53 protein-coding genes, 2 pseudogenes and 2 riboswitches (2 of these 57 running past the window's edge) are annotated in these 57,671 nt (G+C 43.6%); of the genes and pseudogenes, 9 read left to right on the forward strand and 46 right to left on the reverse strand.

Going from position 1 to position 57,671, the window contains the following annotated elements:
* Positions 1 to 804 carry the 3' portion of a Ger(x)C family spore germination protein gene (locus ACFP56_RS08735; protein ID WP_379233426.1) on the forward strand. 348 nt of this gene lie to the left of the window's left edge, so 804 of the gene's 1,152 nt are visible here — the last part of the coding sequence; its start codon lies beyond the left edge, outside the window; it ends in the stop codon at positions 802 to 804.
* A gap of 90 nt (positions 805 to 894) precedes the next feature.
* Here the strand turns inward: ACFP56_RS08735 and ACFP56_RS08740 are convergent, their stop codons facing one another.
* Positions 895 to 1,794 (reverse strand): sigma-70 family RNA polymerase sigma factor, encoded by a 900-nt coding sequence (locus ACFP56_RS08740; protein WP_379233428.1) that lies wholly within the window; start codon positions 1,792 to 1,794, stop codon positions 895 to 897.
* Between the two features lie 115 nt (positions 1,795 to 1,909).
* On the opposite strand from ACFP56_RS08740, the gene ACFP56_RS08745 reads away from it, so the two are divergent.
* On the forward strand, positions 1,910 to 2,356 hold the full coding sequence (locus ACFP56_RS08745; protein ID WP_379233430.1) for a carboxymuconolactone decarboxylase family protein: 447 nt from the start codon (positions 1,910 to 1,912) through the stop codon (positions 2,354 to 2,356).
* 132 nt (positions 2,357 to 2,488) lie between these two features.
* Here ACFP56_RS08745 and ACFP56_RS08750 read toward each other — a convergent pair whose 3' ends face one another.
* The 14 genes from ACFP56_RS08750 to purE form a co-directional block, all read right to left on the reverse strand.
* Entirely contained in the window at positions 2,489 to 3,313 is an 825-nt protein-coding gene (locus ACFP56_RS08750; RefSeq protein WP_379233432.1) for an alpha/beta hydrolase family protein, read from the reverse strand.
* 180 nt (positions 3,314 to 3,493) lie between these two features.
* The gene (locus tag ACFP56_RS08755; protein ID WP_379233434.1) at positions 3,494 to 4,363 is read right to left on the reverse strand and encodes a polysaccharide deacetylase family protein; all 870 of its coding nucleotides are present in this window, start codon (positions 4,361 to 4,363) and stop codon (positions 3,494 to 3,496) included.
* A gap of 711 nt (positions 4,364 to 5,074) precedes the next feature.
* Positions 5,075 to 6,340, reverse strand: a complete 1,266-nt coding sequence (gene purD, locus ACFP56_RS08760; RefSeq protein WP_379233436.1) for a phosphoribosylamine--glycine ligase — start codon at positions 6,338 to 6,340, stop codon at positions 5,075 to 5,077.
* 250 nt (positions 6,341 to 6,590) lie between these two features.
* Complete coding sequence (purH, locus tag ACFP56_RS08765; protein WP_379233438.1) at positions 6,591 to 8,138, reverse strand: bifunctional phosphoribosylaminoimidazolecarboxamide formyltransferase/IMP cyclohydrolase; 1,548 nt, start codon at positions 8,136 to 8,138, stop codon at positions 6,591 to 6,593.
* A 146-nt stretch (positions 8,139 to 8,284) separates the two neighbouring features.
* Positions 8,285 to 8,890 carry a phosphoribosylglycinamide formyltransferase gene (purN, locus tag ACFP56_RS08770; RefSeq protein ID WP_379233440.1) on the reverse strand — a complete coding sequence of 202 codons (606 nt, stop codon included), beginning with the start codon at positions 8,888 to 8,890 and terminating at the stop codon, positions 8,285 to 8,287.
* The gene (purM, locus tag ACFP56_RS08775) at positions 8,890 to 9,933 is read right to left on the reverse strand and encodes a phosphoribosylformylglycinamidine cyclo-ligase (RefSeq protein WP_379233442.1); all 1,044 of its coding nucleotides are present in this window, start codon (positions 9,931 to 9,933) and stop codon (positions 8,890 to 8,892) included. The genes purN and purM overlap by 1 nt, the downstream gene beginning before the upstream one ends.
* 484 nt (positions 9,934 to 10,417) lie before the next feature.
* Positions 10,418 to 11,899, reverse strand: a complete 1,482-nt coding sequence (gene purF, locus ACFP56_RS08780; protein WP_379233444.1) for an amidophosphoribosyltransferase — start codon at positions 11,897 to 11,899, stop codon at positions 10,418 to 10,420.
* Complete coding sequence (gene purL, locus ACFP56_RS08785; protein WP_379233446.1) at positions 11,884 to 14,130, reverse strand: phosphoribosylformylglycinamidine synthase subunit PurL; 2,247 nt, start codon at positions 14,128 to 14,130, stop codon at positions 11,884 to 11,886. The genes purF and purL overlap by 16 nt, the downstream gene beginning before the upstream one ends.
* Positions 14,108 to 14,803, reverse strand: coding sequence for a phosphoribosylformylglycinamidine synthase subunit PurQ (gene purQ / locus ACFP56_RS08790; RefSeq protein WP_379233448.1), 696 nt, complete (start codon positions 14,801 to 14,803; stop codon positions 14,108 to 14,110). Before purQ ends, purL begins: the two co-directional genes overlap by 23 nt.
* A gap of 4 nt (positions 14,804 to 14,807) precedes the next feature.
* The gene (gene purS / locus ACFP56_RS08795; protein WP_379234643.1) at positions 14,808 to 15,053 is read right to left on the reverse strand and encodes a phosphoribosylformylglycinamidine synthase subunit PurS; all 246 of its coding nucleotides are present in this window, start codon (positions 15,051 to 15,053) and stop codon (positions 14,808 to 14,810) included.
* Positions 15,054 to 15,283: 230 nt separating this feature from the next.
* Complete coding sequence (locus ACFP56_RS08800) at positions 15,284 to 16,180, reverse strand: phosphoribosylaminoimidazolesuccinocarboxamide synthase (protein WP_379233450.1); 897 nt, start codon at positions 16,178 to 16,180, stop codon at positions 15,284 to 15,286.
* Between the two features lie 843 nt (positions 16,181 to 17,023).
* Complete coding sequence (gene purB / locus ACFP56_RS08805) at positions 17,024 to 18,325, reverse strand: adenylosuccinate lyase (RefSeq protein WP_379233452.1); 1,302 nt, start codon at positions 18,323 to 18,325, stop codon at positions 17,024 to 17,026.
* Positions 18,326 to 18,349: 24 nt separating this feature from the next.
* Entirely contained in the window at positions 18,350 to 19,543 is a 1,194-nt protein-coding gene (gene purK, locus ACFP56_RS08810) for a 5-(carboxyamino)imidazole ribonucleotide synthase (protein WP_379233454.1), read from the reverse strand.
* A complete protein-coding gene (purE, locus tag ACFP56_RS08815) occupies positions 19,540 to 20,025 on the reverse strand; it encodes a 5-(carboxyamino)imidazole ribonucleotide mutase (protein WP_379233456.1) in 486 nt (161 codons plus the stop codon). The genes purK and purE overlap by 4 nt, the downstream gene beginning before the upstream one ends.
* A 269-nt stretch (positions 20,026 to 20,294) precedes the next feature.
* Positions 20,295 to 20,395, reverse strand: a riboswitch (purine riboswitch).
* Between the two features lie 275 nt (positions 20,396 to 20,670).
* On the opposite strand from purE, the gene ACFP56_RS08820 reads away from it, so the two are divergent.
* Positions 20,671 to 21,978: a LysM peptidoglycan-binding domain-containing protein gene (locus ACFP56_RS08820; protein WP_379233459.1), complete on the forward strand. Its 1,308-nt coding sequence runs from the start codon at positions 20,671 to 20,673 to the stop codon at positions 21,976 to 21,978.
* 241 nt (positions 21,979 to 22,219) lie between these two features.
* Here the strand turns inward: ACFP56_RS08820 and ACFP56_RS08825 are convergent, their stop codons facing one another.
* Positions 22,220 to 22,807 carry a nitroreductase family protein gene (locus ACFP56_RS08825; RefSeq protein ID WP_379233461.1) on the reverse strand — a complete coding sequence of 196 codons (588 nt, stop codon included), beginning with the start codon at positions 22,805 to 22,807 and terminating at the stop codon, positions 22,220 to 22,222.
* Positions 22,808 to 22,863: 56 nt separating this feature from the next.
* Positions 22,864 to 23,820 carry a peptide-methionine (S)-S-oxide reductase MsrA gene (gene msrA, locus ACFP56_RS08830; protein ID WP_379233463.1) on the reverse strand — a complete coding sequence of 319 codons (957 nt, stop codon included), beginning with the start codon at positions 23,818 to 23,820 and terminating at the stop codon, positions 22,864 to 22,866.
* Positions 23,821 to 23,959: 139 nt separating this feature from the next.
* On the opposite strand from msrA, the gene ACFP56_RS08835 reads away from it, so the two are divergent.
* Complete coding sequence (locus ACFP56_RS08835) at positions 23,960 to 24,409, forward strand: hypothetical protein (protein ID WP_379234645.1); 450 nt, start codon at positions 23,960 to 23,962, stop codon at positions 24,407 to 24,409.
* Positions 24,406 to 25,473, forward strand: a complete 1,068-nt coding sequence (locus ACFP56_RS08840; RefSeq protein WP_379233465.1) for a phosphodiester glycosidase family protein — start codon at positions 24,406 to 24,408, stop codon at positions 25,471 to 25,473. Before ACFP56_RS08835 ends, ACFP56_RS08840 begins: the two co-directional genes overlap by 4 nt.
* Before the next feature lie 3 nt (positions 25,474 to 25,476).
* Here the strand turns inward: ACFP56_RS08840 and ACFP56_RS08845 are convergent, their stop codons facing one another.
* From ACFP56_RS08845 to ACFP56_RS08855, 3 genes are read right to left on the reverse strand one after another with little or no spacing between them, the layout of a single operon-like run.
* Positions 25,477 to 26,469 carry a 5-oxoprolinase subunit C family protein gene (locus ACFP56_RS08845; protein WP_379233467.1) on the reverse strand — a complete coding sequence of 331 codons (993 nt, stop codon included), beginning with the start codon at positions 26,467 to 26,469 and terminating at the stop codon, positions 25,477 to 25,479.
* Between the two features lie 11 nt (positions 26,470 to 26,480).
* A complete protein-coding gene (gene pxpB / locus ACFP56_RS08850; RefSeq protein WP_379233469.1) occupies positions 26,481 to 27,221 on the reverse strand; it encodes a 5-oxoprolinase subunit PxpB in 741 nt (246 codons plus the stop codon).
* 33 nt (positions 27,222 to 27,254) lie between these two features.
* A complete protein-coding gene (locus ACFP56_RS08855) occupies positions 27,255 to 28,028 on the reverse strand; it encodes a LamB/YcsF family protein (RefSeq protein ID WP_379233471.1) in 774 nt (257 codons plus the stop codon).
* 180 nt (positions 28,029 to 28,208) lie between these two features.
* Here ACFP56_RS08855 and ACFP56_RS08860 point away from each other — a divergent pair, with 180 nt between their 5' ends.
* Positions 28,209 to 28,619, forward strand: coding sequence for a VOC family protein (locus ACFP56_RS08860; RefSeq protein ID WP_379233473.1), 411 nt, complete (start codon positions 28,209 to 28,211; stop codon positions 28,617 to 28,619).
* A gap of 55 nt (positions 28,620 to 28,674) precedes the next feature.
* Here ACFP56_RS08860 and ACFP56_RS08865 read toward each other — a convergent pair whose 3' ends face one another.
* The 3 genes from ACFP56_RS08865 to ACFP56_RS08875 form a co-directional block, all read right to left on the reverse strand.
* Complete coding sequence (locus ACFP56_RS08865) at positions 28,675 to 30,024, reverse strand: NCS2 family permease (RefSeq protein WP_379233475.1); 1,350 nt, start codon at positions 30,022 to 30,024, stop codon at positions 28,675 to 28,677.
* A gap of 115 nt (positions 30,025 to 30,139) precedes the next feature.
* Positions 30,140 to 30,240, reverse strand: a riboswitch (purine riboswitch).
* A 153-nt stretch (positions 30,241 to 30,393) separates the two neighbouring features.
* Positions 30,394 to 31,503: a DUF1648 domain-containing protein gene (locus tag ACFP56_RS08870; RefSeq protein WP_379233477.1), complete on the reverse strand. Its 1,110-nt coding sequence runs from the start codon at positions 31,501 to 31,503 to the stop codon at positions 30,394 to 30,396.
* Positions 31,504 to 31,547: 44 nt separating this feature from the next.
* Complete coding sequence (locus ACFP56_RS08875; protein WP_379233479.1) at positions 31,548 to 31,931, reverse strand: GntR family transcriptional regulator; 384 nt, start codon at positions 31,929 to 31,931, stop codon at positions 31,548 to 31,550.
* A gap of 217 nt (positions 31,932 to 32,148) precedes the next feature.
* Between ACFP56_RS08875 and ACFP56_RS08880 the strand changes: the two genes are divergently transcribed.
* Positions 32,149 to 34,257: a stalk domain-containing protein gene (locus tag ACFP56_RS08880; protein WP_379233481.1), complete on the forward strand. Its 2,109-nt coding sequence runs from the start codon at positions 32,149 to 32,151 to the stop codon at positions 34,255 to 34,257.
* 93 nt (positions 34,258 to 34,350) lie between these two features.
* On the opposite strand, the gene ACFP56_RS08885 is transcribed toward ACFP56_RS08880, so the two are convergent.
* Entirely contained in the window at positions 34,351 to 34,689 is a 339-nt protein-coding gene (locus tag ACFP56_RS08885) for a DUF4363 family protein (RefSeq protein WP_379233484.1), read from the reverse strand.
* A gap of 90 nt (positions 34,690 to 34,779) precedes the next feature.
* Here ACFP56_RS08885 and ACFP56_RS08890 point away from each other — a divergent pair, with 90 nt between their 5' ends.
* The gene (locus tag ACFP56_RS08890) at positions 34,780 to 35,478 is read left to right on the forward strand and encodes a DUF421 domain-containing protein (protein ID WP_379233486.1); all 699 of its coding nucleotides are present in this window, start codon (positions 34,780 to 34,782) and stop codon (positions 35,476 to 35,478) included.
* Positions 35,479 to 35,574: 96 nt separating this feature from the next.
* Here ACFP56_RS08890 and ACFP56_RS08895 read toward each other — a convergent pair whose 3' ends face one another.
* Complete coding sequence (locus ACFP56_RS08895; protein ID WP_379233488.1) at positions 35,575 to 35,760, reverse strand: aspartyl-phosphate phosphatase Spo0E family protein; 186 nt, start codon at positions 35,758 to 35,760, stop codon at positions 35,575 to 35,577.
* A gap of 281 nt (positions 35,761 to 36,041) precedes the next feature.
* Here ACFP56_RS08895 and ACFP56_RS08900 point away from each other — a divergent pair, with 281 nt between their 5' ends.
* Complete coding sequence (locus ACFP56_RS08900; RefSeq protein ID WP_379233490.1) at positions 36,042 to 36,266, forward strand: helix-turn-helix domain-containing protein; 225 nt, start codon at positions 36,042 to 36,044, stop codon at positions 36,264 to 36,266.
* 291 nt (positions 36,267 to 36,557) lie between these two features.
* On the opposite strand, the gene ACFP56_RS08905 is transcribed toward ACFP56_RS08900, so the two are convergent.
* From ACFP56_RS08905 to ACFP56_RS09005, 21 genes and pseudogenes are all read right to left on the reverse strand, one after another.
* Positions 36,558 to 37,874 carry an ABC transporter substrate-binding protein gene (locus ACFP56_RS08905; RefSeq protein WP_379233492.1) on the reverse strand — a complete coding sequence of 439 codons (1,317 nt, stop codon included), beginning with the start codon at positions 37,872 to 37,874 and terminating at the stop codon, positions 36,558 to 36,560.
* Between the two features lie 124 nt (positions 37,875 to 37,998).
* The gene (locus ACFP56_RS08910) at positions 37,999 to 39,579 is read right to left on the reverse strand and encodes a response regulator transcription factor (RefSeq protein ID WP_379233494.1); all 1,581 of its coding nucleotides are present in this window, start codon (positions 39,577 to 39,579) and stop codon (positions 37,999 to 38,001) included.
* Positions 39,576 to 41,309, reverse strand: coding sequence for a sensor histidine kinase (locus tag ACFP56_RS08915; RefSeq protein WP_379233496.1), 1,734 nt, complete (start codon positions 41,307 to 41,309; stop codon positions 39,576 to 39,578). Before ACFP56_RS08915 ends, ACFP56_RS08910 begins: the two co-directional genes overlap by 4 nt.
* Before the next feature lie 48 nt (positions 41,310 to 41,357).
* Entirely contained in the window at positions 41,358 to 42,203 is an 846-nt protein-coding gene (locus ACFP56_RS08920; RefSeq protein ID WP_379233498.1) for a carbohydrate ABC transporter permease, read from the reverse strand.
* 4 nt (positions 42,204 to 42,207) lie between these two features.
* Positions 42,208 to 43,119 carry a carbohydrate ABC transporter permease gene (locus ACFP56_RS08925; protein WP_379233501.1) on the reverse strand — a complete coding sequence of 304 codons (912 nt, stop codon included), beginning with the start codon at positions 43,117 to 43,119 and terminating at the stop codon, positions 42,208 to 42,210.
* A 15-nt stretch (positions 43,120 to 43,134) separates the two neighbouring features.
* Positions 43,135 to 45,069, reverse strand: coding sequence for a hypothetical protein (locus ACFP56_RS08930; protein ID WP_379233503.1), 1,935 nt, complete (start codon positions 45,067 to 45,069; stop codon positions 43,135 to 43,137).
* A gap of 13 nt (positions 45,070 to 45,082) precedes the next feature.
* A complete protein-coding gene (locus ACFP56_RS08935) occupies positions 45,083 to 46,102 on the reverse strand; it encodes a zinc-dependent alcohol dehydrogenase (protein WP_379233505.1) in 1,020 nt (339 codons plus the stop codon).
* 579 nt (positions 46,103 to 46,681) lie between these two features.
* Complete coding sequence (locus ACFP56_RS08940; RefSeq protein WP_379233507.1) at positions 46,682 to 46,939, reverse strand: hypothetical protein; 258 nt, start codon at positions 46,937 to 46,939, stop codon at positions 46,682 to 46,684.
* A gap of 369 nt (positions 46,940 to 47,308) precedes the next feature.
* Complete coding sequence (locus ACFP56_RS08945) at positions 47,309 to 47,653, reverse strand: DUF3969 family protein (RefSeq protein WP_379233509.1); 345 nt, start codon at positions 47,651 to 47,653, stop codon at positions 47,309 to 47,311.
* 12 nt (positions 47,654 to 47,665) lie between these two features.
* Positions 47,666 to 48,244, reverse strand: a complete 579-nt coding sequence (locus tag ACFP56_RS08950; RefSeq protein ID WP_379233511.1) for a polymorphic toxin-type HINT domain-containing protein — start codon at positions 48,242 to 48,244, stop codon at positions 47,666 to 47,668.
* A 250-nt stretch (positions 48,245 to 48,494) separates the two neighbouring features.
* Positions 48,495 to 48,881 carry a hypothetical protein gene (locus ACFP56_RS08955; RefSeq protein WP_379233513.1) on the reverse strand — a complete coding sequence of 129 codons (387 nt, stop codon included), beginning with the start codon at positions 48,879 to 48,881 and terminating at the stop codon, positions 48,495 to 48,497.
* A 9-nt stretch (positions 48,882 to 48,890) separates the two neighbouring features.
* Positions 48,891 to 50,258, reverse strand: a complete 1,368-nt coding sequence (locus ACFP56_RS08960; protein ID WP_379233515.1) for a polymorphic toxin-type HINT domain-containing protein — start codon at positions 50,256 to 50,258, stop codon at positions 48,891 to 48,893.
* A gap of 369 nt (positions 50,259 to 50,627) precedes the next feature.
* Complete coding sequence (locus tag ACFP56_RS08965; protein WP_379233517.1) at positions 50,628 to 50,984, reverse strand: hypothetical protein; 357 nt, start codon at positions 50,982 to 50,984, stop codon at positions 50,628 to 50,630.
* Between the two features lie 8 nt (positions 50,985 to 50,992).
* A pseudogene (locus ACFP56_RS08970) lies at positions 50,993 to 52,168 on the reverse strand (polymorphic toxin-type HINT domain-containing protein); the annotation flags it as partial.
* Between the two features lie 483 nt (positions 52,169 to 52,651).
* Complete coding sequence (locus tag ACFP56_RS08975; protein ID WP_379233519.1) at positions 52,652 to 53,038, reverse strand: WapI family immunity protein; 387 nt, start codon at positions 53,036 to 53,038, stop codon at positions 52,652 to 52,654.
* Between the two features lie 16 nt (positions 53,039 to 53,054).
* Positions 53,055 to 53,237 carry a hypothetical protein gene (locus ACFP56_RS08980; protein WP_379233521.1) on the reverse strand — a complete coding sequence of 61 codons (183 nt, stop codon included), beginning with the start codon at positions 53,235 to 53,237 and terminating at the stop codon, positions 53,055 to 53,057.
* A 99-nt stretch (positions 53,238 to 53,336) separates the two neighbouring features.
* Positions 53,337 to 53,633, reverse strand: a pseudogene (locus ACFP56_RS08985) (polymorphic toxin-type HINT domain-containing protein); the annotation flags it as partial.
* 154 nt (positions 53,634 to 53,787) lie between these two features.
* Entirely contained in the window at positions 53,788 to 54,333 is a 546-nt protein-coding gene (locus ACFP56_RS08990) for a hypothetical protein (protein ID WP_379233523.1), read from the reverse strand.
* 12 nt (positions 54,334 to 54,345) lie between these two features.
* Entirely contained in the window at positions 54,346 to 55,905 is a 1,560-nt protein-coding gene (locus ACFP56_RS08995) for a polymorphic toxin-type HINT domain-containing protein (RefSeq protein WP_379233525.1), read from the reverse strand.
* Positions 55,906 to 56,152: 247 nt separating this feature from the next.
* Complete coding sequence (locus tag ACFP56_RS09000) at positions 56,153 to 56,563, reverse strand: hypothetical protein (protein WP_379233527.1); 411 nt, start codon at positions 56,561 to 56,563, stop codon at positions 56,153 to 56,155.
* A gap of 8 nt (positions 56,564 to 56,571) precedes the next feature.
* Positions 56,572 to 57,671, reverse strand: the 3' end of a protein-coding gene (locus tag ACFP56_RS09005; protein ID WP_379233529.1) for an RHS repeat-associated core domain-containing protein. It continues 5,878 nt past the right edge of the window; the window shows 1,100 of its 6,978 coding nt (coding positions 5,879-6,978); its start codon lies off the right edge, out of view; the stop codon is at positions 56,572 to 56,574.

The raw sequence follows: 57,671 nt of genomic DNA on the forward strand, positions 1-57,671 counted from the left end.
TCTGAAATTGTTGAGCGTGTTTATCGCTTCCCTGAGAATCGCTATAATACATGGCTATATGTTACGGAGGATTCAATAGAGGAAATCATGCTAACGAACTCGTTTTATGAGCGTACCTCACTCTTTTCTATCCTGCATATGCCAGCCAATACATTTAGACAGTATTCAACCATACCACCTATCAGGATGTTCAAGTATTTATCATATCTCAATGAGCCTGATCGCATCATTCAAGTTCCGTGCATCGGTTTCAATGAAAAAAGCTGGAAAAGCAATGAAAAGCAATTAAAACTGCTAGAGGTAACTGGAGGATATTTTGAAACAACAGCCGGAGTGAAAAGAACGTTTACAAAAGAGCAATTAAAGGGAATGCGATGGATGGATCCACGAATGTCCCGAACGATGCTCCTGCTTAAGGAAGAGCAGAAAATCTACGGCGTGTTAACCATTGAGATTAATAAGATAAAGAGAAAAGTAAAGCTTGTAAATGGCGAACCCAAATTTGTAATAAAGGCTACCTATAAAGGCAGTTTGAATGAGTATATAGAAGAAATTGAATACGACAACATGATCGCGTTGGCAGAGGGGCTAATCAAAGAGGAAATTATGCAAATGTATAAAGTTGGGGTAGAGGAGGAAATTGACTTATTTAACCTCATGCATTATTTTCGACTCAGATACCCAACTGCTTGGAAGAACTTAACCAAGAATGGTGAACAATTCATCCTTACTGAGCAATCCATCGAGCGCTTGGACATCGAGGTTGTCGTCCCGTATAACGGTAAGTATAAGCGCCAGATTTAATGCAGCTAACCTCAAGAAGCGTCATGTAGCATTAGTAATAGTAAAAGCCCGTATATCCAGTCATTCGGGCTTTTTAACAATTTTTTTGAATTACTTAGATTCATTCCTTAACTTATCTGGATTCATAATCATGTATATGTACTTAATGCGATGTGTTGCATCGAACTGAAAACTAATCGCCATAATGGTTTGACCTTGACGTGTTAGCCTAATCCCCGTTTCACCATTGAAAGATACTGCAGTCATGTCACCTATAAAGGCTCCTTTAGCCGTAACACCATATAGAAAAGCCATAACACGATTCACACCATAAATAGGTTTGTAAGCTGCCTTCGTCTTACCACCGCCGTCCGTAATAAGAATAACTTCATCAAGCAATCGATGAACCAGGCTTGTAAAATTTCCTGTGCGGGTAGCATGAATAAATAAATGAACCAAGGCTTCGTATTCTTCTTTTGATCCATCAACCTCATCAAGTCGCGCTTGATCTAACTTCTGCTTAGCCCGACTTAAAATTTTTCTGCAGTTGCTCTCCGTGTAAGACATCATCGAAGCAATTTCACTGTAACGATAACCTAAACTCTCTTTGAGGATATAGATCGCTCGTTCTGGTGGAGACAGCTTCTGTAGCATTACAAGCAACGCATATTGGATCTGCTCCTTTTTCTCGGTTGACGATTCTGGTTGCTCCTCCATATTTTCTAAAATCGGTTCTGGCAGCCAAGGACCTAGATATTGTTCTCTTTTCCAAGAGCTTGACTGTAATAAATTGATCGATCGGTTTATCGTTGTTTTCACTAGATATGATTTCACATTAGCTACCTGGTCCCAGTCATGATTAGATAGCTTTAAGAATAAGTCTTGTACAATATCCTCAGCATCAACAACTGTTCCGAGTACACGATATGCTATTCCTACAAGATAATCCTTATATTCGGTATAGAGATCCTCTAATCGTATTTCTGCCCCCTCCTCTGTGATACTCTTCAACTAAATTTTCACATATTTGGCCGATACAATCTACCTCACTTTCGTTTTTGATTGTCACAAAACATAAAGCTTAATTGTCTTATTTATGAATCAACCATTATTGGAGGAGATTGTTATGAATTTAAGAGTCAATCATTATGATGCAAATCCATCTGTTTATGAGACAATGATGGTACTTGAAGCTCATATTAAGAAGAGTGGTTTAGATCCATCCTTGTACGAACTTATCAAGTTACGAGCTTCTCAAATCAACGGCTGTTCATTTTGTATCAACATGCATGGTGAACATCTGTTGAAAAAAGGAGAACATTTCGAGCGTATTCTGCTTCTTACCGTATGGCGTGAAGTCTCCGTATTTTCAGATAAGGAAAAAGCGGTATTGCAGTTAACGGAATGTGTGACGAATATCTCTGAATGTGGGGTTCCAGATCATGTTTATCAAAATGTTCGTGCTCATTTTGATGAAAAACAATATGTCGATCTGATTATGGCAATCAATACGATAAATTCATGGAATCGAATTGGTATTGCTACTGGAATGTCACCAGGTTGTTTGTTATAACTGGGCCTAATCTAGGCTATTAACTCACTACGAAAAGAAGCCTTCTATCGTTAGAGGGCTTCTTTTGCATACTCTTTCCGTTCGTTTAGTTCATGCTTCTTTGCCATGTAGCAGCATCCCTGCCATTTACACCTAAATCGACCAGTTGAACCAGTCTTGTCTTTGCTCCTCCAGCTTGCTTAGCCAGTCAATTGTGGCCTTAATGGCAGCCTGTTGATGTGCATGGGCCGAATACGTATGATTCGCTTGAAAAATAATCTCTTTCTCGCATGTACCTTCTCCTCTAGTCCAAAACACCTTCTGGTACAGGAAGCTGTAATCCACAGGAATCGTATCATCACTTGTGCCATGCACAAGAAAAACATTACCTGAAAAGCGAGTCGCTTCTTGAAAGGGCTGATGCTCCATCAAAGAATCGAAGAAAGCAGGCTTTAGCGTATAGCCTAAATGATCAGTCTGACCTGTTTCATGTGCTTCATCATAGCCTTTGCGGCCAACGATACGCACAATATCATTAAATGGATAGCCTACAGCTGACCATAGAATCAAGCGCTTCACACGGCGATCCTTAACTGCCGTCATGATAGCTACCGCCCCGCCAAGACTATGTCCGAGCAGTGTAATTCGTGCCGGGTCGATGCAATCGAGATCGCTGGCATAATCAAGAATAGTACGTGTTTGCTCCACCATCGAATCAAAACCAAGCTCTCCATAATTTCCATTGCTTTCTCCGCAGCCTCCGTAATCAAAGCGCAGCACAAAATTACCTTCTGCCGCTAGTGCACGAGCAGTTTTGACAAACAAACGATCTACCCCGATTCGACTGCCTACGAAACCATGGCAAATCACAATAACAGGATGCTTACCATCTCCTGTACGTCCTTCATTAAAGCTTGGATAATGCAGCGTGGCTGTCAGCTCCAATTGTTCATGAGATATCGTTAGTTGTCTCTCCATCGTATTGCCTCCTGTTCATAAATCTATATTATTCCGACCTGTATACTATGAATTGTAATTAAAATCTTATCATGGTTACTTTTATGTGTCAATCCAGCCAAACAAAAAAGATTATATCGTGTGCTTAGCATACGATATAATCTTTGGTTATCGTTTAAGTATTTACAATTAGGGCGGAAATCATGACAGCTCATCGACTGTGACAAACTCGTATCCTTGGGCACGAAGCTCATCAATGATGATCGGCAGAAGCATTACGGTATTCACAACATGTTTGCTGCCAAAGCTGTGAAGCAATATATTGCCTCCATCCTTTGCATTGGATAAAATATTGTCACGCATTTCCTCTACGGAAGCACCATCCCAGTCACGCGGATCAATATTCCAAAGCATCACCGACTTGCCCATTTCCTCCAGTTGCACCTTAACCTCATCGTTAATAGCACCGTAAGGCGGACGTACAATCGTCGGCACATGACCAAGCGTTCCGAATATAAGGTCATCAGTAGCTGTAATCTCATCGCTTAGCTCTTCAGAACTCAATTTCGTAAAATTTGGATGATAATATGAATGATTGCCTATCAGATGACCTTCAGCCTCAATTCTTTGCAGCACTTCAGGATATTTCTTGATCTGAACACCTACGACAAAGAACGTGGCGTGCACTTCTTTCTCCTGCAAAATATCTAATATTTGAGGTGTAAATTTCAAATCTGGTCCATCATCAAATGTAATTGCAATTTTCATTGACTGCTGCACTCCTTCACTTGACTTTAGCGGTGCCTGCTCTTCATTCTCAGGCTCCCCATCGACTTGATCTAAAACGTCCTTAATAGGTTGTATTCCATCCATCTCTGAAAAATGCAATTGCTTCGAATCCCAATCTGCATTACCAGTAATAATAGAAGGAGGAGACAAGCCAATCGTCAATTGTTCATCGACTGAATCATCAGAGTCTGGCGATTCTAAGCTCTTTTCGCTCACAACCAAATGAGTAAAAAGTGTCGATGAAGCAGAAGCTTGATTATGCGGCTCAATAGTAGGATACAATGAGCATCCTGCCATCACAATTAGAATGAATACTAAGACCGCAACTTGAAATGACCTGAAATAGAAGTTTTTTAGTTTCATAAAACATTCACCCTCTATCAATCGTTCTTCAGATCATATTCATGCAGCTAGGTATAGAGCTCTGATATCCGCTATGCCACGTGCACTTGACCAGCTTCGTCAAACAACAACTCTATATAAGTCTAGTATATCATAAATTTATGAGAAAATCTTAATCTTTTAGAACTAGTTTGGTAGAATTTTGCCAAATGATGTAACTTTTTTTCCGGGAATGGTGTCCGTTCTATTTCCAGATTTTTAAGCAACGCTCCGTTAATGGTGCGCTTCCAATTGCGCTGTTGTCACCGGATTTCGGCGCTCCGTTAATGGTGCGGTGACAAAGTCAACCGCTGTCGCTTTTCCACCTACACCATTTACTCCGCTAAAGTTACAGTAGCATTTGAGTCTATTAATTCGGACCCGAAAAATGAATTGATTGTGGCCTGCTATGGAGAAGAAATCATAGGTGTATAACAACACTCTGTTATTACGCCTCAAGGAAGATGGAGAGCAACGATTGAAGGGGGACGTATTGCATCGTATGAGGAATTGAAATTTAGGTGGGATGAATATTGAATGTTAGAAAGGCCTAGACGCACGGACACATCCGATAACCGTCTAGGGCCTTCTTTAGCAATAGATTGATTCGAGCTACACTAAAGCTTTCATTGCAATGTCTGAACGATGCTGCATGCCTTCGAATTGGATCGACTGAATCGCCTTGTATGCATGCTCACGAGCAGCTACAATGTCTGCTCCACGGCCTACGATTCCTAATACGCGTCCACCACTTGTTACAATCTTGCCATCCTGCTCTGCAGTACCTGCATGGAAGACAAGCGCTCCTGCTGCTTCAGCCTCTGCAAGACCTGTAATGACCTTGCCCTTCGGATAGCTGCCCGGATACCCTTCAGATGCAAGCACAACGCATACCGCTGCTTGATCATCCCACTCGATGTCCAGATCAGCCAGCGTGCCGTTCATCGCTGCAAGCACGATGTCTAGCAGATCTGTTTTCAAGCGCGGAAGCACAACCTGTGTTTCAGGATCGCCCATACGTGCGTTGAATTCAATCGTTTTCGGACCATCCTTCGTAATCATAAGTCCCGCGAACAAGACGCCACGGAATGGACGACCTTCGCTGACCATTGCTTTTGCAGTCGGCTCAATAATGTTGACAATCGCATCCTGAACGATTGCTGGATCAATATGAGGCAGCGGCGTATAGGTTCCCATACCGCCAGTGTTCGGCCCTTTGTCACCATCGAAAATGGGTTTATGATCCTGAGCTGGCACCATCGGCTTAACCGTTTCACCGTCGACAAATGCCAGAATCGACATTTCCTGTCCAGCAAGGAATTCTTCTATAACAACCTGATTACCTGCCTCGCCAAACACCTTGTCCACCATTATAGATTGAAGTGCTGCCTCCGCTTCCTCCAGCGTCGCCGCAACGGTAACGCCTTTACCAGCTGCAAGTCCGTCCGCTTTAATAACAATCGGCGCTTCCTGCTCCTTCAAATAAGCAAGAGCAGCGTCATAGCTCGTGAACGTTTCATACTTCGCTGTCGGGATATTGTACTTCTTAAGCAGATTTTTCATGAAGATTTTGCTGCCTTCAATTTCTGCTGCAGCCTTATTCGGGCCAAATGCGGGAATGCCAGCAGCCTCAAATGCATCGACAATTCCTTGAGCCAGCGGATCATCTGGACCAACGAATACCAAATCAATGCTAGCTTCCTTCGCAAAAGCGACTAGCTCGTCGAATTGAAAAACACCGATAGGCACACATTCAGCAATTTGTGCAATACCGGCATTGCCTGGCGCGCAATACAGCTTGCTAATTTTGCTGCTTTTCTTCAATGCCCATGTAATCGCATGCTCGCGACCACCGCCACCAATAACAAGAATGTTCACAATAGTCCTCCTTTTTTATCTCTTATTAATCGTTCAAAACGATTGGCTTAATGTTGAAAGTTTAAAATTATCAGTTCAAAAGCTTGGCTTTCAGGACCGAGAAGATTGAACGCTAGTAGAAAATGAAGAGCGCAGCGTACGCTTTTGGTACGTGAGCACTGGAGTTTTCGCTAGCGTCCAATATTCGATGCCGAATAAGCCACAACGCAATACTTCGTCATCAAAGTCAAGCCTTTGAACTTTCCCCTAATTAGTGTTTGAAATGACGAACGCCTGTGAACACCATCGCAATCCCATGCGCATTTGCAGCAGCAATCGATTCTTCATCCTTAATCGATCCGCCAGGCTGAATAATAGCAGTAATACCAGCTTTCGCCGCAAGCTCTACTGTATCACCCATTGGGAAGAATGCATCCGAAGCAAGGACCGCACCTTTTGCTTGCTCACCAGCCTGCTCAATCGCAATACGAGCAGCGCCGACACGATTCATTTGACCAGCGCCTACGCCAATCGTCATATCATCCTTTGCAAGCAGAATCGCATTTGATTTCACATGCTTCACGACCTTCCAGCCAAACAACAGCTGCTTAAGCTCGTCTTCAGTTGGCTTGCGATCTGTTACAACTTGAAGATCATCTACAGCTAGATGATGAACGTCGCTTTCTTGAACTAGCATGCCGCCATCAACAGAAGTAACGACCCACTCTGACTTGCGATCTGCTGCTGTTGTAAACTCACCCAGCTTAAGCAAGCGAATGTTTTTCTTTTTCGTTAAAATTTCAAGCGCTTCAGGCGTAAAGTCTGGCGCAATAATAATTTCAAGGAAGATCGAGCCAAGCAGCTCCGCAGTATCTGCACCGATTGTACGGTTTGCCGCTACGATACCACCGAAGATCGACGTTGGATCAGCCTCATACGCTTTTTGATACGCTTGATGAATATCTGCACCAATACCTACGCCGCATGGGTTCATATGCTTAACCGCTACAACAGCAGGCTCTTCAAATTCTTTTAGAATCGCTAGCGCTGCGTTGGCATCGTTGATATTGTTATAGGAAAGCTCCTTGCCATGTAGCTGCTCAGCAGTTGTGATATTACCGCTTGCAGCAAGAGGCTTCTTATAGAACGCTGCTTGCTGATGCGGATTTTCGCCATAACGCAAATCCTGCACCTTCTCATACGTAACGGTATACGTTTCAGGCAGTGGATCGCCTTGTAGATTAGACAAATAGTTGGAAATTAGCGAATCGTACGATGCTGTATGACGGAATACTTTAGCAGCAAGACGCTTGCGTGTTTCTAGCGTTGTATCGCCTTCTGCTTTAATTTCCTCAAGAATACCAGCGTAATCTGAAGCATCAACGACAACGGTAACAAATGCGTGGTTTTTGGCTGCGGAACGAAGCATAGTAGGACCGCCGATATCAATGTTCTCGATTGCATCCTCATACGTAACGTCCGGCTTCGCAATTGTTTCCTTGAACGGATACAGATTTACAACGACAAGATCGATGTAGTCAAGGCCTAGCTCCTTCATCGCTTGTTGGTGCTCTTCAGAATCACGCACAGCCAGCAAGCCGCTGTGAACTGCTGGATGAAGCGTTTTAACACGACCATCCAAAATTTCCGGGAAGCCTGTTACATCTGAAATTCCGATAACCGGCACGCCTTCTTTTTGCAATAAATTAAACGTACCGCCAGTTGAGATAATTTCTACTCCTTGCTCTGCCAATGCTTTTGAAAATTCCACAATTCCTGTCTTGTCGGACACACTAATCAACGCTCTACGAATCGCCACTATTATACCCTCCCAAATCTATTTAACCGCAGCGCGGTCCTTACCAATTTCCGAGCTGAATCTATGATAGCTAAGCTTGCTTTTTAAGCCTGCGTTTATTCCTTTGTAAGACGACCTCAACCGACGACCATCTTAAGCAGCACATCTTAATCGATGACCACATGTCTACCTTCAATGCTCACTTTCCCTGCTGCAATCCATTCGATCACTTGTGGATACAGCTCCTGCTCAACAGCATGGATACGTGCAGCGACCGATTCCTCTGTATCTCCAGGCAAAATGTCTACTGCTCGCTGTGCAATAATTGGACCGCTGTCGAGCCCGCCGTCTACAAAATGAACTGTCACTCCTGTTACCTTGACACCATATTGCAGCGCTTGTCCTATCGCATTCACACCGGGGAAGCTTGGCAGCATGGATGGATGAATATTGATCATTTTTCCTTCATACGGTTCAACTAGAACAGACGTAATGATGCGCATATAGCCTGCGAGCACCACAAGATCAACCTGCTTGTCTCTCAGCTTCTGCAAAATTTCCTGCTCATACGCCTCACGAGAAGCATAATCCTTGGGCTTGAATACAAATGCTTCAACACCAGCTCGTTCTGCACGAGCAACGACTGGCGCTTGGGGCTTATCACAAACAAGAAGCTCGATGGAGACATCGAGCTTCCCTGCTTGCACCGCATCCGCTATAGCTTGAAAATTCGAGCCGTTGCCGGACGCAAATACAGCGATGCGTAATGACATTACACTTCTGCTCCCGTGAACGTAACGATGCGATCGCCTTCCGTCACCGTTCCGATTCGATATGCTTTTTCGCCCAGCTCATTTGCAATACGGAGTGCTTCCTCCGCCTGCTCAGCAGGAACAACCACAACAAGCCCAATGCCCATATTAAATGTTGTGAACATATCACGGTTTGTAATGCTTCCTTTTTGCTGCATAAGCTCAAAGATCGGAAGAATCGGCCAAGAACCGTATTCAATATCAACGTTAACGCCTTCTGGAAGCACGCGTGGAATATTTTCAATGAAGCCGCCGCCTGTAATGTGAGCCATCCCCTTCACATTTACTTGCTCGATCAGCTTCAATGCAGATTTCACATAAATTTTAGTTGGCTCAAGCAAGACATCGCCAAGCTTAGCGCCGCCAAGCTCTTCAAGCTCATCCTGCAAGGAGTAGCCAGCCTCTTCTAGCAGCAAACGACGAACAAGCGAGAAGCCGTTGCTGTGGATGCCGCTGGATGCGAAGCCAAGAACAGCATCGCCAGGAGCAATTGATTGACCATCGATCATTTTCTTGCGATCAACAATGCCTACCGTAAAGCCAGCAATGTCGTACTCCTCCTCGGAATACATGCCAGGCATTTCAGCTGTTTCGCCGCCGATAAGCGCGCAGCCAGACTGCACGCAGCCTTCAGAGATACCAGCAACAATCGCTTCAATCTTCTCAGGCACAACCTTGCCGCAAGCCAGGTAATCAAGGAAGAACAACGGCTCCGCACCTTGAACAATAATATCATTGACGCACATTGCTACTGCGTCGATCCCGATTGTGTCATGCTTATCCATTGCAAAAGCAAGCTTAAGCTTTGTGCCAACACCATCAGTGCCGGATACCAATACAGGCTCCTCGTACTTCTCCTTATTCAAGCTGAACAAGCCACCGAAGCCACCAAGATCCGCCATAACCTCAGGACGGAAAGTACGCTTAACGTGCTTCTTCATCCGTTCTACAGCTTCATTGCCGGCTGCAATATCAACGCCCGCCTTTTTGTACGCCTCTGACATTTTGTCATCTCCTAAAAATTATTCATAAGCAGAGCTTCGAGCTCATTCTTCGAATGAATCATTCACTTCGTAAGCATCTGCTTTTCGTTCTTCCGTGTTACTCTTCTATGATACGAAAAGTACTTCGGAAGCTTCTTCTTAATTATTCATGAGCAGAGCTTGAAAGCATCTGCTTTTTCTTTTATACTTCAGCGATGGCTTTTCGTAACACGAAAAGCGATTCAAAATTCTGTTCGCCGTCGAGTCTACTACAACGCTTAACATCGTCATCAAACCTGAGCTTATAGAGCTACCTCTTTCAATGAAGGCTCTATAAGCTCAGGCTTCAGGACCAAGAAGCTTGGACGCTAGTAGAAAAAGAGTAGCGCAGCGTACGCTTTTAGTACGTGAGCAACGGAGTTTTCGCTAGCGTTCAAGATTCGCCGTCGACTAAGCTGCAACGCAAGTCATCGTCATCAAGCCTGTGCTTATAGAGTTACCTCTCCTAGCAGGAGCAGCTTTTGTCTGATTCCTCGTCTACCACAGTCGGATAATCATTGTCAAAGCAGCCCATACATAGACCATGCTTATACTCGCCCTCGTGACCGCCAACAGACTCCATGAAGCCTGCATCCGTTAGAAACGCCAAGGAATCCGCATTAATTTGCTGACGAATTTCTTCAACCGTTCTGCTGGAAGCGATCAGCTCCTTGCGATCTGGTGTATCAATCCCGTAGTAGCAAGGATTTTTGAATGGCGGTGAGGTGATCCGTACATGCACCTCAGTAGCACCAGCTTCACGAAGCAGATTGACAATACGCAGTGAAGTTGTACCGCGAACAATCGAATCATCGATCATCACGACACGCTTTCCTTCCACTACCTTGCGAACAGCGGACAGCTTCATTTTAACGCCGCGTTCACGTAGCTCTTGGGAAGGCTGGATAAATGTACGACCTGTATATTTATTTTTAATAAGTCCAAGCTCGTAAGGAATGCCCGTTTGCTCAGCATAGCCGATCGCCGCCGAAATACTTGAATCCGGTACGCCTGTCACGACATCCGCATCAACAAAGGATTCCTGAGCCAAACGCTTGCCCATACGCTTGCGGGCAGCATGTATATTAATTTCGTTAATATCGCTGTCTGGTCGAGCAAAGTAAATGTACTCCATTGCGCACGTTGCGCGACGAGATTCACCTGCATCATAGCGATCATAATGAATGCCATTTTCATCTACAATAATCATTTCGCCAGGCTGTACATCGCGAATATATTCGCCGCCAACCGTTTCAAATGCGCATGTCTCAGAAGAAAACAAGTAGCCGTCTCCAATCGAAGCCATCGATAACGGTCGCAAGCCATGAGGATCAGAAGCTACAATCAGCTTGTCGTTGGTCATCAGCAGAAAAGCAAAGCCTCCAACCAATCGACGAAGCGCGTCGCGTGATGCCTCCACAAAATCCTTCTTGGAACGTGCAATCAAATGCGCGATAACCTCCGTATCGCTGGAGGTTTGGAAGATCGAGCCGCTGTTTTCCAGCTCCTTGCGAATTTCCGGCGCATTGACAATGTTGCCGTTCGTTGCAATCGCCAAATCACCATCACGATACTTAAATACAAGCGGCTGTGCATTCGACAGCTTGCTCTCACCTGCTGTTGAATAACGAACGTGACCAATCGCACGTTCACCCTTCAAGCGTTCAATGATCGGCTGATCGAATACTTCCTTTACTAGCCCCATCTCACGATGGTAGTTGAATTTATTACCGTCATTCGTATCAACGGTACAAATTCCTGCGCTTTCCTCTCCTCGATGCTGTAGGGCGTGCAGACCAAAAAAGGTTACTGCGGCAGCATCCTGGTGTCCGAAGACACCAAATACGCCGCATTCCTCTCTTAGCTTATCGAAAATATCATCTCGTCCAATACCTTCGTTATAATGATCTCCCGTCCAAAGCTTCAAGTCTTTTACTTCATAAGACATGGGATCGCTTCCTTCCACACTCGCTCAAGATTAGCTACTGGTGCGTGAATTGCTGCTTTATCATTTACGTTAATTACAAGCTCCGTACCGCCTACTGTACCAAGCACAGTAGCTTTTACACCATTGTTAGTCATTTGAGCAACAAGCTCATCTGCTTTCTCTGGCGTTGCGGAAAGGAGAATACGAGACTGCGATTCACTAAACAAATAGTGATCCGCGCGAAGCTCAGTAGCTGCTGCCACTTTTGCTCCGATTCCGCCGCTAATGCAAGACTCAGCCAGCGCTGCCGCCAAGCCGCCTTCAGACAAGTCGTGAGCTGAAGCGACAAGACCGCTTTGGATCGCTGAAAGCACGGATTGCTGAAGCGTTTTTTCAACTTCAAGATCAAGGACTGGAGGACGACCTGAAGGCGAACCGTTCTTCACATATTGCAGCTCAGAACCGCCAAATTCAGCCTTTGTCTCGCCAAGAAGGATAATAACATCTCCTTCTTTCTTGAAGCTTTGCGTTGTAATATCATCAACATCGTGCACAAGACCTACCATGCCGATTACTGGCGTTGGGTAGATAGCGCCTTTCGCATTTTCATTGTACAAGCTTACGTTACCGCCGATTACTGGAGTCGCAAGTGCCTCACAAGCCTCGCTGATTCCGTCTGCGGATTTTTCGATTTGCCAGAATACTTCCGGCTTTTCTGGAGAACCGAAGTTCAAGTTATCAGTAATCGCAAGCGGCTCAGCACCGGAGCACACGATATTGCGTGCTGCTTCAGACACTGCAATGCGTCCGCCAACCTGTGGATCAAGATACACATAGCGGCTGTTGCAGTCAGTTGTCATCGCAAGCGCCTTGCGCGTACCGTCAACAAGCACGACAGCTGCATCAGAGCCAGGCTGTACCGCAGTTGCCGTACGTACCATATAGTCATACTGATTGTAGACCCATTCCTTGCTCGCTACAGTAGGAGAAGAAAGAATTTGCTCCAGTGTACCGTTTAGATCGGTGATCTCTGCAAAATCAGCTGTGTCCACATCAGAGAATTGCTGATAGTATGCTGGCTCAGCAGACGGTTGATTGTATACAGGACACTCATCAACAAGCGCCTTAACCGGCATATCTGCAACTTCCTCGCCTTGATGGAACAGACGCAGGCGACCATCATCCGTTACTTTACCAACCTTCACGCAAATAACGCCCCAACGATCGAAGATTTCCTTCGCTTGTGCTTCATGCTGCGGCTCAACGACGAACAGCATGCGCTCTTGCGACTCAGAAAGCATCATTTCATATGGCGTCATGCCCGTTTCACGCTGAGGAACCTCATCCAGATACAGCTCCAAGCCGTTACCCGCTTTAGACGCCATCTCTGCAGAAGAACAAGTCAAACCAGCAGCACCCATGTCCTGGATACCAAGCACAATACCGGAGTTGATTAGCTCAAGCGTTGCTTCCATAACCAGCTTCTCCATAAATGGATCGCCGACCTGAACCGCAGTTTTCTTCTCTTCTGATTCTTCAGAAAGCTCTACAGAAGCGAATGTAGCACCGTGAATACCGTCGCGGCCAGTTGCAGGACCTACGTAAAATACCGGGTTGCCTACCCCTTTTGCTACACCGCGTTGAATTTTATCGTGGTCGATCAAACCGACACACATTGCATTAACAAGCGGATTGCCTTCATAGCTTTCGTCAAAGTTAACTTCGCCTGCTACAGTCGGAATCCCGATACAGTTGCCGTAGCCTGCAATCCCGCTTACGACATTTTCAAACAAGTATTTTACGCGCTCATTTTCCAAACGACCGAAACGAAGGCTGTTCAGCAAGGCAACAGGACGTGCGCCCATTGAGAAAATGTCGCGAATAATGCCGCCAACACCTGTTGCAGCACCTTGATACGGCTCAACAGCGGATGGGTGGTTATGCGATTCAATTTTGAATACAACCGCTTGATTGTCACCGATATCTACGATACCAGCGCCTTCACCAGGACCCATCAATACTTTAGGGCCAGTTGTCGGGAATTTCTTCAAGATCGGCTTAGAGTTTTTGTACGCACAGTGCTCTGACCACATAACACTGAAAACACCAATCTCAGTGTAGTTAGGCTTGCGCCCACCAAGGAAGCCGCAGATTAGCTCATACTCGTAATCCGATACGCCGAATTGCTGATAGATTTTTTGCTCCGCAATTTGTTCTGCGGTTGGCTCCTTAGCCGTTAATTGCTGTGCCATGTTGTTCCCTCCATGCATTCAAAATCGAAGTAAACATGCGTTTACCGTCCGCTGAACCAAGAATGTCGCTTACAGCGCGCTCTGGGTGAGGCATCATGCCCACTACATTGCCCGCTTTATTGCTCACTCCTGCAATATTATCGATTGAACCGTTCGGGTTTGTGTCACCCGCGTAACGGAATATGATTTGGTTGTTTGCATTCAGCTCCGCAAGCGTCGCGTCATCGCAGAAATAGTTTCCTTCACCGTGCGCAATCGGAATGTTGATGATTTCGCCTTGCTCATAATCACGCGTGAATGGATTGTTGTTGTTTACAACCTCAAGCGGAGATTGATGACAACGGAATTTTAAGCCTGTGTTGCGAATCAAAGCACCCGGCAGCAAATTAGCTTCCGTAAGAATTTGGAATCCGTTGCAGATCCCAAGAATATATTTGCCAGCTTCAGCCGCTTTTTTTACCTCGTTCATCACGTTGGCAAAGCGAGCAATTGCGCCGCAGCGAAGATAGTCTCCGTAGGAGAAGCCACCTGGCACTAGAATACAGTCATAGGCAGAAAGATCGGTAGCCGTATGCCATACATAATCCACTTCTTGACCAATTGTTTGTTCTACAGCTTTAAAGCAATCGATATCACAGTTCGAGCCTGGAAATACAAGTACTGCAAACTTCATCACATTAGTCCTCCAGTTCAAATCGGTAGTCTTCTACAACCGTATTGGCTAGCAATTTTTCGCACATCACTTTAAGACGAGCTTCTGCTTCCGCACGATCTGTCGTGTCTAGTTCAACCTCAAGGTATTTGCCGATACGAACCTTTTCTACCTCATTAAAGCCTAGCGAATGAAGCGCGCCTTGCACTGCCGCTCCTTGTGGATCAAGTACATTCTCTTTAATCGTTACGTAAACCGTTGCCTTCATAATAGCCTCCTACAGACTTATAATTTTCACGATGACGCTTGTTCATCGCAAGTTAATAGAATGATGAAACCTATGTCGTATCTGAAAACCCATTCAGTGGCACCTTTCACCGCCTGTTCGCCCCCTGCTTCGTTCCGCTTGCTTGACGTACCCCCGGTACGACTTCACAAGCGCGCCTTGCATGGAACGAACATTCAGCAAAATTTTCTAGCTTCAGAGTTCTCAGACACGCCCTAAAACTCCTTGCCAGTCAAACGATTATAAATGCTGCGATAGCGCGCTGTTGTTTCTTCGACGACATGCTGTGGGAGAGGAGCTGGCTTGCTCTCTTGATCCCAGTCTGAGCCTAGCAAATACGCGCGTACAGGCTCCTTGTCCATACTATCGATCTCGATGTCATAGGCAAATTTGTCTTCTGCCCAGAAGCGAGAGGAGTCAGGCGTGAAAATCTCATCAATTAAAATGATCTCGCCGCCAATAATACCAAATTCGAATTTGCAATCTGCTAATATGATGCCTTTTTCCAGGCAATAAGCATGAGCAAAATTGTATAATGCAAGACTACGCTCGCGCAGTGCCTCAGCAAGCTCCTTGCCGATACGCTTGCTCATTTCAGTAAATGAAATGTCCTCATCATGACCGATGTCATTTTTCGCAGACGGCGTAAAAATCGGCTCAGGCAGCTTCTCATTTTTACGAAGCCCAGCTGGAAGCGGATCACCGTTAATCGCACCCGTTTTTTCATACTGTCTCCAGCCGCCGCCTGTAATATAGCCGCGAACAATACATTCCATATCAATGCGCTCCGCCTTGCGTGTTACCGTCACGCGATGCTTCAACAGCTCCGGCTCCGTGATTAGGTCGCCTAGCTTGTAAACATCGGTATGCACCACATGATTAGCAATAATGTCCTCAGTCAGCTGGAACCAAAAAGCAGAAAGTGAATTAAGCACATTTCCCTTGTCCGGCACAGCTGGGTCCAAGACATAATCAAACGCTGAAATTCGGTCTGTTACAACGATTAGGAAATGCTCTCCCAAATCGTACAGCTCGCGAACCTTACCCTTATAAATCAGCGGAGCTCGAACATACTCTGCAGCTGATGAGATGGCCTTCACTTGCGTAGTCATGAACTTTTTCCTCCTAAATGATGATTGAACGCTTAGTAATAAGATTTGATAGCCAGGCTGCGGTGTGAAATGTTCTTCCGATCACTGTTGTTCCCAAATTTCCTTGTCAAACTCAAAGGTTGAAATTCGGGAAGGCTTGTGCTTCCGATGTAGCTTTCTTGCAGAAAGCTTTTAGGCGAACGCTACGCTTCTCCAGAATCATTTCACATCTTGCCACAGGGAGTTTTCTTCATATCAGCTTAATCAAGTAGACTAAGCTTTTTGTGAAGCAGTGCAACGAAGTTGCCGTTCTTCACGACCTCAGAGCATCAACTCCAGAAGCTTTTGCGTGAAGCAGGCAACCATGTTGCCAACCTTTACGACCTAAGAACATCAACCCCAGAAGCTTTTGCGTGAAGCAAGCAACCATGTTGCCGAACTTCACGACCTCAACGAGAAACCCACGAGGTCTTTCCCTTGAAGTCACTCACGTATTCCTTTCGAGTAGCCCCACGTTGACTTCACACGTAGCTGCACCCTCGAAGCCTTTCTGTGAAGCAGGCAACCATGTTGCCGAACTTCACGACCTCAACGAGAAACTCACGAGGCCTTTTCCTCGGTAGATTACTCATGCAGCTTCTCACGAGCAAGCCCACGACGATTTTCCACGGAGCGACACCCTCGAAGCTTCACATGGTGTTACTCACGAGGACATCCTCGAATTTCTCGGAGGCTAGGACCGAGAAGATGCCATGAAGCTAGTGAAGTGAGGAGCGCAGCGTACGGATTAGGTACGTGAGCACCGGAACGAGCGATGAATGGCATATTCGACGTCGAATCCACTACGCTAGCATAATCCTCGTCCTAGTCTTCGAGAAGACCTAAGCGGGAGAAGATGGTGTCCACGTGCTTAAGATGCCACGCCGGATTAAAGCAATCATCGATCTCCTCTGGTGAAAGCACAGAAGTAATTTCCTCAGTCGCTTCGATGATTTCGCGGAACGGCGTTTTTGTTTCCCATGCCTGCATCGCACGCGGTTGAACCGTGTCGTATGCTTGCTCACGGCTGAAGCCTTTATCGATCAGCTTCGTCAAGACGCGGCCAGAGAATGGCACGCCGTATGTCGCTTGCATGTTGCGCTTCATATTTTCAGGGAATACCGTTAGATTTTTAATAATGTTGCCTAGACGATTCAGCATGTAGTTCAGCAGCATCGTTGCATCCGGCAAAATCACACGCTCAGCAGAGGAATGCGAGATATCGCGCTCATGCCATAGCGTTACATTTTCATAAGCAGTCAGCATATGACCGCGAATGACGCGAGACAAGCCGGAAATGTTTTCGCAGCCAATTGGGTTGCGTTTGTGCGGCATTGCAGAAGAGCCTTTTTGTCCCTTTGCGAATGCTTCCTCAACCTCGCGGAACTCACTTTTTTGCAGCGCACGAATTTCTGTTGCGAATTTATCAAGTGACGTTGCAACAAGCGCTAATGTCGCCATATATTCCGCATGGCGGTCACGCTGAAGCGTTTGAGTAGAGATCGGAGCTGCTTTAATGCCTAGCTTTTGGCATACAAACTGCTCAACGAACGGATCGATGTTCGCATAAGTACCAACTGCACCGGAAATTTTACCGTATTGTACATTGTCAGCCGCATGCTCAAAACGCTCCAGATTACGCTTCATTTCCTCATACCATAGCGCCAGCTTCAAGCCGAATGTTGTCGGCTCTGCATGAACGCCATGCGTACGGCCCATCATTGGTGTGTCTTTATATTGAATCGCTTTGTCACGAACAATGGCGATAAAATTCTCAATATCCTTGCGCAAAATTTCATTTGCTTGACGAAGCAAATATCCATTTGCTGTATCAACTACGTCAGTAGAAGTTAAACCGTAATGCACCCATTTACGTTCAGGACCTACCGTTTCAGATACGGCACGAGTAAAAGCAATTACATCATGACGCGTTTCCTGCTCGATTTCATAAATGCGGTCAATATCAAAGCTTGCTTTCGCACGAAGCGCCTCAACGTCCTCGCGAGGAATAACACCTAGCTCAACCCATGCCTCGCAGGAGCAAAGCTCAACCTCCAGCCACGCTTGAAATTTGTTTTGCTCTGTCCAGATAGCTCTCATTTCTGGTCTGCTATAACGATCTAACATTACGTACACCCTTCCAACTCTTTATTATTTATTCCAGCTGCTCCATTCATCTTTCCAAATGCCTGTGCGTTCAATCCACGCCATAGCTTGTTCGATGCTGGAAGCTAGCACATTCACATGTCCCATTTTACGATTGTGAGCCGCTTCAGCCTTCCCATACAGATGGACTTTCGCTGTTACGTGCAGCTCCTTGGCGAGCTCATCCTCAGTCGCCATGCGGTCCAGCAACGGCTCGACATGCTGACCAAGCACATTTACCATCACAACTGGTGTTGTGAGTGACGGATCGCCAAGCGGCAAATTACATACCGCTCTAACATGCTGCTCGAATTGCGAGGTCAAGCATGCCTCCATCGTATAGTGCCCGCTGTTATGCGGTCTTGGCGCGAGCTCATTCACGTACAGCTGCTCATCATCCGTGACGAACATTTCGACGGCGATCAGACCAACTGCCTGCAAGCCTTCTGCGATTTTCAACGCGAGCTGCTCAGCCTCCGCCCGCAAAACATCAGAGATGCGAGCAGGTACAATCGACAAATGCAGGATGTTGCTCACATGAATATTCTCTGCCGCAGGAAACACCTTTACTTCGCCCCGAGGACTACGTGCCGCAATAACGGAAATCTCTTTCGAGAAATGAATAAATTGCTCCAGCACAAGCTCCGTTTTTGCCTTGGACAGCGTAGAGAACGCCTCCTCTACTTCATCCAGACTGCGTATCACCCATTGACCTTTGCCGTCATATCCGCCAGTTGCGGTTTTCAGCACACAAGGCGTCCCGAATTGCTCAACGGCTTGTCGCAGCTCCTCTACAGACGTGATTTCGCGATATGGCGCAACCTGTACACCAGCCGCTTCAATCGCCCGCTTCTCACGCAAGCGATGCTGCGTCGTATGCAGCAGTTGATTGCCCTGCGGCACATACGCCTCCTGCATCAGCATACCAGCTACTTCAGAGCTTACATTTTCAAATTCATACGTGATCACATCTGCTTGCTGCGCCAGCTTGCGCGCCGCTTCGGCGTCACTGTAAGCTGCGACGATCTGCTCGGCAACCTGCCCCATTGGTCCATTAGGCGTAGGGTCAAGTGTAACAAAGCGGTAGCCAAGCTCACTGCCCGCATTCGCAAGCATTCGTCCAAGCTGACCGCCTCCCAGCACGCCTATTGTAGCGCCTGGAAGGATCGTTTTAATCTTTTCCTGTTGTTTGCTAATCATAGCTCTTCACTGCTTTCCAGCACTTCCTGCTTCACGCGCTCGCGACGTGCCGCAACACGTGCCTGGATATCAGGATCAAAAGCTCCAAGCATTTGTGCAGCGAGTAAGCCTGCATTCGTTGCACCTGCATTGCCAATGGCAACGGTTGCGACAGGAATGCCTCCAGGCATCTGTACAATCGACAGCAAGGAATCAAGTCCATTCAAATTAGAGGATTTCACCGGAACACCGATGACCGGCAAGGTTGTTTTAGCTGCAACCATACCTGGCAAATGCGCCGCGCCTCCTGCTCCAGCAATAATGACCTTAATGCCTCGCTCAGCAGCAGTTTCTGCATATTCAAACATCAGGTCAGGCGTGCGATGTGCGGAGACAACCTTTTTCTCATATGGAATTTCCAGCTCATCAAGCATATCGCAAGCCAGCTTCATCGTTGCCCAATCAGACTTGCTTCCCATGATTACGCCAACACGTGCAGACATGAATCATTCCCTACCTTCTTATATAAAGTGTGTACGAATAAACCGCAAAAACATGAACAACCACCCTAAAAAACCATAAAAAAGTCCAATAGCTAGAGTACTCTCGTCTGCTACTGGACTTCGATGAAACAAACACATAAATATGCTCGCTGTTTCCACTGATGGCTTGATCGAAGAATGGTAACCTGTTCACAAAATGAGAGTTCTATTAACGGGCAGCAAACCGAACGATCAGCTGCACGAATGGTACAATTCAGCTTGTTATTCTTCAATCTATTCACGAAGCTCGTAGTCCAGAAAGTTTTGGTTCCGGGTAGAAACGTCTGAGCCATTCCCTCAAACCTATACGAGTATGCTTTTTTTAACAACAACTATAGTTTAGCTGACTATGCTAGCACTGTCAATAAAATACGAACATTCAGAAACAATCAAATCTAATAGTTCGTTTTTCTAACATTCAACACAGGTTTTATTTGGATTATTCGACGATTTCTCTGCAAGAAATAAAAAAACTAACATCATACGTCACTTGTAGGGCGAATAATGATTACGACATGCAATCTTTATGACAAATCAATACTATCGACCAAGAAGAAGGAATATACATTAGCATATTGCATGCTCGATCTTATAGAGAGCTGAACGATGAAAGGAGGCATGTTATCGGTTATGCAAATTCATACCGTAAGGCGAAACGACTCATTATGGAATCTAGCCCAGCAGTATGGCGTTCCACTTCAGCATATTATTGAGGTTAATTCCATTGCAGATAGTGATTCGCTAGTAGTTGGTCAGGCTCTCATCATTCCTTCACCTACTGGCAACCGCACCCATCGTGTGGCTAGTGGCGAATCGCTATGGGCAATAGCCAGACAATATGGACTAAGCCTGACAGAGCTGGCTGCAGCCAACCAGATTACCAACCCAGCACTGATTCAGCCTGGTCAGGTATTGATCATTCCTTCACCGACACTTACTGCTATTGAAGTAAATGGATACATGGAACGTATGGGGGATGAAGCGGCAGCTGAAATTAAGCAGCTAGGTGATGAATTAACGTACGTTACGATATTTAGCTATCATATTAAAGAAGACGGCACACTCGTTGAGCCGGATGATGCGAAGCTAATTGAGGCTGCGCTTGCGAGCGGCGTAGCTCCGATGATGGCGATAACGAACATAGCGAATGAAGGCTTTTCGAGCGAGCTTATTCACGAGGTATTGAATAATCAACTTTCGTATACCCATCTAATAACGACTGTTTCTAATACAATGCAGGAGCGAGGCTTCAAGGCTCTCAACATTGACTTTGAATATATACCGCCAGAGGATCGCGAGCTTTACAACTCCTTTTTACGAGACATCACACAACATCTGCATCAATTTGGCTGGCTGGTTTCCACCGCTGTTGCCCCAAAAACTAGCGCCGAGCAGAAGGGGAAGCTATATGAGGCCCATGATTACCGAGCGCATGGCGAAATCGTTGATTTTGTCATCATCATGACCTATGAATGGGGCTGGACTGGCGGTCCGCCTCGTGCTGTAGCACCGCTTAACGAGGTGACAAAAGTGATTAATTATGCCTTGAGCGAAATGCCTGCTAACAAAATTATGATGGGCGTACCGCTATATGGGTATCACTGGACGCTGCCATTTGTAGAAGGGGAGTCTCGTGCAGCCGCGCTTAGTACAGAAGCAGCCGTCAGACTTGCTAGAGAGCAAAAGGCTGCGATTGAATATGACAACACTGCTCAGTCTCCACATTTTTCGTTTTATGATTCAGAGAGAAAAGAACATGTTGTATGGTTTGAGGATGCTAGAAGCTTGCAGGCCAAGTTTAACTTGGTAAAGCAGTACGGACTCCGGGGGATCAGCTATTGGAAGCTTGGCATTCAGGCCGATATGAACTGGTACCTGTTAAGTGAAAATTTCACGGTAAAAAAACTAACATAGCTTTTATGAACGATGTTTATGTACATCCTATTTATATGACTTATTTATTTTATGCTATAAAAAGCATCTCAAGCTTCATTTTCCAGTGATCTTGAGGTGCTTTTTAGTTGCTTCTGAAGTATGGAGCTTCTTCACACAACAAAAAGTGTGCAGAAGCTGAACCTGTCAGCTCAGCCTCCACACACTCTCTAATACTTAAGCGTCTATCTATTGAACTACATAACCAAGTGTCGTGCACTTGTTATGCTTCAACCCACTTCGTCACTTCATCAACCGAGCGTCGACTTGGCGCAGATGGCGTCATATCCGGATAGCCAGCATAGATGAAGCCAATCAGCTTCTCATTGTCCTGCAAACCAAATTGACGATGCATGGCCTCATGGTACATCGGAGCACCTGAACGCCATATTGCACCTATCTCTAGTGCATGTGCCGCAAGCAGCATATTTTGCACCGCAGCATGCGCCGCTGCAAGCTCCTCATCAAGCGTTGCGCGTGGATCAACTGACGGAGAACAGATCGCTGCAATCACGACAGGCGCACGATACGCTTTTTTTGCTTCCTTCTCGCGCTTCAATGGATCTGTATCACCAGTTGTTGCGGTATATACGTTAGCGTAGCCTTCCCCTAGCTGCTTGCGCCCTTCTCCGGTCATGACGATAAACTTCCATGGCTGTGTATTGTAATGACTCGGCGCCCACGTTGCCGCTTCAAGCAGCTGCTCTATAACACCTCGTGGAACATTATCCTGCTTCACACGACCAATCGTCCTGCGTTCCTTAATCGCATTCAGCACAGCTTCGCCTTTAGCATTCGTTAGCTCAGACATCCTCATTTCCCCTCTACCCATTTATTCGATTCATTGTATGCTAGGTGCCGGCATCGTTATTCGAACAATCTCAAGTATTGTGCGTACCCGCGCTCAACCAGCTTATCCTTAGGAATAAACTCAAGTGCAGCAGAGTTAATACAATAGCGAAGTCCTGATGGGCCAGGTCCATCTTCAAACACATGGCCAAGATGCGAATCAGCAAACTTTGAGCGAACCTCCGTACGAACCATGCCGTGTGAGACATCAAGCTCCTCGATCACATGGTCATCCTCCAGCGGCTTTGTAAAACTCGGCCAGCCGCAATGGGCATCGAACTTATCCTTGGAGCTGAACAGCGCTTCACCAGAAACGATGTCTACGTAGATTCCTTCCTCTTTATGATCCCAAAACTCATTTCGGAAAGGCGGTTCGGTCGCATTGTTCTGCGTCACTTCATACTGCATCGGTGTTAGACGCGATTTCAGTTCCGCTGCGTCCTTTTTCACTGTCCAATGACGTTTCAAAAACTCATCTCGACCAGAGCCCTTGCGATACATCTTGTAGCGAAATGGATTTTTCATGTGATAATCCTGGTGGTACTCCTCTGCCTCGTAAAAGGTTGATGCTGGTACGATTTGCGTCACAATCGGCTTATCGAAAATCCCGCTTGCCTCAAGCTGTTTCTTCGATTGCTCTGCAGCCTGCTTTTGCTCCTCAGAGTGATAGAAAATGAAGGTCTTATACGAATGACCTTTATCGTGAAACTGTCCTTCTGGATCAGTAGGATCAATCTGCTGCCAATATTTTTCGAGCAGCTGCTCATAGCTGATGATGGAAGGGTCGAACTCGATTTGTACAGCTTCAACATGGCCTGTCGTATCAGAGCACACCTCTTCGTACGTTGGATTAGGCTTGTCTCCTCCCGTATATCCTGAGGTTACTTTTTTAACGCCCTCCATTTTGTCAAATGGTGTTACCATGCACCAAAAACAGCCACCAGCAAAGGTTGCTAATTGTGTTGTCACTTTCATTCCCTCCCTAATCGTTGATTACATGTAATATTATACATTAGGCCAACCACCAACTACAAAATGTTACAATATGAGAATCATGCAAACTTTTTGCGACGTGACGCGTCTAATAGTATTGAGGTGAAACACAGTGTCAGACATGCAAGTCCAATTAAACAACCAGAACCAACCGACACCTCCTCTCGCGGAGAAGCGAAAGGAAAGAGCAAAGAAACGACGATCTAAGCTGCTTGTAGTCAATTTCATTATGCTTTGGCTGCTACTAATCGTAGGAGGCTTATATGGTGCCCATACGTACATGCTGCATATGGAGCAAAAGCTTTCTACCAAGCTAAGCATCGAAACCGAGCAAAAGCTGCTGGAGCTGTCGACCAGCTACAATCAAAAGCTCACTGAGCTTGATTCAAGCTACAATGATAGAATCGCAGAGCTTGGCAAGCAAATCGATGAGCTTAATCAGCTGCTAACCTTCGTTAAGGACAACAGCACCAATAACAATGACAACAGCAATCAGCTTTATTCGCAGATTAATGAAATCAAATCCCAGCTGCAAAAGCTGCAAAAAAGCATGGAGCTGCTCAAATCATGAATAATGTCCAATTTGTTAATCGTCTCATGATGCTTGTCATTGCACCATTTATCGGTATATTCATCGGTATTGTGCTGTTAACATCGAGCAAAACCGTTGAGCAAGACATAGCGTCAGCAACTAGTCTGGAGCTGTCAGACGGTAAAGCTTATCACGCCGCAGCGGAAGCACTGGCTGCTAGCACTGATCTGGCTAAAGTAACTCGCAACAATATTGAAGCGAGCTATGCCAAGTATAATGAAACAAATGAACTTGTCAGTTCTCTTATTCCAGTTGTAAAAAAAACGCTCGATTATCCTTATGCCATCTATGATAAAGCAATTAGCGAAAAGCTTGGAAAGCCTTCTGCTACTATTAATTCTAATAAGCTGAAAGCCCAGCTTTATTATAAAAGCTATGACCATTTTAAAGGCTATCTCGTGAAGATTAAGCTCAAATCCAGCTCAGCTGTTGATATGGTATTAGGTGGAGACGAGCTGGGTAAGGCCATGACAACGGTTGAAGCAGCCAAAAAACATGGAGCAGCGGTTGCCGTTAATGCAGGTGGATTTGCAGATGCCGGTTCCAAGCGCTATCCACTAGGGACAACCATCATTGATGGAAGCTATGTGAATGGCTTTCACCCCAGCACGAACAACTTGTTCTTTGCCGGCTTGAACGAGCAAAATGAATTAATCGGAGGAATTTTCAAGGAGAAAGAACAACTGGACAAGCTTAAGCCCCGCTTCGGTGCAAGCTTTGTTCCGATTCTTCTGCAGGATGGAAAAAAGAAAACCATTCCAGCCAAGTGGAAAACATCGCCCAAGCGTGCTCCGCGTGTCGTGCTCGCTAATTTCCGGGACGATCAATTATTACTGTTTGTGACGGATGGCTATAATACTGACGGCAGTGCTGGAGCCACTTTGGCAGAAATTCAGTCCATTCTTGTGCAGTATGATGTTCAGGACGCTTACAACATGGACGGTGGTGGCTCAGCATCGCTCGTATTTAACGGTCAATTAATCAATTCTCCATCAGATGGTCAGCTTAGAAAGCTGCCTACGCACTTATTATTTTTCAAATAGCTGCTAAGAGCTGCATTTCAACGTCATCGCTGCTTTAAGCATCGCCATATCCTGTTCGTATTCAAGCAGCAAGTGCTCTGCTTCCTCCATCGTGACGGATACGAAACGGATTGCATCGCCTGGCTTAAGCTGACCGAACATTGGAATATCTACAGCTGCAACAACCGCTATGCGCGGATAACCACCTGTCGTCTGCCGATCAGAAAGCAACACGATCGGCTGACCGTTGGCTGGTAGCTGAATCAACCCATGTACGGTGCCTTCCGATATCATTTCCCGATTTTCCTTTAGCTCCAGCGCTTCACCTTGAAGTCGATACCCCATTCGATCCGATTGAGCATCGATTCTCCAGGTACCGTTCATCCAGGCACGCTTACTTTCAGGTGTCAGCAAGTGATACTCAGGCCCAGGAATGTATCGAATGGTGACATAATCTTCTGGCGCCATCGCAAACAGTTGCGCACTAAAATTAGCGCCTTCACTGCTTTTCAGCTTCTGCCACAGCTTGAAGCTTCGAGACTTTTCTTCTACCTCGTTGATCTCGAGCACATCACCGTTACGCAGCTGTCTACCACTATATCCACCCAGCTGACCACGCACATTTGTACTGTAGCTGCCAAGCACCTGCGGAATTTTGATCCCACCTGCAATGGCGATATAGACACGGCAACCGCTCACATAATGCGCAAAGCTTAAAATGCTTCCCTTCTTAACTACGATGGGCTGCCACATTGCCACACCAGCATTATTCATGTAAGGCGACATATTGCCACCGCATATGGCGATCAAGTGCTCTTCTGTAAATTTCAATACTGCACCTGCCAACGTTAGCTCTAGCACAGGCATGTCCTCAGCATTTCCAACCAGCAAGTTGGCAACACGGGCAGAGCCCTCATCCATGGCCCCGTTCACATTGACACCATATTTCTGATAACCAAATCTTCCTCGATCTTGAATCGTTGCCTGCATACCGGCTTTTATCATCTCAATAGCCATATCATCTCTCCTTACGTCCAATGAAGCTCGCCAATTTTAGCAAACTGCTCACTTGTGATCGGGATAAATTTGACACGATCTCCTGCTTGTATCAAGGTTGGAACCTCAAATTCTGGATGAAACAGCTTTAACGGTGTACGGCCAATAATCCGCCATCCACCAGGAGTCGATATCGGATATACGCCTGTCTGTTCACCTGCAATCCCGACACTGCCCGCAGCAATAGAGGCTCTCGGAATCGCTTTGCGCGGCATTGCAATGGCAGGATTCATGCCGCCCAGATAAGGAAAACCAGGGGCGAAGCCAAGCATGTGAACTAAATATGTAGGGCCAGAGTGGATTTCTATTACTTGCTCAACAGTTAAGTCGTTATAGCGAGCAACTTCTGCTAGATCAGGTCCATATTCCCCGCCATAACAGACCGGTATTTCTACCGTTCTACCTTCATGCACAGCATCGTCGCCAGACTGATAACGATGCGCTTCGATAATGGCTTCCAGCTTTTTTTGCAGCCAGCTGCTAGGGGATATAAGCTGTATGTTATGGGTTCTAGCGTATTTCCAGATCTGCCAAGGATTATAATGAACCGTAATTGTGCAATAAGCAGGCACATACTCAATAACCCCAGGCAGCTGATAACGCTCAAGCTCCGCTAGCAGACTTGCAACCTCCAGCTGGATCTGCTCTTGAATGTGATCTCCCACTATAATGGTAAATGTCTTTTCGCCCACTGCCATTAATCGAACTGTCATTCATTCTCCATCCTTCCTTTTTCTCGCTATCTGTTACAATCCAGGCTGACTCGAAGGATGAGCGATCTGAATGCCTGCTTCTGTTAACGCTTGGGATAGCTGCATAACATGCTGCAGGGCATCTGGAGAATCACCATGCACACAAATCGTGTCCGCACGCATTTGGATGTCTTCTCCTGTTCGACTTTCGACCTTGTGCTCCCTGACCATGCGAATCATACGTTCAGAAGAGTACTTGGACTGGACAATCATAGCTTGTTCATGTGATCGCGGCGTCAATGAACCGTCTTTTTCATAATTGCGATCAGCAAATACTTCATTCAAGGTTCTCATCCCTGCTCGTGCACCGGCTTTAATCAATCTACTGTTCGATTGCCCAACGACATACATATCAGGATCAACGCGGTAGGCTGCCTCTGCGATTGCTTCCGCGATAGCCGTGCTTTCATTAGCCATATGATATAACGCGCCATGTGGTTTTACATTTTGAATACGGCTGCCCTCTGCAGCAGCAAAAGCCTGCAAGGCCCCTATTTGATAAAGTACAAGTCCGTAGATTTCTTCTGCCGAGATATCCATCCTTCTGCGTCCAAAGCCATGCTTGTCTGGCAGACTTGGATGAGCACCAATCGCAACATTATATTTAAGGGCCAGCTTAACCGTCTTGCGCATCGTCAATGGATCGCCTGCATGGAAACCACAAGCAATATTGGTCGATGTAATATACTTCATCAGTTCTTCATCTTGTCCAAAGGAGTAAATACCGAAGCTCTCGCCCATATCACAGTTCAAGTCCACTCTATACATATATACACTCCTCATTATGGTTTCATAACGAAATCTTAAATATCCACTATAAATTGTACCTTTTATAATAGAAGAAATGCAATTTAAATCATGATCTATGATCAAATCAAATGATAAATGGGCAAGCTAGTTTTGAGTAAGAAGCATATTAGGAAATGATAATGGAAGGATGATTAAAGCATGGCAGTTGAGGTTTACTTGACCTTTAATGGAAATTGTCGTGAGGCGGTTTCTTTTTATAAGGATGTTTTTGAGACGGAAGAACCGAAATTCATGACCTTCGGTGATGCTCCTCACGGTTCGGATTCAGTCCAAGAAGAGGCAAAAGATTTAATTATGCATACGCGACTGGTCATAGATGGAAGCACAGTTATGTTTTCTGATACCTTTCCTGGTGCGCCTTATTCCGTTGGAAATAATATTACGCTTGCCTATGTTGCTGAAAACGCAGAGAAGCTTAAAGCTGTATATGAAAGACTGAAAGAAAACGGCAATGTTAAGATGGAGCTGCAAGAAACATTTTGGAGCAAGCTGTATGGTCAAGTTGAAGATCGATTCGGCGTTCTGTGGCAGTTGAATCTAGGAGAATAAAAAACAGCAGCGCTGGCCTAGCGCTGCTGTTTTTCTAGTTTATCTAAGCGTAATTTTAATGTCCGCCAACAAATAAGTATTTGTACAGAATAATAACGATAAGCACCCATAGCAACCAATGCACCTTATAATTCCCTTTTTTCGTAAGGTTCGCTGCTGTTGCCAATAATGCGTAGAATACAAGACCGAAGGAAATACCGTGCGCGATGCTGTAAGTGAATGGCATGAATACGATAATGAAGAATGCTGGAATTGCATATACCATATCCGTAAAATCAATATCCTTCACAGATTGCATCATTAGTACACCTACGATAATAAGCGCAGCAGATGTTGCAGCACCTGGTACAAGCAAAACTAGCGGGAACAAGAAGATCGATAACAGGAAGCAGATCCCTGTTGTAACAGCTGTTAAACCTGAACGACCACCCTGTGCTATACCTGAAGAGCTCTCCACGAATGCTGTAACCGTACTTGTACCTAGAACAGCACCACCACTAACTCCGATTGCGTCAACAAACATCGCTTTACCGATGCGTTTCTTACCTTCAACCGGATCCTTCATAATGCCAGCACGAGTCGCCGTGCCAACAAGTGTACCGAATGTATCGAACAATTCTACGAATGTAAATGTCAAAATAACTGTAATCAAGCCAACTTCAAGCACGCCTACAAAATCAAAGTCTGCGAAATGCATAGAAGAGAAGCTTGGCAGCCATGAATTATTAGAAAACGTATCGCCCACATTAACATGTCCACCGATAATAGCAATAATCGTTGTTGCTACGATTCCCCACAAAATTGCACCAGGGACGCGAACAACCATTAATACACCAATAATCGCAAGAGCGATAATCGTATAAGCTACACCTGAATTGTGAAGATCACCTAAAGCAATAAGCGTGCTGCCATCCTCGAATGCAATGATGTCCATAATGCCGCTATTTTTCATACCAATAACCGTGATAAACAAACCGATACCAACAGTGATAGCATGTTTCAAGCTGTCAGGCACTGCATCTACAAGCAACTGACGGATTTGCGTGATCGTCAAAATAATAAAAATAATACCCGAGATAAATACTGCCGTTAACCCCATTGCTGGGCTAATTGGCGTATCTGTTGCAGCGGAAGCTACAACTACTGATGCAAAATACGCGTTCAATCCCATCCCAGGAGCAAGCGCCACAGGGAAATTAACGAAAAGTCCCATTGCAATGGTGAAAATACCTGCTGCTAATGCTGTTGCGAGGAAAACCCCTTCAAAGCTTAGACCTGTACCGTTACTTAGAATACCTGGGTTAACAGCAAGAATGTAAGCCATTGTCATGAAAGTCGTTAGACCTGCCATAATTTCAGTTCTGACATTTGTTCCTAGTTCCTTTAAACGAAAGAAACGCTCCATTTTGAATATTACCTCCCAAAATTGTGTTGGAACAAGCAAAAAAAGCCGTAGTAAAATGCTTGTATCGCATTTCCCTAGGCTTTGCAAAAAGGAGAAAAATATTCCACTGGCCATGTGGATTTTTCCCGCCTTTCGTAGCCAGATCATTTACGGTGACCTTGTAGAGACTCTCAAGCCAATTCTTGAGATTATACGAAAGAATATGCTTTTGTTATATTCCGTCTACAATTTTATAGCTATTCCGACAAACCGTCAATACGTTTTTACGAATATTATCCTTGAAATCCCTTTTCAATATTCGTATTTTCTCTTGAAGTCCCAGACTAAACGTTTAATATCTGCTTCTTTTCTACTAGGCAGGCACTCCATTTAAGATAAAAACAACGTAGGCAACAGAATGATAGCAAGCAATCCTATGAAAATCACCCAGCTCATCGGATTGCCGAAGTTCATCGACCAGCCTACACCAAAACGCTTTTCTACAAATATAGCTGGATCCTTGCGATTGAAATAAAAGATTCCTGCTTTCCAATATTGATCAAGATCAGCTACTGAGACAGCATCAGCTTGTCGATCTTTAAGCCTGATTCTTGAACCGCCTTGGCCAAGCTTGATTGATAACACAATTGAACCAATTACAACGATTGCAATAATACCTAAAACAAGCGACATCATTACACTTTGCTCCAATTGAAGCAGTGGGGAAAGCTGACCAATACACATTAGCATTACAACGAAAAAGCCAGCTATTGCAATGTATACCGACCAGGCATAACGGAAAATACGATTTTTTTCTGCAGAGCCTTCCGGATCATTGCTTTCAATTACCTGCTTGGATTTCACAATAGAATAATGAGCAAATAAGAAAACGATAAGCATGCTCAATGCAACTACTGACAGCATTAGTATGGAGGACAGCGATTTTTCCACTACTCTTGTCACTTCTCCATCAAACGAATACTGCATAGGGATCTGCTCTGGATAATCGTCAAACCGAAAAAGACTATAGGCCATCGTACATATAACAAGCAGCAAATGCGGAATATACCATGCAATCGATATCGTTAGCTTCTTATGATGGAAACCTGTTTGCACCACAATTTTTTGAACCGTTATTTGTTCTTTATACCATGGTTGCTGTGTTTTCCAGTTTTTAATCGCAGAATGAGCCATGTAATACATAACGAAGGTTAGCAGCACATAACCGCCAATGCAAAGTGGATACAGCCACACCAGCACATCTTCAGCGCTCTGCTTCTGCAGTAAAGCATAAAGAGCTATCAGCACAACTACCCCTAACACTACACAGCTGATCATATACCTTTTAATATGTCTCGCAATGTATTGTTCCTGCTTGACGTGCTCAGGGACAGTTACCCCGAATGCTTCAATTTTCCTTGTCATAATCGGAGTAATTGCCGTTATTACAATAATCGGAATAAAAATACCTAACAATATCCAAAGTTCAATTCCAGCCATCTTAATCATCTCCGTTCTTATGGTTCCAACTCCATATTCAAGCTTTACATTTTATTCAAATCTCGATATATCTCATCAAGCAGAATCATCATCTCTTCCCTCTTCACCCCTCTACAAACCCCTTCTGCAACAGCCGGCTTTAAACGATCCCATAATCGTTGTTTGAATGCTTCATCTGCTATAGGGAATGCATTCGGCTCAATAATCACACCTTGTTTACGATTGATCTGTACATATCCCCCTTGCTTCAGCAGTTGATATGCTTTATTTACAGTGTGCAAATTAACCCCCAAATCAACAGCAAGCGTACGAACGGATGGGAGAGCCTCGCCCTTTTGGAGCTGTCCTTTTGCAATGCCTTCAATAACTGCCTCAGAAATTTGCGTATAGATCGGTGTTTCCGATTGAAGATCAATAGCTAGCAGCAACTCGGTTCACCTCATTTCCATTACTCTAAACTATTCGTTCTATCTGTTATATTCATAATATAACAGATAGAACGAATATACAATACCTTTTCACATATATCTTATTTTTTTACATTTTATTTGATTCTTCTACGCAACTTCCGATAGGATCCTGTCGTTTAACCATATGTCGAGTGTTTATAATCGAAATTATTTTAGATTCATGAGGAGAGTTTAGATGAAGCGATACTTAAAACTTCTTACAGCGAGTGTAGCTGTACTTAGCATTACTGCAGTACCATTATTCCAAACTGGCGACTTTGCTCGCTCCGCAACGGCTTATGCTCAAACATCAGTTCAGCAGCAGAAACAAACGTCAGCACTTACTGGGAATGATCGATTCCAATTTACAAGAAACAGTACCGCGATCACTGTGAATGGTGTTCCAACATCGTCCGACGAAGCACTTACAGTCGTTAAAGGGACAACCTATGTACAATTCAAAACAATCGCTTTGCTGTATGGATATCAAGTAAGCTATGACAGCAAGACAAAGCAATCTATTGCTAAAAGCGGTAATCAAAGCATTGCATTCAAGCAAGGAGACAGCGCTGTTACCGTCAATGGCAAGCGAGTTAGTGCTGGAGGAACAGCTTTTACTAGCAATGGCAACTTGATGGTTCCTATTCGTGCATGGGCAAATGCAACTGGAAGCACGCTTGAAGTCAAAGGCGGTTACTTATCCTTAGCATTCAACACCCTTCCTAAAGCGAACTTCTCTATCAATGAGCGCAGTATTATTGCTGGAGAAACTGCCGTTACGATCAAAGATCAGGCAACAGCAACTGGAAACAACCGTATTATCGATGAGAAATGGGAAGGCTTAAAAGACGTCTATGCAGAGCCTGGTCAATATACAATCTCTCGCCGTGTTATGGATAGCCGCGGAGTTTGGAGCGAGCCATTCACGGTCACGATTACAGTAGAGAAGCCCAATGTTCCACCAGTCGCTAATTTTAGTACGGATAAATCGACATACAAAATTGGTGAACCCGTTTATTACTCCAATATAAGCACAGATGAAGATGGTCGAATTATTCGTAATACTTGGACAGGCAATGATCCTGCATTCTTCACAGCAGGGACTCATACTGTGAAGCTTGAGGTTCAAGATGATAAAGGCGCTGTTTCATCCGTCGAGAAACAAATTACAGTGACTAGTGAAGTGATGTATACGAGAGATCAATTTTATCTAAACTTTGCTGCACAAGGAGATAAAATTCCAATTGATCCTTCATTCTCACTAAGACTGCCTTCTATAAAATACGATATCGTATCTGAGGACATCACTTCTGTACGAACAAATAGCCCTGAACAGCTATTAGGAGCAGCAATCGACTACTCTGATACCATTTCTGGGGCGGTTCGCTTTAATATTCATAAGCAAAACATTGCTGAAGTACCATTAGAGCTGCATCTTGTTGCAACCAATGACGGCGATAAGCCGACTACTGTAACGACGAATCGTTTTGCATTCGCAGGACCAGTCACGCATGTTTCAACTGCTGGTAAAACAGCAGCAGGACGCTTCCTTGAAGCTTTGATCGCTCCACTTGATCCTAAGACAGTTACACTTCAACCAGGTGAAAGCGTAGAATTAATGACGAATGTACCTGCTATTACTCCTCTAAAAACATTAACCATTTTCGGAGAGTACTACAGCCCGTCACCAATCCGTTATTCATTAGTAGTGACTGAAAGAAATGGTGATGGCATTGCATCGCTTGACACATTGTCACAAAGCGAGCATGATGGCAAGCATATTCGCGGTACTTTTAAAGGCGGAAACCGCGACATCGTTGTCAATAAAGTTCTCGGTGAAAATGGTGGAGAGAAAATTGTATTAGGGGACAAGCCTCAAGAGCATGACACGCTTCTTACAGGTATTGATGCTGTTACAGGAAATGAAATTACGAACTATGGCAATGGTGGTACCCTATATAATATGACATTAAGCATTGCTCCGAACTCAGCTGTATTGCTTAACCCACGCGGCGGTCATTATGGTGGAGCTTTTATCGTGAATGATGTGGTCGTGCCGATGACTAGCAACAGTATTTTAAGAGGGCAAAATGAAGCTGGCTTCCTTTATCGCAGTGGAAATTTCCAGGAGACTATTAATATCAAATACATTGTAGCTCCAGGAAGCAATATGCCGCTTCACCTCATGGTTGTTCCCGTTCCGTCATTGGAAGAAGAAAAAGTGGTTGTTACCGCTCCGGACGAAACGACGGAAGAATCTGCATTAGAAGACGGAAGTGACATTGAGCAAGTTCAAACTCAATAAATGTTATCTAATCGTCGCTAAATAAAATAGAGCTGGTGAAGTTCCCTTTAAGTCAAGGGATGACCTCATCAGCTCTTTTCTATATGTTATGTTCTATAATGAATATATATCTTCAAGTATACTTTTTATCGTTGCAAGCTCAATCCTCGCATCTTTTGCTTCTTTTGTATCAACTGCAGCTCTTAAACGATTAATACTTTCATGCAGACGCTCATATTCCCCTTCATCCCCGATCAATTGCACCTTCCATTGATGCTTTTTATAAACTCGTTGAAAATGATCCAGCTGAACGGTTAATGTCTCCCAGTCCTCATCCAGTAAATATTGCTCGACATGATTAATTTCCTGCTTAAAATCCTGATTGCCTGTTACATGGCCACAGCCTGTTAATATTACAAAACCTACAACTATAACGATTAGCTTTCTATGCAAGCTTCTCCGCCTCCTCATTCTCTGAATATTATGTCTTATAAATCCCCATAATAAGCAAAACTTATTCGAACTACCAAGGAGCCCGTACATATGCCAGAGTATTTGTTAATCTTGATTCGTTCCATTATGGCTTTTTTTATTTTGCTCCTATTAACGCGCATAATGGGAAAGAAACAACTGTCACAATTAACCTTCTTTGATTACATCGTAGGGATTACGATCGGTTCCATTGCAGCTACAATGTCTGTTGACCAGAACATCAAAATATCTAACGGTGTGATCTCCTTAATTGTGTGGGGATTGATTCCAATTTTGCTTGCCTATTTAGGTTTGAAATCAAGAACCTTCTTACAGTTTACAGATGGAAAGCCATCCATCGTTATTAAAGAAGGTCAAGTGCTTGAGGAAGAACTGAAAAAAAATCAGCTGGCTATTGAAGAATTAATGATGATGCTTCGTGAACAAGGAGTTTTCAAAATTGACGATGTTGAAATGGCTATTTTTGAAACAAATGGTGAGCTGAGCATTATGAAGAAAACAGAAGCTGAACCTCTTACAGCAAGCTTATTAGGGATGAAGATAAACAAGGAACATGCTCCATCGCTATTAATTGTAGATGGTCATATCCTTCATGAAAATCTTGGCCTACTTAATCTAGACAAGCAATGGCTCACCAAAGAAATAAAAAAACAAGGCGCTTATGATGAAAAAGACGTTTTCATCGCTCAGATCGATTCTAACAAGCAACTATATGTTGATTTGTATCAGGATAGTCGCAAGCCGCATTGACCGTGGAAGATAGACAATAGCGAGCAGATATTGTGTGGAGTTGGTAATTCCAATGCCACTCCTTTGGTCTTCTGACGTTACCCACCACCAGTATCATTATCCTTCCTGCAATTGCTGAGCAAGCTTTAGCCGCTGACAGCGAACAACCAGTTGATCAACTTTCTGACTGATTTCCAGTAGTTCCTTATCATCAGCTAATGGGATGGATTGCTGCAACAGCCGCAATCCTAGTTCGTTTAATTTTTTCCGTTCCGCTTCCAGTTCTCTTTCTATCTCGTTCATTTATCGGCCCTCCATCTAAGAGCTGCTCAACCTCAGCCACTACTACTACTTATAAAATACATAAATGGTACTAAAACTATAATTCTTTCAACATTATATATTCACCATATAGAAGAGGCGAATGAAGTGTACCTGCAAACTTGCATGCTATTGAAAAGAAGCACATAGTAACGCTCATGCAACATTCCTACCATTCACATGATACTCAATCACGTACCAAACTGCAATAGTCTACATGATACGCTTTTACGTAATAAACAGTTGAAGAGTAGGGATGGAAATTGACTAAAAAGATTGTAATAAAAATAGGCGACCTATTAATCAAACATGATATCAGTCTTCGTGAACTATCCCGACTTACTGATGTTCGTCATGCTGCACTGAGTGAATTGATCAACTACAAACGGCAGAATATAAACTTTGGTCATATTGAGAGAATTGCTGAAGCTTTAAATATTGAAGATATTCGAGAAATTATTGATTTTAAAAATGTAGAGGATGATTGAAGGCTGCCCTTTAAGGGTGGTCTTCATTTTAGTCAACTCCTATTTTCACGGCTTTTAATACGCGACAACACTAAAAGGGGAAAAGAAAGACCTTAAGGGTTGTCGTCCTCAAGGTCTTTGAATTATACGTCGAATTATTAAGTCAATAGTTATGTTTCCCGCTGTGACGCTCAAATACCCCATCTATATCATACTCCATAACCAGAAAATTGATTTTGAATGATTCAGGCGTCATCATTTCCAGCATCACTTTTTCCATTAGCGGAAATGTGCGGCGATTCAAAATTTGTTCTAGAGCTTAATAATTTCATCCCATTTTTTCTTTAGTTCATCGTATCCTTCTTCTGGTGTCATTCTACCGAAACCTACTGCCTGAGATATTTTCATCCACTCATCCGTCCAAGCTCCATATCCTTTAGGACGGCTGGAGAAAGCTTGCGCTTCTGGGGCTGTTTTTGAAATAATATCGACTTGCGCTAGGTCCGCTTCGGACAAAGAGGATTCCAAATCTTTTAATACTTCGCTTGAAACAGGCACACCACGTACCAAACCTAGTGTTTGGCCTGCGCTCAAATCGTTGATGAACCAATTAATTAGAGATTTTGCAGCTTCCAGATTAGCTGTATCCTTGCTAATGGTAAAAAATTGAGATGGAAGCAAGAATCCGCCGGATTCTAAAGCATGCGGTACAAGCGTCATTGCATATTGTCCAGGATTTACACTGTCAAAAGCCGGGAATCCTGCAGCATAATCGCGTTGGATCAAAATAGTGCCATTTAAAAAGTTGTCCAGCATCGGATCGTATTGCTTATGACCAGCTGTCACATCAGCCGGCGGAACAATGCCTTCATCACGCAGTTGCGCAAACAGTTCATTAAATTGAATATAGGTTTCTTTGTCTATAGAGAACTGCCCGTCCGGCGTATGAAGAAATCCTTTGCCATAAGCAAGTTGGTAAATTTCATATTTATCAGATTCAGTTGTTCCCGTAGCGATCGACAAATCTTGCATCACATATTTACCAGCTTCAAGCTTAGGCTTGATGTCTCTTGCAATGGCAACCCACTCGTCCCATGAGTAGCCCTCATCTGGAACCGTTACTCCTAGCTTGTCCAAAGCAGTCTTATTGTACATAAACGTAATCGTATTAGTGCCGATCGGAATACCGTATTGCTTTCCATTGACCTTGCCGGCAGACAATAATTTTTCATCGATGTTGGAGGTATCGATAATATCCGATATTTCTGCGAGCTGATCGCGCATCGCATAATCCATTAGATTACCTGTGTCGATTTGCATAATATCCGGCAATTTGCGAGCTGCCGACAGCGTTGCCAGCTTAGTGAAATACGTATCAAATCCCATGTAATCCGGTTCAAACACGACATTACTATTGCTTTCAGCGTACATATCAAGCGCTTTCAATGTTGCATCATGTCTTGCTTGAGAACCTGCCCATGTAACGCCAAGCGTTACTTTTGAATTGTCGTTATTCCCGTCGTTGGCCCCATTATTTGGATTTGTTGAGCCTGACGATCCACATGCCGCGATAAAAAGCATCATACATAATACCGTAACAGACAATGTTGCGATTTTTGATTTCCGCATGTAAAGCAACCCCTTTTACTTGATGTAATTTAATTTATCTTACATTGCTCATTATAGGAAATCGGTCGTCAATCTGTAATGAGATAAATCAACAAATGTTTACACATAATAACAATATTCCCAATCAAACGCGGGGCTTCTGCAAATCTGTAGGATTAACACCTGTTATCTTTTTGAATTGACTGCTGAAATACGGTATATTCGTATACCCCACCTTCTCAGCTATTTCATAAATATACAATTTCCCTTCAATAATCATCTGTTTTGCTTTTTCCATTCTCACACGGGTCACATATTGATTGAAGCTCTCTCCAGTGACATTGCGGAAAATCTGACCCAAATAATTTTTGGATAGCTGCAACTCGTCTGCCAGTTGTTTGATTGTTATATTGTTGGAATAATTCTCATGGACAAATCGAATCATAAAATTTGTCATTTGCCGATGCTTGCTATTGTCCCCCACTTGCAGGCCATCAAGTAATTGCTCAACCGTTTGTAGGAGCCACTCCCGCAATGAGGCAGGGTTATAAGGCGCGGTCATTTCTTCCGCAGGGCTGAATCTGGCAACGATGCGGTCAAGCTCAATACCAATATCATAAAGCGAATAAGCCATAATGGACCACAAATTGTTCGACCATGAACGAAGTCCACTTGCATTGTATTGCTCCTCTGGCTTCAAGTCATTAACATATGCGGTAATAATTCGCCGTGCTTCGTCAATATGGCCATGACGGACTGCTTCCGCCAATTCATGATAAAAGGGGATCGAGGCCGGAGGGCCCGAGATGGAATTCCCATTATCCTCTGGCTCCTTGCTTTGAAACAGACTGGCGAAGGCATCTGGAATGCGCTTCCAGCTTTCAACGACTTCCCCCGCTTCTACCTTCAGTTGAAGCTTGAGCTGTTTCTTGAGATACGTTTCGAGCCTGTCACATAACTGGACTGCATCCTCCTGAAATTGTTCAACTGTGCCCTCCGACGGCAATCGATGAAGCAAGATAACAAATCTTCTACTATGCAGTTCAATATATTCGTAATCGCTTGTTACTTCATTGACCATTTCACATACGACATTCTGTATAACGAATCGAATCATATTGCGCTCGCGATCAAGCTTGTCCCATAGGTCATTGTTTCCGACCTCAATGCCTGCCAGAACATGACGCTGTACCGTCCAGTCCGCAAGCTTGCTCTGAATATCGGGGATAGTCTCGAGTACGGCGTTATTGCCTGTTACGAACGCAGTAAGCCACTCCCTGACCACATAAGGCTTATAGAGCTCCAGTTGGTTTTGCAGCATTGTATAATGCTGTGCGCTTTGCTCCTCCTCATCCAGACGCTCCATTACTCGCTCAATCACTTTTCGCAGACTTTCCAAAGAGATCGGCTTTGACAAATAATCGTCCACTTGTAATCTCATCGCTTGTCTGGCATATTCAAAATCGGTATAGCCGCTCAATATAATAAATTTGCCTTTAAAGCCTTCATTTCGTAATTGTTCGATCATAACCAGTCCATTCATAACTGGCATATTAATATCCGTGAGGACGATATCCGGGCTGCATTCATGGATGACTTCTATTCCCTCGCGGCCATCAATGGCTTCTCCCACCCACTCCAAATGAAAATCAGACCACGGAATGGCATATTTCATTCCATCAAGCAAGCTGCGGTCATCGTCAATAATGACAATCGATCTGTTCATCGCTTCTCCTCCCTCTGATCTGGCGCCTCGACCCACGGAAAACGCAATATTACTTGCGTACCGCCTTCAGGTCGATTTTTGATTTCAATCCCATCATCCGATCCAAAAAAAGCCTGCATGCGCTCTCTAACATTGCGAATGCCGTAACCCCCTCTTGTTTTGGATTGAAGCTGTTGATCCGGAGAGGGCAGACCATGTCCATCATCACTGATCGTAATCTGCAATGCTTCATTAATCCATGCGCATTGAATGTGTATGTGTCCATATTCCCGCCCGTGAAATCCATGGCGAATGCAATTTTCTACAAATGGCTGCAGCGTTAGCTTGGGCACCAGACAATCCGGCATGTTCTCGTCGAGTTCGATCTCATATCGAATCCGGTTATCAAGCCGAATTTGCTGAATTTGCATGTAGCATTCAATGTGCTCCAGTTCTTCTTGCAAGTGTATCCATGATTCCCCGTGCGATAATCCAATTCTCAACATTTTCCCCGTTAACTCCAGCACCGTGCTCATCTTGGCATTGCCATCCTTAATCGCCATCCAGTTGAGCTGGTCCAATGTATTGTATAGGAAATGAGGATTAATCATCGCCTGCAAAGCGCTTATTTCCGCTTCCTTCTGCTTGCCGTATTGCACCTTCAACGATTGATACAGCTCTTCGATTTTCTGCAAATGTTTGTTATAACCATGAAAAATCTGACCAAATTCATTCGAGTAATCACTAGGCAATAGATTGTTGGACTCCCGTACAGGGAAGCGGTTCATGGCGCGCAGCAGAAGAAAAATCGGTTCAGTAATTTTGCGATTAATAACCAAACTGAACAGGACAAGCACGCCGAATGACGCTACACCAACAATTAAAAGCAGCTTGGCCATCCGATTGCTTCCGGCGACAAGATCATCCCATGGCGTAAACTCGATAAGCAGCCAATCGGAGCCTGCAACATAAGTCCAGACAACAAGAAACTGGGACGGGAATTGCTGATGTCCGTTACGCGCTGATTTCATATCGGTAATAGATGACAAATACGGCTCCGCATCTATCTCTCCGGTTCTAGTAATCATTCTATTCCCGTAATCAAGCAGCAGCCGCTGCGCCTGACTTTCATCCCCCTCCATCAGCTCCCTAATTTCACTGGCAAGCATATTAATCACGACAACGCCCTTATAATCTCCAGCAGTCGAATAAATTTTTCTCGCAAAGCTGACAACCGTCACCTCGCCGATATAGCTGTTTGATTGATGCTCGCCGATCCATGCAAAGTCCGACTTCTCAATATTCGGATACCACTCATTGTCTTTCAATTGAGATAAAGGCATAAAACGCACTAATTCCTGTTCGCCGCTTGTATGTGGATCGTCGACATACAGTTCAATTGTAAAAATGGAAGGCGTGCTGAACGTCAATGTGTTCAACGAAGCCACTACATTGCGCACGGCCAGAAGATTTTCATAAGGCTCATTCACACCAGAAAGCAGATCCAACAAATCATGATTGCGTACAACAGATAATGAGACCGATTCGATGGAGGCAAATTGTGCGCCAAGCTTCTCGCTTAAGCCGTTGAGCAAGCGCTCTTGATAGGAAGTTGTCGTGCGAATAATCTCCTTAACGGAGAAATAATAGCTGCTCCCGATTGCAACAGCAAAAAGGAGCAAGGCAAAAATTGACATGCTCCATAAATATAGCTTGCGAATATGAAATCGTTTGAACATCCAGTTGATCACGCCATACCCTCCTGACGGTGTGCATATGACTTGGCTTCTGTCTAGTCTTTAGCCTTTCAAGCCGGTCGTTGCAACTCCATCCACAATATAACGCTGAGTAAAGAAAAATACAAGTGTACCTGGCACGACCGACAATAATGCCATTGCGAACAACTGTCCCCAAGGCGTTGCAGATTGGGAGTCGACAAACAGCTTGAGCGCCAAACCGACCGTATAGTTGTCAATGGATTTGATATAAATCATGTGTCCAAAGAAATCATCCCAGTTCCACAAGAAGCAGAAGATCGACACCGTTACAAGGGCCGGTCCAAGCAGCGGAACGATGATCCGGTAATAAATTTCAAATGTGCTGCAGCCATCCATTTTTGCCGCCTCGTCCAGTTCCTTCGGAATTCCGCGAATAAATTGGACGAGCAAAAAGACGAAAAATGATCCTCCAATTCCCCCGGCCAAAGCATGCGGAACGATAAACGGCAAGTACGAATCGATCCAGCCAAAGAAATCAAACATAACATATTGCGGCACAATTGTAACCTGATTTGGAAGCATCAGCGTAGTAAGCACGATCGCAAACCAAAACTTTTTGAGCGGAAATTCAAGTCTGGCAAATCCGAAGGCGACCAGACTGCAAGAAATGATCGAAGTAACGAGTACCGAGATGATGAGAAACGCTGTATTGGCATAAAAAACAGTAAATGGATAATTGGTTATCGCTGTCCAGCCGTAAATAAAATTGTCCAGCGTCGGCTGCAACGGTATAATATTGGATGACGTCAACTCCGATACAGGCTTAAATGCTGCGCCAAACCACCAGAAGACAGGATACACCATCACGAAACAAAGCGCTATGAGAAATATATGCGCCATAATCCGTTTGCTCTTGACTTGTCTCATAACGTTAACCTCCCTCCGTTTCATAATGCACCCATAATTTGGATGTCGCAAATATAAACGCTGTCGCCAAACCTATCAATACTAGCAAAATCCAGGCCAAAGCCGAGGCATACCCCATCTGAAACTGCGCAAAAGCTTTATCAAATAAATAAAGGGCATACATATAGGTGCTTTCAACCGGTCCGCCTTTCGTAATAATAAAGGCTTGCGTAAACATTTGGAACGACCCGATCGTTTGAAGGACCAGATTAAACAAAATAATTGGCGAAAGAAGCGGCAGAGTAATATTGAAAAACGTTCTGATTTTGCCGGCGCCGTCAACAGCCGCCGCTTCATAGTATTCACCGGGAATTTGCTTCAAGCCGGCCAGAAATATAACCATGGACGATCCGAATTGCCATACCGCCAATAAAATCAATGTGCCTAGAGCGGTTTCAGGAAGAGCTATCCAGTTTTTCCCCTCTATGCTAAAGTAAGCTAAAATTTGATTGATCAAACCGTTTGTTCCAAATATATTGCTCCACAGTATCGCTACAGCCACGCTTGCTCCAATGAGCGAAGGAAAATAGATGACCGTTCTATATATATACATGCCTCGCAGCTTCATATTCAGCACCATAGCAAGCAGAAGAGCAACAATCAGCTTTAAAGGAACCGATATGAGGACAAACAGCAATGTTGCCCGCAAGGAATTAATAAATGAGCTATCATCCGTAAATATTTTTGAATAATTCGCTATTCCGACTGGGCGGGCCGGCTCCAGCAATGAATAATCGGTGAAAGAAAAATAAATGGATTGAATCATCGGCCAAAGGGTCAGCAGAAGAAAGCCGATAACAAACGGCGATATAAACAGATAACCTTCAATGGAAGGACGTAATTGATATCTCCTGATGCGTGAATTAGTATTGTTCAACTAGCTCTCCTCCTTTCAATTGTCCGTTCTGCCATCAATGAGCCTTGTTTCGTCACCTCGGCTCCATGGTGTCTCGTAGGAAGGTCGATTTACATAACGACGCATCGTTATCGTTAACCGGGTTCCGGCGCCTTTGCCCAAATCTACACGCAGCCATTCGCTGAATACATCATGAGTAGACTGGATTGCCCCTTGTTCATCTACCTTCATCACTTGTTCAAATTGGTGCTCTCGGAAGCCACCCGCTTGGATGATGACTGCCTTATCGTTTTGTTGGTCTGTATTGACAAGCCGCAAGGTCACCTGCGTATCGGTCAATTGCTCGACAAGCGCGCTTAGGCCTGGCGGCAAGCCCGGCCGCTGCACTGTCGCATCAAAGTAACGGACCCTTGCATGCTGCAAGCCGCCATGCGATATGTGCATCGGAGCTCCCATTGTCAACTGAAGCAGTCCTTCAGGATAAACTGGACACATTTCCTGCCATTTGTGAATACTAGATAAGTCCTCCAAACTGAAGCCGTCGCTTACCCAATTACGAGGGTCTCCTTCAGGCGATCTCATCTTCTCTAGCTGGATGCGCACAAGCTCGCAATTCGCTCGAAGAATACGTTCCGGATACGTTGGATCCATACCGCGAATGTATTGAAACCAAGGAACTGTATTGGCAATGTAATGCTTCGTTTCCTTGCCTGTATTCGGATTGCGTCCGGATACGGTCGGAATTTCGATCTCGGTATAGACCGGTTCAGGATCCATTCGATCGAATCGCTCCACATCCTGTTCATCCATGGAAACCGTCCACAAATAAATAGGATAAACAGGGTTAGGGCGTTTAAAGTCTGTCCAGCCGCTATCAAAATGCTTATGCGGCACGACATAGTAACCGTCCTTTTTTTGTCGTAGATTCCAGTTGATGTCGAGCTGCTGTCTGGCCATATCGAGCCATGACATATTACCGGTCATTAGCACCGCATTCATTACAGCATTTGTTACAGGCTCGATTATTGTAAAGAAGCCGTGGGACCAGCGCCAGCCATAGTAGCCTCCCCACCATTTTCCATCGTTGTATTCGCCGATTTCACCGTTCAATCCAACGTTGTCAGGCATAATTCCGTCGTTTTGCTTCGCACGATCCCGCCATGCTCCTACATACTCCTCCAGCCAGCTCATTAGCGACTGATCGCCACTGTACATATAGGCATGCGCAATCAGGCTGGTTGCATTCAAGTTAAGCGGCACATCGCCTTTGGCCATACGTTGATTCATCTTGTCAATGATTTCTTTATACACATTGTCATCTGACCACGGGCATTTGCCTGTTGTTATATCGATGCCTTTCAAATCCTCGAAGGGTGCGAGGTAATTATCCAGAATGCCGCGATGCGTCATCCAGTCCTCTTCCGTCATCGTAAAGCGCGGACCGCGGCTCCCCGTAATTGGAGAACGAATCAGCTTATGCACCGGATCATAGTTGTCGGCCTCCGCGTCTTCCCCTGTATAGAAACCGGCAAATCGTCTTGCGCGTTGGCGATCCTTCAAGCTGTCGGGATTGGCAAGTCCCAGGAAATAGAAAAACAAATACCCTTCCCCGTGATGCATCCAATCGTAATAAGCGTCAAATTCCCGGTGAATTTGGCCATATTCCGTCCACTGCCATGTAATACCATCCCAAACCTTGCGAGCATCGTCATATAACTCGCTTTTTCCGCCCAGAACATACAGTAGTGCCAAATTCATAAATCCTTCATAGGGATCATCCGATCCGTCCATCCCCGGCCAGCTTGACCTCCACAGCAAGGTTCCGTCAGCCATTACGTAACGCTGAACGAACTCAGATGCTGCGTCGTTCAGCATTCCGATCAGCTGCTGCTGAAGCAAGGCCCATTCTGGCGTCTCGCAAGATTCGTTGATTGCAATTGTTGGTATCGTCACCGCAGGAGTTTCCTTCATGTTGTTGCCCCCTTCATTGACACTCGATTAATATTTTCATGACACTGCTTCCACTTTCCATCTGACGGAAGCCTTCAGCCAGTTGATCCAGCGGATAGACCGTGCTGATTATCGTATCCAAAGGCAGTTTGCCGGATGCGGCCAGTTCCACTGCCGCGCTGAAATCCTCTCGTTCATACACACGAGCTCCGCTCATCTCGAGCTCTCTCCAGAAAAACTTATGCAAATCCACAGGAACCGGCTTATTGAAAATGCCAACTACAACAATTCTCCCTCTTGTACGAGGCAATCGGGTCATGAGTTCTGCTCCGGCAGTTGATGAAGTCACTTCAAATACAACATCGCAGCCTGCCCCGCCAGTCGCTTCCTCTACATAAGCGACAACATCCCGCTCTAGCGGATTAATAACGTTGAGCCCCATATTTTCCAGCAATTCAAGTCGATGCGGGTTAATTTCAGATACTAGCACTTCTGCGCCGGAAGCTTTCGCAACGAGTGCAATCAGTGTGCCGATTGGACCTCCGCCCAATATTACGACATAGTCTCCCTTGGCTACCTTCCCTCTCCGAACATCGTGACAAGCAACTGCAAGCGGCTCAATCAGCGCTCCATGCTTCAAACTCAAGTTATCCGGCAACGGCACAATCGTTTCAACAGGTACTGTCCAATACTTCTGGAAGGCGCCTGGCGTCTCTATCCCCATAAACTTAAGCTTGTGGCAAATATGCCTGTGCCCTGCGTCGCATGCCGGACAATTGTCGCATGGCTGTAGCGGCATTACCGTTACCCGGTCGCCTTCCTTGATAGACCCGCAATTCGGCCCAACCATATCCACCACTCCGGATAGCTCATGGCCCATAATGTGCGGAAATGAAACTCTATGATCCATATGACCATGATAAATGTGCAAGTCGGTCCCGCATATTCCAGCATAAGATACGGCTATCCGAACTTCCCCGGGTAGTGGCTCCATCGCCGGCGCATCGCCTGAGCGAAGTCGTTGATTTCCTTCATAATAAACGGCCTTAGTCATCTATATTTCTCCCCTTTGCTGGTTAAAGTTGTTCTATTATTGTCATACTGTCTTTGATCTCTTTCATTATAGAAAGATTAGACATGTGAAAAAAGGAGAGAGATTACGGAAACTTTTCAGTTTTTAAGAATTTGTTGTTACACTCGGCAATAACAACCAGAACCACATCACATATCGAGCTTTCAATCGCTAATTCTTTACCATCACAGGTTGTCAGGCTATTACCCACACAAGGCCTTTAGACGAAGGTTAACTGGTCTTGCAGCCCGATTCATTCGGCACTGGATTAGGGTAAAAAAATGACCTTGTGGACTATCGCCCCAAGGTCAATTACTGTTATTTTCTATAGATAACAAATTCTTTACTTGAAATAATAACTAAAAATAATCTTCAAGTTCAATATTTTGCAGGAAGTAAGGTAGTTGCAATCTTGTAAATTCACTAATTGGTTTAACAGTGCGAGCACAATGTCTCGGGAATCCTCCAAGTAATACAAGGTCTCAGGTGTTGTATTCGGCGCTGCTCCGCTCGCTCCTGCTACTGGCTCCCAGTCCGTGCTTTCATCGGCACTTTGCTAACTCACTTATCATCATGCTGCTTATAGTAGAAAAAAAACATAATAGCGGCAATAATGACTACAATAGCGATTAAACCCGATTTATTTACGTTTTCAAAACCTATTCGATAAATAATGTATATTCCGACCAAAATCAAATTCATCATGATTAAAGAAAAAACGACCATTTTTTTGTTCATGTTGGAGAACAATGCAAATCGAAAAGCTGCTAAAACATTGACAATAAACCAGACAACTATAAGAGTTATCACTTGCTCCATTTTCACCTCCTTAATAGTCACCTTTTTTATCGTAAGCCCCCGTTGCCATCATAAAATTAAGTACTGCTTCATTAATGGCATCGATATCTTTCTTAGATAAATTATGAGTTAACTCCCCATTTTTGTAACTGTATACCAAGGAGCCATTACTAACCATTTCGTTTATAAGCGTAGAAGCAAATAGTGCTTATGACCAGTTGAATCTATTCCGCATAGTTGCAAAAAAATAACTTCTACTTCCTCACTATTTATAGTCGGTGCTTCTATCTAAATAGGTACGACAAGTGACCTGTTCATCCCCTCATTCATTCGGCACTGGTGAGGATAAAAGAAAAACCTTGAGGATTGCCGCCCCCCAAGGTCTTTGAATCATTCATCAAATTTGTTGATCCAATACATCGACTTTTCTGTACTAGACAAGGATTTAAGTAAATCTAATGTTTCTTGCTTTTTCTGTTTAAGTTCATCTTGTAGCTTTTCGGGAGCTATATCTCGTATATCCTCCAACATACAGCATTCTTCGAACAACTCGATTATTTCCTTATTCGCATTGTTTTTTTCCAAAAGTTGTGCTACATAAGGACGATAAAGATACGCATATGCATCTTCAAATGTTAACGCCCCTTCAAGCAAGGAATCAAGCATGCCAAGATTTAATATACATAAAAACCTTTGGATTTCGTCTGAATGCTTCAATTCTATTTGTAAATTCAATGTACCACTCCTTTATTTAGGCATTTGACTCGATGAGTTACTCCATCCATTTTTCACCTTGACATTAAACACTTGACCGGATTGGCTTTGGAAGTAGTGGATTGAGATTTTTTTACCGTTTGCATCCACACCATCCTTGTAAATCTTGTTCCAAGTACCCGACTCTATAGCTCTTAGTTCCTCAAGTAATTCTGTATTGTTGACCTTGTTCTTCACAGTTCCGTTTTTAGCTGCTGAAAAACCTTGTGGGTAAAACGGAGAATCTTTAATTGATTTATATACATTTTTCAACGCACAATTATGCACCCATATCCCAAGGTTAGAGAAAAAGTAAGAATTGAAGTCCGCTACCTCAAAGTTATAAACTGTTGCTTCTCGCAGCTCTTTCTCGATCTTATCTATTGCCAGTGTAGTGCCGTCACTCGAAACAAGCAAGTCGCCAACCTTCAGGTCTTTAACTTCAGTCCACCCTTTGCCATCGAGCCAGAACGGATGCTCCACTGTAACCTCAATGGTTTCATCGCCGATGTGGATATAATAGATTTCGTCAGCCTGCTTTTGGAACAGCCCCACGACTTCTTTATATGCCACTTCCCCAGTTTCGTCAGACTAAGTTTCTTAAACTCGCTTGTAAACGTGCGTTGTGCTTTTTGGGTCGTTGTAGAAATCCGCTCCTTACTCGATAGGTTTATTCTACTAGCCCCTTATTTTTTCTGTCCAACTTATTATAACCGATCCACCCGATTCATTAAGCATTAAGTAAGGAAAAGAAAGACCTCGAGGATTGGACCTCATGGTCTTGGCAAATTTACAACTATTGATTTTCCAAGAGAACTGAATATTATTTTCTTTTCATTGCTAAAATTTTGAGTATTGCATTGCAAAAAACATTTGCCGGTGTACCACCTTTAGCTTTCACTAATACTTTCCTATCTTCATCGAATACTTCTAACTTGTAGAGTAACCCTTCGTAATTGTGACTTAAAACATACATATAATCATTGCTTTCTAACCAAAACATCAAATCGTAAATATTAGGGAGCCAAGCCCCATTTAAATAGACCTCATTAGGAGATAATAAATTCCCCTCTGGAACAATCCTACCTCCTACACACCACTCCTCCTCATTATGCTTATAAATGTCAAACGGTGCTACTTCGTCAACATAGAAAGTTCTTTTAAAACCAAGCTCTACTAACTTTCTTGCATCATTCTCTCCAACATACATTCGTTACACCTACTGTATTTTTAATATTAAACCAGTTGAACTTTTATGCTTGGAATCAGGACTAATGAAATTCCCATGTGGATCAGCATCTCTGTACCATTCTAACTCTTTACCTTTTCTCTTAAACACCTTAAATCCTGACTCACCATGACCAGCTAAATCTTTTGTCCAATAAAGACCTCTAGAATCCTCATAAACATTTATCGGCTTCCCTTTATAATTAGATTTCACCATTGATTTATAGTTTTTAGTGATGTCCCATAAAGTCGTCCTGTTAGCTGTAGGCTTATCGTAACTTGACTTACTTGCTTTAACAGCACAATTATGAACCCAAATACCAAGGTTAGAAACAAGGTACGAGTTGAAGTCGGCTACCTCAAAGTTATAAACTGTTGCTTCTCGCAGCTCTTTCTCGATCTTATCTATTGCCAGTTTAGTACCGTCACTTGAAACAAGCAAGTCGCCAACCTGCAGGTCTTTAACTTCAGTCCACCCTTTGCCATCGAGCCAGAACGGATGCTCACCAGTAACCTCGATGATTTCATCGCCGATGTGGATATAATAGATTTCGTCAGCCTGTTTTTGGAACAGCCCCACGACCTCTTTATACGCCACTTCTCCAGTTTCGTCAGACTTAGCGAGAACCTTGTCCCCTACCTCGATTTCCTCGATAGGTTTCTCCCCTTCGTCTGTTAGTACCTTCGTTCCTGCTGTAAAGCAGTTACACGCAGCTTTGTTAATTTTATTAAACATCTTGGACAACGAAGGTGCAACTTTGGCAATTAGATTCATCGCTTTTGCGCTTCCCGCAAAAGATAATAGCACTTCACCTAATTTTTCACCGTATTTGCGAACCTCTTTATCCGTTGGTTTGCTTCCAAATACATGCTTTGTGTTATTGACAATGTACTTATAAGGCTCAACTGCTGCGCCAACAACTGTTTTACCTAACTCGGTCAACGATATGGTTTTGTTATACAACGCCTTCCCTAGCTCGTATAAGCCTTTATACGTATCAAATGAGAATATGCCTTTAACTGTTCCTGCCAATGCGTCATATATCCCTTTACCTAGGTCATCAATCTGCGTCCATTTCATATGCCCTGTAGGGTCGGTGTAACGTAGCGGATTATTCTCCACATACGTATACAGATTCAAGCTAAGCGGATTATCCAGCTGTCCCTCATACGTATCCTGACTAATAAAGCGTCCAATACTCGAATCAAAGTATCTTGCTCGTGCATAGGACAAGCCGTTGCTTGCATCATAGCCTAGCCCTGTATACCCGAACAAGTTATCTGGTCCCGGATAATTCAGATCGAACTTCTCTGCATCTGTCGCCACACCAAATGCATCAAAATTTAGCTTTGGAATCATACCCCTTAAGATTGCCGCCCTTAATATGAATATACTATCCTTTCTAAAGGATGCGCTTCCTTTTTATCCTATCTATCGGAACAAGGTATTTTACAGTTGCGATTCATTTTTAAAAAACGTGAGAAAGCGAAGATAACAAAAACAGGTCAATCATGGTGGTATCTAACCATAATGAACCTGTTCAACGTAACGGAATACCGTTATTTAGGGTATAAAATTCAAGCATTGCATGTGCGTACAGGCATATTAGAGGAATATCATACGGGGGTGATGAGGGTTACGTTCTTTTGGACATAGCCGCCCGATTCATTCGGCACTGGGTGGGGGTAAAAGAAAGACCTTGAGGATTATCCCCAAGGTCAATTACTGTTATTTTCTATAGATAACAAACTCTTTACTTAAAATGCTAACTTCTAATGGAGGCATGGTAATTGTACACTTCAGATACTTTTTATCCTCGTTAAAATAATCTTCAAGTTCAATATTTTGCAGGAAGTAAGGTAGTTGCAATCTTGTAAAATCACTGATTGGTTTTTCTTTGTCGTAGTCTAATGCATGTTTATAGTTTACCTGATAACAATTCAAGAATTTGTAAACTACATCACCATCAGAATCCTCATATACTAGGACAAGTTCATCTCCAAAAAAATCAGTAGACAAACTAATAACCCTAGCATCCCAATAGTGCATTTCTTCAATTTTTTTAATGAGCTGCTTAGAATCCATATTTAACCTCACTTTTTGTACGGGATATGTGCATCAGGACTCTTTCTATCAACAACATTCCCGTTGATATCCAACGGATTTCCTTTTTCATCATAAAGATGGACATGGTCATATTTCGTCACTTTATCAGGAGGGTCGATTCTCATTCTGATTGTCCCATTAGCATCTTTTACATGGACAAATCCATTATTTTCTGTGTATTTCCACCCATCAGGCAGGTTACCAAGAAGCTGCGATTTGCTCATATTAGGTACATCAGCTAATTTGAAACCAAAAATAGAGCAATTATGCACCCATACACCAAGGTTAGAGACAAAGTAAGAATTGAAGTCTGCAACCTCAAAGTTATAAACCGTTGCTTCTCGTGGCTCTTTCTCAATCTTATCTATTGCCAGTTTAGAGCCATCGCTCGAAACAAGCAAGTCGCCAACTTTCAGGTCTTTTACGAACGTCCATCCCTTACCGTCTAACCAAAACGGATGCTCACCAGTTACCTCAATGATTTCATCCCCGATGTGGATATAATAGATTTCGTCAGCCTGCTTTTGGAACAGCCCCACGACCTCTTTATACGCCACTTCTCCGGTTTCATCAGACTTAGCGAGAACCTTGTCCCCTACCTCGATTTCCTCGATAGGTTTCTCCCCTTCGTCTGTTAGTACCTTCGTTCCTGCTGTAAAACAATTACATGGAAGTTTTTTCGCAGCTTTTAGGTTAGCTTCGGTTAGATCTACTGCTCTTTCTATTGTTCTTCCTTGATTACTTGTAAGTTTTATTACTAATTGCCCACCCTTAATGACCTTACCAACAGGAATGAATCCCAAAGTTGCTAATGTTTTATCAAAGGTAGATGCATTTGGATCAAGAATGGTATTAATATCATCCAAAAACAAGAAATCAACTACTTCACTCGATGCAGATATGACTCCATCCATTGCCTCTTTAAAACATGTGTCCATTCCAACTTGTGCACAATGCTTAATGATTTTTTGGTTAGTATACCATGTACCTGTATGTTTAGGAGCATGCCCAGTCGGATCCACATACCTCAACGGATTATTCTCCACATACGTATACAGATTGAAGCTAAGCGGATTATCCAGCTGTCCTTCATACGTATCCTGACTAATAAAACGATCAATACTCGAATCAAAGTATCTTGCTCGTGCATAGGACAAGCCGCTGCTTGCATCATAGCCTAGCCCTGTATACCCGAACAAGTTATCTGGCCCCGGATAATTCAGATCGAACTTCTCTGCATCTGTCGCCACCGGATGCATCAAAATTTAGCTTTCGAATCATCCCCCTTAAGATGGCCGCCCTTAATATGAATAGTCGTACTATCCTTTCTAAAAGATTCGCTTCCTTTTTATCCTATCTATCGGAACAGGGTATTTTACAGTTGCAATTTGTCTTTATAAATTCCATGAGAAAACGAAAATAACAAAAAACAGATTAATCATGGTGGTATCTGACCATAATCGACCTGTCCAACGTAACAGAATACCGTTATTTAGGGTATAATGCGTACAGACATGTTAGAGGAATATTATACGGGGGTAGCGGACGTTAAGTTCATCTTGTCTTAGCCGCTCCACTCATTCGGCACTGGGTGGGGTAAAAGAAAGACCTTGAGGATTGCCGTCCCCAAGGTCAATAATTATTGCTTACGCTATGAGTGAACCAAGAACCCGTCCAAAACGCTCTAATATTGTTTGGTCAGTAGTAAACTTGAATCTCATACTGTGTTCCTCATGACTTCCACCAACTTGACCTGAGATGATTACGTGCCCCAACTTATTCACCTCAAAAATGATATGAGCGTCTGAATCGTAATCATCAATCTTTGAATCCCCCGACAGTCGTGCATCAATCTCTTTGAGGGATTGAATAAAAATTGAGAGTTGTTCCTCTGAAATACAGAAATTTGACTTTCCCATAAATTCCCCAGACTTAATACTGATCGCTAAAGTAAGGTATCCTTCTACAGTGTATAAATGTTCCACAGTCAAGCAGTATTTATCCGTGCTTAAAATTGTTCTCCTATCACCCATGCTTTTATCATCCTCTTTACTTGTACTTAAAGTCATCAAATTGCCCTGTCTTCTTGTTATAAACGAAATGTATTTCAGTTCCATTTACGTTTTGGCTCATTTTAACCCATCCATCTTGTGCCAGCCATCTTTTATCTGTCATTGTGACTTTTGTAAGTTCTGTTGCTCCTTTAAGTGGGTCTGATAAAACTTGTTTCATTGCCAGTTGCTCATTCAGATTATTGGGAGTTGTCCTACCTGTTGAACCTTTCCCCAAAGACTTAGCAGACATTAAATTGGGAAGGTCGCAATTTGTATTATGCACCCATATGCCCAAGTCCGTTACATAATACGTATGATAGTCAGCAACCGTAAAGTTATATACCGTAACAGGCTCATCCAGTTTAACGAACTCTACCTTATCAATCGTTAGGTTGCTTCCATCAGCCTTTTGGAGTTTATCCCCTACTTGAAGTTCATCCGCGAAGACCCATCCTTTTCCTTCAACCCAAAACGGATGGTTGTCCGTCGTCTCGATGAGTAAATCACCAATGTATAGTTTGATTATATCATTACGATTCGTATAAAGTGCTGTGACTTCCTTGCAAGTTCTGATGCAACTTTAATTATCTCCACATATGATCGCTAACAACCATGACAACCGACAGTGGCACAGATACATCATAAGCAATACACACTAACTATTTTGAATTAATCGTTACTGGATAGGATAAAAAAAGACCTTGAGGAATAACCCCAAGGCCCTGTCATTAATCAGGACAAATTTCCAATACGTCGTGAAATAATGCATATTCAACAGTAACCTGCTGTCCAAAAAGCTCAACATCATCACCAAAAAAAATTCCTGTCAAGACTTCATTCATTTCTTTATAGGAAAGTTGCTCATACCCCTGTTCATTAAATAACTCCTTAATAATGGATTCAAGATCAGCTTGTATACTAGTATATGGTTGCTCATCAAAACCATTCAAGGTTGGACTCATCTTCTGTACATCTTTGTTATCTACTTGAAACTCATGATGAAGGTAGTATAACGGAGCTAGCTTAGAAACCATTAATAAACTTGAGTAACTTACCCTAAACTCACCTTTGCAATAATCTCCTTGAACAATTGTCCATTTGCATGATGGCCATACATCCCCATTATTATGAGGATGTAGTGTTAGATTGTTATTTTTCAGAAAAGTAATCAACTCACTAGAAAGTTCAATTTTACTTTTGCATTTGGACAGGTACTCTAATCTGTTTTCTTGATGATATAAATTTTTCACAACTTCTCTAATTAGATAATTCATTGTAAAATTCTCCTACTTCATTTTTAGATCATGGCCACCTTTTTTGTCCGCTGACTTGGTTGGGTCAAGATTAAAATTAACTTCACCTTGATGCTTACCTCTCTTATTCACAACTTCAAACCGTCCATGTTGTGTATCTAATGCGTAGTAATTTCCACTAGCAGAATCATAGTAAACATCTCGGCCGTTAATTCTAGTTAATTTTGAATCTTTCGTCCACTTTAACTGTGATGCAATATCAGAAGCAGTTGATCTAACTGTTGCCACTCTCTCATTTGAACTCATATTAGCAATTTTCTTTTCAAATGCAGCAGCGTCGAAGCACCATGTATTATGAACCCAAATACCCAAATCCGTCACATAATACGTATGGTAGTCAGCAACCGTAAAGTTATAAACCATTACCGGCTCATCTAGTAAGACAAACTCTACACTATCAATCGTCAGATTGCTTCCGTCAGCCTTTTGGAGCTTATCGCCCACCTTAAGCTCATCTGCGAATACCCATCCTCTACCTTCAACCCAGAATGGATGGTTATCTGTCGTCTCGATGAGTAAATCACCAATGTATAGTTTAATTATATCATTACGATAATTCGTATAAAGTGCTGTGACTTCCTTGTAAGCTAATTCACCATCAGGGTTAAACTCATCCTTGGCGAGAACCTTATCTCCGACTTCAATGTCTTCGATATTCTTCTCCCCTTCGTCTGTTAGTACCTTCGTTCCTGCTGTAAAACAGTTACACGTAGCTTTATTAATTTTATTAAACATCTTGGACAACGAAGGTGCGACTTTGGCAATTAGATTCATCGCTTTTGCGCTTCCCGCAAAAGATAATAGCACTTCACCTAATTTTTCACCATATTTGCGAACCTCTTTATCCGTTGGTTTGCCTCCAAATACATGCTTTGTGTTATTGACAATGTACTTATAAGGCTCAACTGCTGCACCAACAACTGTTTTACCTAATTCGGTCAACGATATGGTTTTATTATACAACGCCTTCCCTAGATCGTATAAGCCTTTATACGTATCAAATGAGAATATGCCTTTGACTGTTCCTGCCAATGCGTCATATATCCCTTTACCTAGGTCATCAATCTGCGTCCATTTCATATGCCCCGTCGGGTCGACATACCTCAGCGGATTATTTTCAACATACGTATACAGATTCAAGCTAAGCGGATTATCCAGCTGTCCCTCATACGTATCCTGACTAATAAAGCGTCCAATACTCGAATCAAAGTATCTTGCTCGTGCATAGGACAAGCCGCTGCTTGCATCATAGCCTAGCCCTGTATACCCGAACAAGTTATCTGGCCCCGGATAATTCAGATCGAACTTCTCTGCATCTGTCGCCACACCGAATGCATCATAATGATAGCGTAGTGCCACTTGATCGTCGTTATTCAACAGTGCAAGTACAGTGTCTTGGGAATCCTCCAAGTAATACAAGGTCTCTGGTGTTGTATTCGGCGCTGCTTCGCTCGCTCCTGCTACTGGCTCCCAATCCGTGCTTTCATCAGCACTTGGCAAGTAGCTCATACTAAGAGCTTTATTAGCAACCAACCCTTATATGCCTTATCTTTTTTTGATGATCTGTTAATATCTATTTAACCACTAGATACTTGAGTGCAAAAAAAGACCTTGAAGATTACGATCCTCAAGGTCACACAAGTAATAAACAAACTGACTTTGAACTAATGCAAACAAAATCTGATTAATATTATTAAATAACTTTCTGGTTGGGTTGTGCTCTTAGACATGTTAATACTACACTTCACATTCAACCGTTTAAAGATGTAATAAACGCCTCCTATAACCTTGTAATTTTAGGTTCATATGCAGCTATTACATCCACTATTGAATTAACTGCCAAAAAGGAATAGTGACTTACTTGTTCTAAATCAGAAATTCCTTGCGACTGTTGTGATAGCCATCGAATATACTCCGAATCAGTTATTACAAAAAATGTCCTTTCTTTATAAAAGTTTAATCCGTAACTATCTTGAAGATAATTTATTGTATTCGACCTATAACTTTCATCAGTACTTCTGTATGCGTGTACTGAATGTTCGAAAAATACTTTAACTCTCAAAGATTCATCATTAACTTCAGACAGCATGATACTTAATCCTTCCGTATTATCATTGATGGAATCAATATAATACTTTACATTCAGCTCTTGTTCGATATCCATATACACCCACTTTTCACTCAAAAACATTCACCCACCTATTTGTAACGTACTTTTATCGACTTTTTACCGTCATATATCTCAAGTGTCGGACTACCTTCTGAACTATACTCCCTGACATTAACTGTTCTACCATCAGGAAGTTTACCAATCTTTCCTTTATTTATTTTTCTAACTTCCATTAATCCCATACCATCAAAATCCTTCATCGCTTGTTTATAACCACCCTTTTTATCTACTTGTGTAGCCTTCCCTTTAGTAGCCCTCCCAGGGGTTGATCCCTTTAGTACTTTTTCAATTGCCTTGTTACTTTTTGCGATTTTCTTGCTAAGATCCCATAATTCATCACCAATTTTCAGTATCTTCTGTGCTTTCTTTATAGGGTTCTTTATACCTAAATTTGTTGGATCAAAATTTGAGTTTCTCTTAATAGAAGCTGACAAATCAAAACCAGAATGACTATAGTTTTTCTTTATATATTCTATAAAATCTAATCCTACACCTATTGCTACATCTGTTCCGTAGTCCGCTAACACCTTTGTAATGTAACCAATTACAACCTGCGCGAAATTTCCCGTCGGGTCGACATATCTAAGCGGATTATTTTCAACATACGTATACAGATTCAAGCTAAGCGGATTATCCAGCTGTCCCTCATACGTATCCTGACTAATAAAGCGCCCAATACTAGAATCAAAGTATCTTGCTCGTGCATAGGACAAGCCGCTGCTTGCATCATAGCCTAGCCCTGTATACCCGAACAAGTTATCTGGCCCCGGATAATTCAGATCGAACTTCTCTGCATCTGTCGCCACACCGAATGCATCATAGTGATAGCGCAGTGCCACTTGATCGTCGTTATTCAACAGTGCAAGTACAGTGTCTTGGGAATCCTCCAAGTAATACAAGGTCTCAGGTGTTGTATTCGGTGCTGCTCCGCTCGCTCCTGCTACTGGCTCCCAATCTGTGCTTTCATCAGCACTTGGCAAATAACTCATACTAATGCGCTCATCATCCGCACCGTAGACATAGCTTTGCTTCCAGCCCGTTCCACTTTCGTCCGTTGCATATAATGGCTGCGGCAATACGGTTGTAGTGTCATTAGTAAAGTAAATATCGATCGTCTGCTTTTTATACT

This window comes from Paenibacillus septentrionalis, from assembly GCF_042659865.1.
Classification (GTDB): Bacteria; Bacillota; Bacilli; order Paenibacillales; family Paenibacillaceae; genus Pristimantibacillus; species Pristimantibacillus septentrionalis.

Excerpts from the sequence above, each read along its gene's own strand:
- ACFP56_RS08990 (WP_379233523.1), bottom strand. The coding sequence starts at position 54,333 with ATGAATTATCTAATTAGAGAAGTTGTGAAAAATTTATATCATCAAGAA.
- purQ (WP_379233448.1), bottom strand. The coding sequence starts at position 14,803 with ATGAAGTTTGCAGTACTTGTATTTCCAGGCTCGAACTGTGATATCGAT.
- ACFP56_RS08745 (WP_379233430.1), top strand. The coding sequence starts at position 1,910 with ATGAATTTAAGAGTCAATCATTATGATGCAAATCCATCTGTTTATGAG.
- ACFP56_RS08965 (WP_379233517.1), bottom strand. The coding sequence starts at position 50,984 with ATGGATTCTAAGCAGCTCATTAAAAAAATTGAAGAAATGCACTATTGG.
- purL (WP_379233446.1), bottom strand. The coding sequence starts at position 14,130 with ATGGCACAGCAATTAACGGCTAAGGAGCCAACCGCAGAACAAATTGCG.
- purF (WP_379233444.1), bottom strand. The coding sequence starts at position 11,899 with ATGTCTTATGAAGTAAAAGACTTGAAGCTTTGGACGGGAGATCATTAT.
- ACFP56_RS08860 (WP_379233473.1), top strand. The coding sequence starts at position 28,209 with ATGGCAGTTGAGGTTTACTTGACCTTTAATGGAAATTGTCGTGAGGCG.
- ACFP56_RS08825 (WP_379233461.1), bottom strand. The coding sequence starts at position 22,807 with ATGTCTGAGCTAACGAATGCTAAAGGCGAAGCTGTGCTGAATGCGATT.
- ACFP56_RS08930 (WP_379233503.1), bottom strand. The coding sequence starts at position 45,069 with ATGAAGGAAACTCCTGCGGTGACGATACCAACAATTGCAATCAACGAA.
- ACFP56_RS08820 (WP_379233459.1), top strand. The coding sequence starts at position 20,671 with ATGAAAGGAGGCATGTTATCGGTTATGCAAATTCATACCGTAAGGCGA.
- ACFP56_RS08955 (WP_379233513.1), bottom strand. The coding sequence starts at position 48,881 with ATGTATGTTGGAGAGAATGATGCAAGAAAGTTAGTAGAGCTTGGTTTT.
- purK (WP_379233454.1), bottom strand. The coding sequence starts at position 19,543 with ATGATTAGCAAACAACAGGAAAAGATTAAAACGATCCTTCCAGGCGCT.
- ACFP56_RS08845 (WP_379233467.1), bottom strand. The coding sequence starts at position 26,469 with ATGGCTATTGAGATGATAAAAGCCGGTATGCAGGCAACGATTCAAGAT.
- msrA (WP_379233463.1), bottom strand. The coding sequence starts at position 23,820 with ATGAAAGTGACAACACAATTAGCAACCTTTGCTGGTGGCTGTTTTTGG.
- purN (WP_379233440.1), bottom strand. The coding sequence starts at position 8,890 with ATGTCATTACGCATCGCTGTATTTGCGTCCGGCAACGGCTCGAATTTT.
- ACFP56_RS08870 (WP_379233477.1), bottom strand. The coding sequence starts at position 31,503 with ATGGCTGGAATTGAACTTTGGATATTGTTAGGTATTTTTATTCCGATT.
- ACFP56_RS08980 (WP_379233521.1), bottom strand. The coding sequence starts at position 53,237 with ATGAAACAAGTTTTATCAGACCCACTTAAAGGAGCAACAGAACTTACA.
- ACFP56_RS08905 (WP_379233492.1), bottom strand. The coding sequence starts at position 37,874 with ATGCGGAAATCAAAAATCGCAACATTGTCTGTTACGGTATTATGTATG.
- ACFP56_RS08975 (WP_379233519.1), bottom strand. The coding sequence starts at position 53,038 with ATGGGTGATAGGAGAACAATTTTAAGCACGGATAAATACTGCTTGACT.
- ACFP56_RS08840 (WP_379233465.1), top strand. The coding sequence starts at position 24,406 with ATGAATAATGTCCAATTTGTTAATCGTCTCATGATGCTTGTCATTGCA.
- ACFP56_RS08880 (WP_379233481.1), top strand. The coding sequence starts at position 32,149 with ATGAAGCGATACTTAAAACTTCTTACAGCGAGTGTAGCTGTACTTAGC.
- ACFP56_RS08910 (WP_379233494.1), bottom strand. The coding sequence starts at position 39,579 with ATGAACAGATCGATTGTCATTATTGACGATGACCGCAGCTTGCTTGAT.
- pxpB (WP_379233469.1), bottom strand. The coding sequence starts at position 27,221 with ATGACAGTTCGATTAATGGCAGTGGGCGAAAAGACATTTACCATTATA.
- ACFP56_RS08865 (WP_379233475.1), bottom strand. The coding sequence starts at position 30,024 with ATGGAGCGTTTCTTTCGTTTAAAGGAACTAGGAACAAATGTCAGAACT.
- ACFP56_RS08890 (WP_379233486.1), top strand. The coding sequence starts at position 34,780 with ATGCCAGAGTATTTGTTAATCTTGATTCGTTCCATTATGGCTTTTTTT.
- ACFP56_RS09000 (WP_379233527.1), bottom strand. The coding sequence starts at position 56,563 with ATGTTTTTGAGTGAAAAGTGGGTGTATATGGATATCGAACAAGAGCTG.
- ACFP56_RS08800 (WP_379233450.1), bottom strand. The coding sequence starts at position 16,180 with ATGACTACGCAAGTGAAGGCCATCTCATCAGCTGCAGAGTATGTTCGA.
- ACFP56_RS08940 (WP_379233507.1), bottom strand. The coding sequence starts at position 46,939 with ATGGAGCAAGTGATAACTCTTATAGTTGTCTGGTTTATTGTCAATGTT.
- ACFP56_RS08895 (WP_379233488.1), bottom strand. The coding sequence starts at position 35,760 with ATGAACGAGATAGAAAGAGAACTGGAAGCGGAACGGAAAAAATTAAAC.
- ACFP56_RS08835 (WP_379234645.1), top strand. The coding sequence starts at position 23,960 with ATGCAAGTCCAATTAAACAACCAGAACCAACCGACACCTCCTCTCGCG.
- ACFP56_RS08960 (WP_379233515.1), bottom strand. The coding sequence starts at position 50,258 with ATGATTCCAAAGCTAAATTTTGATGCATTTGGTGTGGCGACAGATGCA.
- purE (WP_379233456.1), bottom strand. The coding sequence starts at position 20,025 with ATGTCTGCACGTGTTGGCGTAATCATGGGAAGCAAGTCTGATTGGGCA.
- ACFP56_RS08750 (WP_379233432.1), bottom strand. The coding sequence starts at position 3,313 with ATGGAGAGACAACTAACGATATCTCATGAACAATTGGAGCTGACAGCC.
- ACFP56_RS08935 (WP_379233505.1), bottom strand. The coding sequence starts at position 46,102 with ATGACTAAGGCCGTTTATTATGAAGGAAATCAACGACTTCGCTCAGGC.
- purM (WP_379233442.1), bottom strand. The coding sequence starts at position 9,933 with ATGTCAGAGGCGTACAAAAAGGCGGGCGTTGATATTGCAGCCGGCAAT.
- purB (WP_379233452.1), bottom strand. The coding sequence starts at position 18,325 with ATGTTAGATCGTTATAGCAGACCAGAAATGAGAGCTATCTGGACAGAG.
- ACFP56_RS08855 (WP_379233471.1), bottom strand. The coding sequence starts at position 28,028 with ATGTATAGAGTGGACTTGAACTGTGATATGGGCGAGAGCTTCGGTATT.
- ACFP56_RS08920 (WP_379233498.1), bottom strand. The coding sequence starts at position 42,203 with ATGAGACAAGTCAAGAGCAAACGGATTATGGCGCATATATTTCTCATA.